The organism is Arthrobacter sp. KNU-44 (assembly GCF_051843155.1).
Lineage (GTDB): Bacteria > Actinomycetota > Actinomycetes > Actinomycetales > Micrococcaceae > Arthrobacter.
Genome location: NZ_JBPXNG010000002.1, coordinates 2,044,386 through 2,102,056 on the forward strand (window position 1 = coordinate 2,044,386; position 57,671 = coordinate 2,102,056).

Genomic DNA, 57,671 nt, shown 5'->3' on the forward strand with positions numbered 1-57,671 from the left:
TAGCTACAAATGGCCCCAGAGCGTCCCGCAGCTTCGCAGCGTTGGCACTGGACAGGTCCATTTCGTAACTGACTCCATCAAGGCCAAAGCGGACAGTTTCATCCGCGGAGCCCTCATCCAGGTCGTCAACGAGGATAATTTTGACTTTCTGTGCCATGAAAAGACTCTCTTTTGGAGGGGTCGGATATGCAGAATAGCTAGACTACTAATTAAAGATTATCGTCCAGCGCATGGCACTCCGTCAAAGGCTCAGTCAAAGGCATCCTCAAAGGGATCCTCAAAGGGATCGCCAAAGACACTATTAAATCTTCTGGAGCGGCCGGAGAAAGAGCTATTTGGCAGGGGTTGAGCCGTCGCCCGCCGGCTTGGCAATTCCGAATCCGGCTTCTTCCTGGGCGCGGGCTTCTGCTTGGCGCTCTGATTTGTCCGCGTTGAAGATAGCCTTCATGGCAAACCAAAAGAGAAGTCCGACAACGACGGACGGTGCAAGAACGGCAATGTATTCCATGGTCAGTGCCCTTCGGGCTTGAGGAGTGGGAACAGGATGGTTTCCCGGATGCCTGCTCCGGTGAACAGCATGACCAAGCGGTCGATGCCTAGGCCGATGCCGCCCATGGGCGGAGCACCGTATTCAAGGGCGCGCAGGAAGTCTTCATCCAGCTGCATGGCCTCGACATCGCCGGCTGCCGAACGACGCGACTGCTCCGTGAGGCGTTCGCGCTGGATGACCGGGTCGATCAGTTCGGAGAAGGCCGTGCCGCGTTCCATGCCGCCGATGATGAGGTCCCAGGCCTCGATCAGGCGGCCGTCCTCCCGATGCGGCCGGGCAAGGGGCTGCGCGGAGGGAGGGTAATTGTAGACAAAGGTCGGGTTGAGCAGGGTGGGTTCGACGATCTCGCCGAACAGTTCTACTACGAGCTTTTCGGCGTCCCACTTGGGATCCACCTTGACCTCGTGCTTGGCGGCAATCGCCTGCAGTTCCGCCACCGTGGTGTCCGGGGTGATCTCTTCGCCGATCGCCTCGGAGAGCCCCGGATAGACGGCAACCCAGGCCCATTCGCCGTCGAGGTCGATCTCTCCGGCGTCAGTCTGGATGGTGCGGGTGCCCACGACGTCGGCGACGTTAAGGATGATTTCCTTCATACGCTCGGCCATGACGAACTGGTCCGCCCACGCCTCGTAGCATTCCAACGTGGTGAATTCTGGGCTGTGCGTCGAGTCGACGCCTTCGTTGCGGAAGACGCGGCCCATGTCGTAGACGCGGTCGATTCCGCCCACGACGGCGCGCTTGAGGAAGAGCTCGGTGGCGATACGCAGCGTCATCTTCTGGTCGAAGGCATTCATGTGCGTCTCGAACGGGCGGGCCGTGGCACCGCCGTGGACGAGCTGCAGGATGGGGGTCTCCACTTCCACATAGCCGCGGCGGTCCAGGGTGTCGCGGACCGAGCGGGTAATCGCTGCGCGGGTGTAGACCATTTCCCGGGCTTCGTCGCGGACCATGAGGTCCACGTAGCGCTGCCTGACACGGGTTTCCTCATTGAGTTCGGCGTGCAGCACCGGCAACGGGCGCAAGGCCTTGGAGGCCATGGACCAGGAGTCGGCCATGACGGACAGCTCGCCACGCCTGGAGGAAATGACTTCGCCCTTGATGAAGACGTGGTCTCCGAGGTCCACCAGCGCTTTCCAGTCCGCGAGGGTTTCCTCGCCGACATTCGCGAGGCTGAGCATCGCCTGCAGGCGCACGCCCTTCCCGTCCACACCGCCCTCCTGGAGGGTGGCGAAGCAGAGCTTGCCCGTGTTGCGCACGAACACGACGCGGCCGGTGATGCCCACGATGTCGCCGGTGGTTTCGTCAGCCTGGAGATGGGCGTACTTCTCGCGGATCTCAGCGAGGGAATGCGTCCGCTCAACACCCACCGGGTAGGCCTCGGTGCCGCGCTCAATCAGCTTGCTGCGCTTTTCCATGCGGATGCGCATCTGTTCGCTGGCGTCGGCTGGCTCGGAGGCGGGGTGCGGGGATGGGGTGTTTGCGGAAGTCACAATCCACAAGTTTACCGGGGATTCCTTAGAGTTCCCTATCTTCCCCTCCCGCCCCTGCGGCAACATAGACTCGGGCTGTGGAGACATGGACAGTTGAAACGGACGACGACGGCGGCCACCTCGAGGTGCACTCCTTCCGGCCGGTAGCCGAAGCGTCCATTCCCGGCGCTTCGAGCGCTACGGAGGAGCCCGGCGTCGTGCTCGTTCACGGCACCTTGGTGACCGATTCCCTTTACTGGCCATTCGCCCGGAACCTGAGCGTCCTGCTCGGCCGGCCGGTGCATTCCTACAACCGGCGCGGCCGCGGCCGGTCGGCACCGCAGCCGCCCGGCTACTCTGCTGCGACGGAGACCAGCGACTTGCTTTCCGTCATGGAGGCGAGCGGATCCACCGATGTTGTTGGCCACAGCTATGGCGGATTCGTCGCGCTCCAGGCGGCGCTGCGCGCACCAATTTCCCGCCTCGTCACTTACGACGCCGCGGTTTCCCTCTCCGGTAACTTGAACGGACGCTGGCGACCGCAATTGGAGGAGGCCGTCACCGCGGGCCAGCTCGACAACGCCTGGGCGCATTTGGTCCAGGGGCTGGGCACGGCCGGCCCGATTTCCTATTTGCCGCTCGGGGCGCTGCGGGTGATCAGCATCCTCTCCGCCAAGACGAGGTTGGGATCCGAGATGCGGGAACTGTTGCCGACGGCGGTGTTGGAGATGCGCGCGATCATTGACGCAGACTCGCATATCCAGGACTATGCGGAGTTGAAAACGCCAACGCTGATGCTGAGTGGCGGGTGGAGTCCGGCGTACTTTGCCGAAACCGGTCGGCAACTTGCAGCTGCAATACCGGCGGTGGACTTCTCGGTAGTGCCGCTCCAGTTCCACGAGGGTCCCCTCCGGCCGGGCAAGCAGCTCGCCGTGAGGATTGCCCGCTACCTGGCACAAGGCGCCGTCACCCTAGGATGAAGCGGTGATAGAACGTGAGGTCCCCACCCCAGACGGCGGCAAGCTCGCCTTGTACAGTTACGGCTCGGTGGATGCTCCGGGAGAGCGCCGCGTGGTGCTCATCGGGGGCGCATTCCTGACCGCGCTCATCTACAGGCCTTTTTCCATGGCGTTATCCAACGGACTCGGCGAAGGTTGGGCAGTCGACGTCTACGATCGCAGGGGCCGCGGCAGCTCGACGGAACTACCCGCAAACTACTCCATGGCCACGGAGATTGCGGACGTGCGGAGCATCATGGACGCCACAGGCGCCAGGAACCTCCTTGGTCACAGCCTTGGCGGATCCGTGGCACTGAACGCCGTGCAGGAGTTTGCGGGGACAAGCTACGAACCTCACAAACTTGCCGTGTACGACGCCGCCGTGAACATCGACGGGAGCATGGACATGGGCTGGTTGGACGGCTTTGCCCAATCCGTGGATAGCGGAAATGTAGGGCGTGCCATGGCCAGGATGAAGAGGGGCATGCAGCCTGGCACCGCCTTGGCGCGAATCCCGGAGCCCATCCTGGCCGGACTCATGGCCCTCGTTTCCCACACCAAGGTCAACAAGGTCCTCAGGGGACTCATGCCAACGGGCGTGGCGGAACTCAAAGCCGCCTACGACGAAGCTGCGCGCCCGCGGGACTTCTCCGTCCTCCCCCGAAGCACGCGATTTATCGTGGGCAGCAAAAGCCCCGAATACTACAAGGTCACTGCAGAGCGGCTGTACGCAGCCGTCCCCGGAAGCACGCTGGTGGTATCGCCAAAAGGCTTCCACGGATCCATTCCTGCCGCAGTCAAGGAACTCGTGACGGACCTTTCCAGCTATTTCAAGGACTGACGGAACCCCGCGGCTCCGTTAGGCTCGAAGCATGACGCGCGAGAACATCACAACGGCCGACGGCGGAACCCTCGAGCTCTTCACGACGGGCGGTGAGCTTGCCGATGGCGGCTCCGGCGTCGTCGTCGTGCCCGCCTCGATGGTGACCGCCGCAGACTACTCCAAGTTTGCCCAGAAACTCAGTGCCGCCCTTGGCCGCCCGGTCCACACCTTCAACCGCCGCGGCCGTGGTGAATCGTCGCCGCAGCCCGAGGACTACACCCTCGACGTCGACATCCGGGATCTTTCCGAAGTCATGAAGCACACGGCCAGCACCGATGTCTTCGGCCACAGCTTCGGAGGCGCAGTGGCCCTGCACGCGGCGCGCACGCTGCCGGTGGAACGCCTGGCGGTCTACGACCCCGCAGTCTCCGTCAACCACAGCGTGAAGGCCGAGTGGACGAGCGAATACGAGCGCGCGACGGCGGCTGGAGACTTTGACCGCGGGCTCGCTGTGCTCGTGAAGGGCGTCGAGACGGAGGGCGCCTTCGCGCGGATGCCGCTGTCCATGCTGACACTCGTCACCAAGCTGACGGCGGGCACTCCCATGGGCAAGCAGATGCGTGAGCTCATGCAGGCCGGCGTGCGTGAGATCAAGGCAGTCATCGCCGCGGACATGCCCGCGGAGCCGTTCCTTGAGCTGCCGCTGGAAACGCTCATTGTGGTGGGGGAAAAGAGCCCCGCCTACTTCGGTGTGGCGTGCGGCCAGATCCACGACGTGCTCTCCGGATCGAGCTACACCATCCTCCCCGGCCACGGGCACGACGGCGTGATCCGCGCTCCCGACAAGCTCATCGCCGAGCTCTCCGACTTCTTCTCGGGCTAAACGCCGGCTCACTTATAGGGGATCCCGGCGGGACGCCGGCTCACATACAGGGGGTCCCGGCGGGACGCCGGCTCACATACAGGGGGTCCCGGCGGGACGCCGGCTCACATACAGGGGGTCCCGGGTGATAGCCGGTTCGTTTTTGTCCGGGGGTGGTTAAATGGCTCATCGCATTCGAGGGTGTAGCGGGGGTGGGCGCGTCGGTGGCCGGATAGAGGTCGAGGTCTTCCGATGATGGAAGTTCCTACACTGCCCATCCGGAAGACCTCGCCGTGTCCCACGCTACCTTCCTGCCTCCTGACCTGACTACGTTCTGCCGGCTCGATGAGCTTGGGCTCGAAGCCGCCGGGCAGTGTCTCGCCCCCGGCCGTGCGGTGCTGGAATGCCGTGCCGTTGATCCGGACGACTGGTGCCATTCGTGTGGGGGCCAGGGCATCGCCCGCGGCACGGTCACACGGCCGCTCGCGCACGAACCGCTGGGATGGCGGCCGACGACGCTGCTGGTGCGGGTCCGCCGCTACAAATGCACCGGGTGCGGGCGGGTGTGGCGGCAGGACATCTCCAAAGCCGCGCAGCCGAGGGCGAAGATCTCCCGCCGCGGACTGCGCTGGGCGCTGGAGGGCATCGTGTGCCAGCACCTCACTGTCGCCCGCGTCGCGGAAGGCCTGGGCGTGTCCTGGCATACGGCGAACAGCGCGATCCTTGCCGAGGGCAAGCGGGTGTTGATCGAGGACCCGGCCCGGTTCAACGGGGTGGCCGTGATCGGCGTCGATGAGCATGTCTGGCGGCACACCCGGCGCGGGGACAAATACGTCACCGTGATCATCGACCTCACCCCGGTCCGTGACAGGACCGGGCCGGCACGGTTGCTGGACATGGTCGAGGGCCGCTCGAAACAGGTCTTCAAGGCCTGGCTCGCCGAGCGGCCCAAGGCTTGGCGGGACGGGATCGAGGTCGTCGCGATGGACGGGTTCACCGGGTTCAAGACCGCAGCCGCCGAGGAGCTCCCGGACGCGGTCGAGGTCATGGATCCGTTTCACGTCGTCCGGCTTGCCGGCGATGCCCTGGACAGGTGCCGCCAGCGCGTGCAGCAGCAGACCATTGGTCACCGCGGACGGTCCGGGGATCCGCTCTACGCAGCCCGCCGGACCCTGCACACCGGGCACGATCTGCTCACCGACAAGCAGAAGGACAGGCTGGAGGCCCTGTTCGCCGCGGACAACCATGCCGAAGTCGAAGCGACCTGGGGCATCTACCAGCGCGTCATCGCCGCCTACCGCGACCCTGACGGCACCCGAGGCAAACAGCTCATGCAAGCACTGATCGGCGCGATCAGCGCCGGCGTTCCCGCTGCGCTGACCGAGGTCATTACGCTGGGCCGCACGCTGAAACGCCGTGCAGGGGACGTGCTCGCGTACTTCGACCGGCCCGGCACCAGCAACGGCCCCACGGAAGCACTCAACGGCCGGCTCGAACACCTCCGCGGCTCCGCCCTCGGCTTCAGGAACCTTGCCAACTACATCGCCCGATCACTCCTCGAAACCGGCGGATTCAGACCGCGATTACACCCTCAAATGCGATGAGCCGGTTAAATGGGTCAGGCCCCGACACGTGGTGTCGGGGCCTGGCCGTTAATGGTTGTCCGGCGGTGTCCTACTCTCCCACACCCTCCCGGGTGCAGTACCATCGGCGCTGTGGGTCTTAGCTTCCGGGTTCGGAATGGGACCGGGCGTTTCCCCCACGCTATGACCGCCGTAACCCTGTTACCCGTCCCCGCAGGTGCGGGGTGGGAAGATACGTGGTTACAACATTGTGGTGTTGTTGTTCAGTTGTTTGGTTCCTGGAGCAACGGGTTTGTTGTTCGGGAACCACATAGTGGACGCAAGCAGTGATCGTGTTTGTGTGGTGTAAGTTGTCGGCCTATTAGTACCGGTCAGCTTCAACAGTCTTTAGTCCTGTCTTCCACATCCGGCCTATCAACCCAGTGGTCTGGCTGGGGGCCTCTCACACACGAGGTGCATGGAAATCTCATCTTGAAGCGAGCTTCCCGCTTAGATGCTTTCAGCGGTTATCCCATCCGAACGTAGCTAATCAGCGGTGCACTTGGCAGTACAACTGACACACCAGAGGTTCGTCCGTCCCGGTCCTCTCGTACTAAGGACAGCCCTTCTCAAATTTCCTGCGCGCGCAGCGGATAGGGACCGAACTGTCTCACGACGTTCTAAACCCAGCTCGCGTACCGCTTTAATGGGCGAACAGCCCAACCCTTGGGACCTACTCCAGCCCCAGGATGCGACGAGCCGACATCGAGGTGCCAAACCATGCCGTCGATATGGACTCTTGGGCAAGATCAGCCTGTTATCCCCGAGGTACCTTTTATCCGTTGAGCGACGGCCATTCCACAATGTACCGCCGGATCACTAGTCCCGACTTTCGTCCCTGCTTGAGATGTCTCTCTCACAGTCAAGCTCCCTTGTGCACTTACACTCGACACCTGATTGCCAACCAGGCTGAGGGAACCTTTGGGCGCCTCCGTTACTTTTTAGGAGGCAACCGCCCCAGTTAAACTACCCATCAGGCACTGTCCCTGACCCGGATCACGGGCCGAAGTTAGATGTCCAAAGTGACCAGAGTGGTATTTCAACGATGACTCCACCCGAACTGGCGTCCGGGCTTCAACGTCTCCCACCTATCCTACACAAGCCACTCCGAACACCAATACCAAACTATAGTAAAGGTCTCGGGGTCTTTCCGTCCTGCTGCGCGTAACGAGCATCTTTACTCGTACTGCAATTTCGCCGAGTTTATGGTTGAGACAGCGGGGAAGTCGTTACTCCATTCGTGCAGGTCGGAACTTACCCGACAAGGAATTTCGCTACCTTAGGATGGTTATAGTTACCACCGCCGTTTACTGGGGCTTAAATTCTCAGCTTCGCCTTGCGGCTAACCGGTCCTCTTAACCTTCCAGCACCGGGCAGGAGTCAGTCCGTATACATCGTCTTGCGACTTCGCACGGACCTGTGTTTTTAGTAAACAGTCGCTTCCCCCTGGTCTCTGCGGCCCCGATCCCCTCCCACCAGCAAGTGGTGTTCAAGGTTGGGGCCCCCCTTCTCCCGAAGTTACGGGGGCATTTTGCCGAGTTCCTTAACCATAATTCTCTCGATCGCCTTGGTATTCTCTACCTGATCACCTGTGTCGGTTTGGGGTACGGGCGGCTGGAACCTCGCGCCGATGCTTTTCTAGGCAGCATAGGATCACCGGATCCCCCCATGACGGGGGTCCCATCAGATCTCAGGAACGTCATCAAAGACACAGCGACGGATTTGCCTATCGCTGACCCTACATCCTTAGACCGGGGCAACCATCGCCCGGCCCGGCTACCTTCCTGCGTCACACCTGTTAATACGCTTACCTCCCGGGATCAGGTCCCGCGCTCGGCCAAAACCCGCACACCACAAGGGTGATTGGGCAGGCTCCGGGCGGTTAGTATCCCCCGCTTGGCATGGGCGGTCCTTCGCCGGTACGGGAATATCAACCCGTTGTCCATCGACTACGCCTGTCGGCCTCGCCTTAGGTCCCGACTTACCCAGGGCAGATTAGCTTGACCCTGGAACCCTTGATCATTCGGCGGACGGGTTTCTCACCCGTCTTTCGCTACTCATGCCTGCATTCTCACTCGTGTAGGCTCCACCGCTGGTTTACACCGCGACTTCACCGCCCACACGACGCTCCCCTACCACTCCAGACGACTGAACCACGAAGGCTTGTCTACTATCTGAAATCCACAACTTCGGCGGTGTACTTGAGCCCCGCTACATTGTCGGCGCGGAATCACTTGACCAGTGAGCTATTACGCACTCTTTCAAGGATGGCTGCTTCTAAGCCAACCTCCTGGTTGTCTTCGCAACTCCACATCCTTTCCCACTTAGCACACGCTTAGGGGCCTTAGTTGGTGGTCTGGGCTGTTTCCCTCTCGACTATGAAGCTTATCCCCCACAGTCTCACTGCTGCGCTCTCACTTACCGGCATTCGGAGTTTGGCTGACGTCAGTAACCTTGTAGGGCCCATCGGCCATCCAGTAGCTCTACCTCCGGCAAGAAACACGCAACGCTGCACCTAAATGCATTTCGGGGAGAACCAGCTATCACGGAGTTTGATTGGCCTTTCACCCCTACCCACAGCTCATCCCCTCCATTTTCAACTGAAGTGGGTTCGGTCCTCCACGACGTCTTACCGTCGCTTCAACCTGGCCATGGGTAGATCACTCCGCTTCGGGTCTAGATCACGCCACTACACTCGCCCTATTCAGACTCGCTTTCGCTACGGCTACCCCACACGGGTTAACCTCGCGACGTAACACTAACTCGCAGGCTCATTCTTCAAAAGGCACGCCGTCACAACTACAAGGTTGCTCCGACGGATTGTAAGCACACGGTTTCAGGTACTGTTTCACTCCCCTCCCGGGGTACTTTTCACCTTTCCCTCACGGTACTGGTCCGCTATCGGTCATTAGGAAGTATTTAGGCTTATCAGGTGGTCCTGACAGATTCACACGGGATTTCTCGGGCCCCGTGCTACTTGGGATCCTCTCCAGGCGGCACACAACATTACGGTTACGGGGCTAACACCCTCTCCGGCCGGCCTTTCAAGACCGTTCACCTATGTCCATGCTCTCACCCCACCGGTCCGGCAGAACCAGTACGGAAAGTCCCACAACCCCGCCCATGCAACGCCCGCCGGCTATCACACATGGAACGGTTTAGCCTCATCCGCGTTCGCTCGCCACTACTAACGGAATCACTCTTGTTTTCTCTTCCTGCGGGTACTGAGATGTTTCACTTCCCCGCGTTCCCCCCACGCACCCTATGTGTTCAGATGCGGGTCACCAGATCACGCAAGCGCGTCTGGCGGGGTTTCCCCATTCGGACATCCTGGGATCACCGTTCGGTTATCAACTCCCCCAGGCTTATCGCAGATTCCTACGTCCTTCTTCGGCTCCTAATGCCAAGGCATCCACCGTGTGCCCTTAAAAACTTGACCACACAAGATCAAAAAACTTCTCGAGAGAACCACAGAAACCGCCACACCAAAGCATGGCCGGATCCAGGTTCATAAAAAGAAATTGCTGTATGACACGAACCAAACCCGAAGGCCGGCCCGTATCAGATGCTCGCGTCCACTATGTAGTTCTCAAACAACAACCCCGTACCACACCCCCCCGCACCCGGCCACCCCCGCCACCAAAGACGAAGAACAACCACGAACGCACGAAGACCATGCAGCCAGGAAACCAGAAACACACAAACCCGCACCACGGAAACCACGCAACCCTCACAGGCCACGCACCCCACGCCACGGCCCTGTTGCCTCAGGACCCAACAGTGTGCCAAACACGAAAACCGGCCACCCCCCACCCGCACCGTTCCAAGACACTCAAAGAGCATCCGTACTAGGGGCGGACAAGAACCAACCGGCCGCTATCTGCTGATATTCCACCCATGAGCACCCACCGCAGAACAGACGCCTGCGCAATGGGCTTTGCTTCCACACACCCCCCAACCAACCATGCGGCCGGACAGGGAGCGATAATGGTGCTCCTTAGAAAGGAGGTGATCCAGCCGCACCTTCCGGTACGGCTACCTTGTTACGACTTAGTCCCAATCGCCGGTCCCACCTTCGACGGCTCCCCCCACAAGGGTTAGGCCACCGGCTTCGGGTGTTACCAACTTTCGTGACTTGACGGGCGGTGTGTACAAGGCCCGGGAACGTATTCACCGCAGCGTTGCTGATCTGCGATTACTAGCGACTCCGACTTCATGGGGTCGAGTTGCAGACCCCAATCCGAACTGAGACCGGCTTTTTGGGATTAGCTCCACCTCACAGTATCGCAACCCTTTGTACCGGCCATTGTAGCATGCGTGAAGCCCAAGACATAAGGGGCATGATGATTTGACGTCGTCCCCACCTTCCTCCGAGTTGACCCCGGCAGTCTCCTATGAGTCCCCGCCATCACGCGCTGGCAACATAGAACGAGGGTTGCGCTCGTTGCGGGACTTAACCCAACATCTCACGACACGAGCTGACGACAACCATGCACCACCTGTAAACCGACCGCAAGCGGGGCACCTGTTTCCAGGCGTTACCGGTTCATGTCAAGCCTTGGTAAGGTTCTTCGCGTTGCATCGAATTAATCCGCATGCTCCGCCGCTTGTGCGGGCCCCCGTCAATTCCTTTGAGTTTTAGCCTTGCGGCCGTACTCCCCAGGCGGGGCACTTAATGCGTTAGCTACGGCGCGGAAAACGTGGAATGTCCCCCACACCTAGTGCCCAACGTTTACGGCATGGACTACCAGGGTATCTAATCCTGTTCGCTCCCCATGCTTTCGCTCCTCAGCGTCAGTTAATGCCCAGAGACCTGCCTTCGCCATCGGTGTTCCTCCTGATATCTGCGCATTTCACCGCTACACCAGGAATTCCAGTCTCCCCTACATCACTCTAGTCTGCCCGTACCCACTGCAGAACCGGAGTTGAGCCCCGGTCTTTCACAGCAGACGCGACAAACCGCCTACGAGCTCTTTACGCCCAATAATTCCGGATAACGCTTGCGCCCTACGTATTACCGCGGCTGCTGGCACGTAGTTAGCCGGCGCTTCTTCTGCAGGTACCGTCACTTTCGCTTCTTCCCTACTGAAAGAGGTTTACAACCCGAAGGCCGTCATCCCTCACGCGGCGTCGCTGCATCAGGCTTTCGCCCATTGTGCAATATTCCCCACTGCTGCCTCCCGTAGGAGTCTGGGCCGTGTCTCAGTCCCAGTGTGGCCGGTCACCCTCTCAGGCCGGCTACCCGTCGTCGCCTTGGTAGGCCATTACCCCACCAACAAGCTGATAGGCCGCGAGTCCATCCAAAACCGCAAAAGCTTTCCACCACCACCGCATGCGCGGAGCAGTCGTATCCGGTATTAGACCCAGTTTCCCAGGCTTATCCCAGAGTCAAGGGCAGGTTACTCACGTGTTACTCACCCGTTCGCCACTAATCCCCCCAGCAAGCTGGAGATCATCGTTCGACTTGCATGTGTTAAGCACGCCGCCAGCGTTCATCCTGAGCCAGGATCAAACTCTCCGTTGAAGTAAAACAAAAACAGACACAACCACAACCACCGGAAATAACGGCAGAAGAGCTGCACAAAATTTGAAACCAGCTGTAAAAAACCAGCCCCACGCCACCAAAGCGACACAGAACCAGCCAAAACAACCAATTTAATAAAAAATCGGTATCAACAAACTTGGCACACTATTGAGTTCTCAAACAACAGACACACCCGGCACCACCCACACCCCACAGGGTCCAGGATCGCTCCGGAGCAACTTCCCAAACTTACCCGAATCATTACCACTTTGCAAATCAGTATCTCAACCAATTTCAGGGTAATAATTCGAATTCCCCTCGAATTTCAGCGCACAAAGCACCTGCCGTTTTAGGCTCAATTCGAAGGGGTTGGCCACCCGTGGTTCCCAGCTCTAGGCTGTCTCCCTCGCGGCGACTTAGAAGACATTACACGGCTTCCGCACCCCGCGCAAATCCAGCGCTGACGCACTGCTATTCCCCCGCTCAAGCTGACCGACAAACCTGATCGGTACGCCACGGCGACGACGGAACTCGGTTTCCGCCGTCGGGCCCCGCCTAACGGAAGGCGGCCATACCCGTGATGCCGCAAAGGTGAGTGGTCCAGCGTGATTCCGTCACCGCCGAGGATGGTCCTGGCTTCCCGCGCAATTTTGATGGCTTCGCGGCAGTTGTTCAGTTTGCCGACCGAGATCTGGTCCGGTTGCAACGTGCCGCCGTCCTTCATGCGCCCGGGGTGCAGGGCGAGGAGGAATCCCTTGTTGATCTCCGGGGCCATGTCAACCAACTTCTGCTGCGTTAGCTGATAACCGGCCAGCGGCCTGCCAAACTGCAGGCGTTCCTTGGAATAGTCGAGTGCTACTTCGAACGCATCGCCGGCGGCGCCCAGATGATTCCATAGCGCACCTCGTCCAGGCAGGGGAAGGGCCCCTTGAGCCCGACGGCGTTCGGCAGTACCGCACTCTCGGGCAGTCGCGGATCGGACAATTCGATGTCGCATTGGATGGAGGCTCGCATGGACAGTTTCGGCTCGATGGGGGTAGCCGTGAATCCAGGGGTCTCGGTTGGGACTACGAAGCCGCGGACGCCGTCGTCGGTCTGGGCCCAGATGATGGCGACTTTGGCCACCGACGCCAGGCCGATCCAGCGCTTTGATCCGTTGAGGATCCAGTCGCCTCCGTCGCGGTGCGCGAAGGTAGTCATGCCACCCGGATCTGATCCCGCCGTGGGTTCCGTCAGTCCGAAGCAGCCGATCGCTTCCCCCGCGGCCATCGCCTGTAGCCATTCCGCCTTCTGTTCACCCGAACCGTATGTGGGGTTTGATTTCGCTCTTCACGAAGGCGCGCACCGAATCGCGCAGCGCACGTTCGTCCGCGCTAAGGAGGGAATCAAAGTCAATCAGATCGCTGATATCGGACATTCATGCGCCTTTCACGGATGTGTTTGGGGAATGGCCAGCGAAGGTGGCCCCTTGGTGCTCGCCAAGGGCCGGGGAACTTGCCGGTAGCTCGGTGCTGCTGCGGACAGCCGGATGGGATCGGCCCACTGCCGGGATTCCCGGCCTGTGGCGGGATCAGTGACAACGATTGACGGCTCCAGTCCCAGGCTCTCAGCCGAATCGAAAGCCTCGCTGGCGCTGTTAACGCCAACCGAAAATAGGGCCAGGAACGCCAACTGAAAATAGGGCCACCGACCATTATGGAAGGTGATCAATTTGGATGATTGGGCGGAGATACGCCACCTGTTTTCGACAGGCAAGCACTCGAAGCGTGAGATCGGCAGGATCGTGGGGGTTTCCCGCGGAACGGTGGACCGGGCGCTGGAGGCGGACCGGGCGCCGAAGTATCAGCGGGCATCCGGAGTGTCGAGTTTTGATGCGTTTGCTCCCAGGGTGCGGGAGTTGTTGGTGAAGACGCCGACGATGCCGGCCGCGACGCTGGCGGAGCGGGTTGGCTGGTCCGGTTCCGCGTCGTTGTTCCGGGCGAAGGTCGCGGCGATCCGGCCCGAATATGCGCCGCCGGACCCGGCCGACCGTTTGGTCCACGAGCCGGGGTTCCCGCACGAGCCGCTGCCCGTCGGTGAGGGGCAGTCCGATACGCCGCCGGTGCTGGTGATGACCTCGGCGTTCTCGGGTTTCATCCAGGCGCGGATGCTGCCGTCGCGAACGACGCCGGACCTTTTGGGCGGAATGTGGACTCTGCTGCAGGATGCGCAGGCGGTTCCGTCGCGGCTGTTGTGGGACAACGAGTCCGGCATCGGAAGGCGCAAACCGACGGAGCCGGTGGCCGCGTTCGCGGGTTCCCTGGGGGTGGAGATCAAGCTGCTTCCGCCGCGGGATCCGGAGTCCAAGGGCATGGTCGAACGTATGAACAGGTTCTTCCGCCAATGCTTCATGCCGGGCCGGGACTTCCGCTCACCAGCGGACTTCAACGGCCAGCTCGAGGACTGGCTGCCCAAGGCCAACCACCGGTACTCCCGGTCCCGCCACGGCCGCCCTGACGAGCTGATCGTCCTGGACCGGGAAAGGATGCGGGAACTGCCGCCGGTGAGCCCGGAGTCGGTGTTCCGCAACGCGGTGCGGTTGCCGCGGGATTACTACGTGCGGGTGTTCTCCAATGACTATTCGGTGGACCCTTCGTTCATTGGGCGGATCGTTGATGTCGTCGCTGATCTGGACACCGTCTGGGTCACCCATGACGGGTCATCATCGCCACCCATGTCCGGGCGTGGGCCCGGCATCTCGTGGTGACTGATCCGGTCCATGTGGCCCGCGCGGCGGTGATGCGCCGAGACTTCCGAACCCAAAGAGTCCACCGCCCCGAGCCCGAGGAAGCAGTAGAGGTGCGGGATCTGGCGCCTATGACGAGATCTTCGGCATCGACCTCGGCCAGCAGCCGGACCTGGTCTTGGAGGTGGCCTCATGAGCGGGACACCGTCACAGATCGAGTACTACGCCCGCGCCCTGCGCGCACCACGGATCAGTGATGGGTTCCGCCGGCTCGGGGACCAGGCCCGGGACGCCGGCTGGTCCCATGAGGAGTACCTGGCCGCGGTCCTCTCCCGTGAAGTCTCCGAACGCGAAGCCTCCGGCGCGGCGACCCGGATCAAGGCCGCGAGATTCCCAGCCCACAAGGACCTCGAAGAGTTCAACTTCGACCACCAGCCCTCCGCGGACCGGAACCTCATCGCGCACCTGGGCACCGGGGTGTTCCTCTCCGAAGCCAAAAACGTGGTCCTGCTCGGGCCACCCGGCACGGGCAAAACCCATCTCGCGGTTGGCATCGGCATCAAGGCAGCCAAGGCCGGGCACCGGGTCCTCTTCGACTCCGCGACCGGCTGGGTCGCACGGCTCCAGGAAGCCCACTCACGCGGGAAACTCGCCCAGGAACTGGTCAAACTCCGCCGCTACAGCCTCCTGGTGGTCGATGAAGTCGGCTACATCCCGTTCGATCAGGACGCCGCGAACCTGTTCTTCCAGCTCGTCTCCAGCCGCTACGAACACGCCTCCATGATCCTGACGTCGAACCTCCCGTTCGCCCGCTGGGGCGACGTCTTCGGAGACCTGACCATCGCCTCGGCCATGATCGACCGGATCGTCCACCACGCCGAGGTCATCAGCCTCAAAGGCAACAGCTACCGGCTCAAAAAACACCAACCCGCCGCCAGTACGGCACAATAGAACCACAACCCCGTGGCCCCGTTTTCAATTGGCACTAATGGCCCTATTTTCGGTTGGCGTTAACATGACGCTGTTTACCCTGCCCGCAGGAGCGCCTGCAACGAGGAATTTCCATTGCCAATTCGCAGCAGTGTCAGCATGAAGGGCTGCCTAGATCACAATACGAAGCTCCTCACGGGACGCTACTCTGCGTTCGTTAGTGAGGAATCTCGCTTGCTCGGGCGAGCCCCAGAGCCCTAGGACTGACGCCAGCGCAGCAAATTGCCGATCGTTGCCGACCGCGATGGCGAGCGTGCCGCCGCCAGTGCGGAATGTCTCATATGGGGCGATGCTGGGGTGTGCATTGCCGAGCTTGCCAGGCGAATTGCCGGTGGCCAAGGTGGCCGCGCCCTGGTTCACCAATGCTGCCAGGAGCGAGGAGAGGAGGTTGACCTGTACCTGCTGGCCAGTCCCTGTGGCGTCGCGTACCCGCAGCGCCATCAGGATCCCCGCTAGGGCATTCTGCCCGGTGAGGACGTCAACCAGGGCAACCCCAACCTTGCTGGGTTCTCCTTCCGGATGGCCGGTGATACTCATCAGACCGCCAAGCGCCTGCACGAGCAGGTCATGGCCGGGCAAATCTGCGCCGGCGCCGGATATTTACGGGTGCCGCGAACCTGTATCTCGGGGAGGTTCATAGATGAGCCGGCGTTTGGGATTTCCCGCTCATAGGTGAGCGGGCGTTGGTGGGAACCGGGTGATAGGTGAGCGGGCGATCGTGGGAACCGGCCCATAGGTGAGCCGGGGTTTGATATCCCAAACCCCCGCTCACCTATGCGTCCCGATCGGAAACCCCCGCTCACGTCAGCCGGGCCGGGGTTTGGGGTCGGGGGTGGTTAAATGGGTCAGGCCCCGACACGTGGTGTCGGGGCCTGGCCGTTAATGGTTGTCCGGCGGTGTCCTACTCTCCCACACCCTCCCGGGTGCAGTACCATCGGCGCTGTGGGTCTTAGCTTCCGGGTTCGGAATGGGACCGGGCGTTTCCCCCACGCTATGACCGCCGTAACCCTGTTACCCGTCCCCGCAGGTGCGGGGTGGGAAGATACGTGGTTACAACATTGTGGTGTTGTTGTTCAGTTGTTTGGTTCCTGGAGCAACGGGTTTGTTGTTCGGGAACCACATAGTGGACGCAAGCAGTGATCGTGTTTGTGTGGTGTAAGTTGTCGGCCTATTAGTACCGGTCAGCTTCAACAGTCTTTAGTCCTGTCTTCCACATCCGGCCTATCAACCCAGTGGTCTGGCTGGGGGCCTCTCACACACGAGGTGCATGGAAATCTCATCTTGAAGCGAGCTTCCCGCTTAGATGCTTTCAGCGGTTATCCCATCCGAACGTAGCTAATCAGCGGTGCACTTGGCAGTACAACTGACACACCAGAGGTTCGTCCGTCCCGGTCCTCTCGTACTAAGGACAGCCCTTCTCAAATTTCCTGCGCGCGCAGCGGATAGGGACCGAACTGTCTCACGACGTTCTAAACCCAGCTCGCGTACCGCTTTAATGGGCGAACAGCCCAACCCTTGGGACCTACTCCAGCCCCAGGATGCGACGAGCCGACATCGAGGTGCCAAACCATGCCGTCGATATGGACTCTTGGGCAAGATCAGCCTGTTATCCCCGAGGTACCTTTTATCCGTTGAGCGACGGCCATTCCACAATGTACCGCCGGATCACTAGTCCCGACTTTCGTCCCTGCTTGAGATGTCTCTCTCACAGTCAAGCTCCCTTGTGCACTTACACTCGACACCTGATTGCCAACCAGGCTGAGGGAACCTTTGGGCGCCTCCGTTACTTTTTAGGAGGCAACCGCCCCAGTTAAACTACCCATCAGGCACTGTCCCTGACCCGGATCACGGGCCGAAGTTAGATGTCCAAAGTGACCAGAGTGGTATTTCAACGATGACTCCACCCGAACTGGCGTCCGGGCTTCAACGTCTCCCACCTATCCTACACAAGCCACTCCGAACACCAATACCAAACTATAGTAAAGGTCTCGGGGTCTTTCCGTCCTGCTGCGCGTAACGAGCATCTTTACTCGTACTGCAATTTCGCCGAGTTTATGGTTGAGACAGCGGGGAAGTCGTTACTCCATTCGTGCAGGTCGGAACTTACCCGACAAGGAATTTCGCTACCTTAGGATGGTTATAGTTACCACCGCCGTTTACTGGGGCTTAAATTCTCAGCTTCGCCTTGCGGCTAACCGGTCCTCTTAACCTTCCAGCACCGGGCAGGAGTCAGTCCGTATACATCGTCTTGCGACTTCGCACGGACCTGTGTTTTTAGTAAACAGTCGCTTCCCCCTGGTCTCTGCGGCCCCGATCCCCTCCCACCAGCAAGTGGTGTTCAAGGTTGGGGCCCCCCTTCTCCCGAAGTTACGGGGGCATTTTGCCGAGTTCCTTAACCATAATTCTCTCGATCGCCTTGGTATTCTCTACCTGATCACCTGTGTCGGTTTGGGGTACGGGCGGCTGGAACCTCGCGCCGATGCTTTTCTAGGCAGCATAGGATCACCGGATCCCCCCATGACGGGGGTCCCATCAGATCTCAGGAACGTCATCAAAGACACAGCGACGGATTTGCCTATCGCTGACCCTACATCCTTAGACCGGGGCAACCATCGCCCGGCCCGGCTACCTTCCTGCGTCACACCTGTTAATACGCTTACCTCCCGGGATCAGGTCCCGCGCTCGGCCAAAACCCGCACACCACAAGGGTGATTGGGCAGGCTCCGGGCGGTTAGTATCCCCCGCTTGGCATGGGCGGTCCTTCGCCGGTACGGGAATATCAACCCGTTGTCCATCGACTACGCCTGTCGGCCTCGCCTTAGGTCCCGACTTACCCAGGGCAGATTAGCTTGACCCTGGAACCCTTGATCATTCGGCGGACGGGTTTCTCACCCGTCTTTCGCTACTCATGCCTGCATTCTCACTCGTGTAGGCTCCACCGCTGGTTTACACCGCGACTTCACCGCCCACACGACGCTCCCCTACCACTCCAGACGACTGAACCACGAAGGCTTGTCTACTATCTGAAATCCACAACTTCGGCGGTGTACTTGAGCCCCGCTACATTGTCGGCGCGGAATCACTTGACCAGTGAGCTATTACGCACTCTTTCAAGGATGGCTGCTTCTAAGCCAACCTCCTGGTTGTCTTCGCAACTCCACATCCTTTCCCACTTAGCACACGCTTAGGGGCCTTAGTTGGTGGTCTGGGCTGTTTCCCTCTCGACTATGAAGCTTATCCCCCACAGTCTCACTGCTGCGCTCTCACTTACCGGCATTCGGAGTTTGGCTGACGTCAGTAACCTTGTAGGGCCCATCGGCCATCCAGTAGCTCTACCTCCGGCAAGAAACACGCAACGCTGCACCTAAATGCATTTCGGGGAGAACCAGCTATCACGGAGTTTGATTGGCCTTTCACCCCTACCCACAGCTCATCCCCTCCATTTTCAACTGAAGTGGGTTCGGTCCTCCACGACGTCTTACCGTCGCTTCAACCTGGCCATGGGTAGATCACTCCGCTTCGGGTCTAGATCACGCCACTACACTCGCCCTATTCAGACTCGCTTTCGCTACGGCTACCCCACACGGGTTAACCTCGCGACGTAACACTAACTCGCAGGCTCATTCTTCAAAAGGCACGCCGTCACAACTACAAGGTTGCTCCGACGGATTGTAAGCACACGGTTTCAGGTACTGTTTCACTCCCCTCCCGGGGTACTTTTCACCTTTCCCTCACGGTACTGGTCCGCTATCGGTCATTAGGAAGTATTTAGGCTTATCAGGTGGTCCTGACAGATTCACACGGGATTTCTCGGGCCCCGTGCTACTTGGGATCCTCTCCAGGCGGCACACAACATTACGGTTACGGGGCTAACACCCTCTCCGGCCGGCCTTTCAAGACCGTTCACCTATGTCCATGCTCTCACCCCACCGGTCCGGCAGAACCAGTACGGAAAGTCCCACAACCCCGCCCATGCAACGCCCGCCGGCTATCACACATGGAACGGTTTAGCCTCATCCGCGTTCGCTCGCCACTACTAACGGAATCACTCTTGTTTTCTCTTCCTGCGGGTACTGAGATGTTTCACTTCCCCGCGTTCCCCCCACGCACCCTATGTGTTCAGATGCGGGTCACCAGATCACGCAAGCGCGTCTGGCGGGGTTTCCCCATTCGGACATCCTGGGATCACCGTTCGGTTATCAACTCCCCCAGGCTTATCGCAGATTCCTACGTCCTTCTTCGGCTCCTAATGCCAAGGCATCCACCGTGTGCCCTTAAAAACTTGACCACACAAGATCAAAAAACTTCTCGAGAGAACCACAGAAACCGCCACACCAAAGCATGGCCGGATCCAGGTTCATAAAAAGAAATTGCTGTATGACACGAACCAAACCCGAAGGCCGGCCCGTATCAGATGCTCGCGTCCACTATGTAGTTCTCAAACAACAACCCCGTACCACACCCCCCCGCACCCGGCCACCCCCGCCACCAAAGACGAAGAACAACCACGAACGCACGAAGACCATGCAGCCAGGAAACCAGAAACACACAAACCCGCACCACGGAAACCACGCAACCCTCACAGGCCACGCACCCCACGCCACGGCCCTGTTGCCTCAGGACCCAACAGTGTGCCAAACACGAAAACCGGCCACCCCCCACCCGCACCGTTCCAAGACACTCAAAGAGCATCCGTACTAGGGGCGGACAAGAACCAACCGGCCGCTATCTGCTGATATTCCACCCATGAGCACCCACCGCAGAACAGACGCCTGCGCAATGGGCTTTGCTTCCACACACCCCCCAACCAACCATGCGGCCGGACAGGGAGCGATAATGGTGCTCCTTAGAAAGGAGGTGATCCAGCCGCACCTTCCGGTACGGCTACCTTGTTACGACTTAGTCCCAATCGCCGGTCCCACCTTCGACGGCTCCCCCCACAAGGGTTAGGCCACCGGCTTCGGGTGTTACCAACTTTCGTGACTTGACGGGCGGTGTGTACAAGGCCCGGGAACGTATTCACCGCAGCGTTGCTGATCTGCGATTACTAGCGACTCCGACTTCATGGGGTCGAGTTGCAGACCCCAATCCGAACTGAGACCGGCTTTTTGGGATTAGCTCCACCTCACAGTATCGCAACCCTTTGTACCGGCCATTGTAGCATGCGTGAAGCCCAAGACATAAGGGGCATGATGATTTGACGTCGTCCCCACCTTCCTCCGAGTTGACCCCGGCAGTCTCCTATGAGTCCCCGCCATCACGCGCTGGCAACATAGAACGAGGGTTGCGCTCGTTGCGGGACTTAACCCAACATCTCACGACACGAGCTGACGACAACCATGCACCACCTGTAAACCGACCGCAAGCGGGGCACCTGTTTCCAGGCGTTACCGGTTCATGTCAAGCCTTGGTAAGGTTCTTCGCGTTGCATCGAATTAATCCGCATGCTCCGCCGCTTGTGCGGGCCCCCGTCAATTCCTTTGAGTTTTAGCCTTGCGGCCGTACTCCCCAGGCGGGGCACTTAATGCGTTAGCTACGGCGCGGAAAACGTGGAATGTCCCCCACACCTAGTGCCCAACGTTTACGGCATGGACTACCAGGGTATCTAATCCTGTTCGCTCCCCATGCTTTCGCTCCTCAGCGTCAGTTAATGCCCAGAGACCTGCCTTCGCCATCGGTGTTCCTCCTGATATCTGCGCATTTCACCGCTACACCAGGAATTCCAGTCTCCCCTACATCACTCTAGTCTGCCCGTACCCACTGCAGAACCGGAGTTGAGCCCCGGTCTTTCACAGCAGACGCGACAAACCGCCTACGAGCTCTTTACGCCCAATAATTCCGGATAACGCTTGCGCCCTACGTATTACCGCGGCTGCTGGCACGTAGTTAGCCGGCGCTTCTTCTGCAGGTACCGTCACTTTCGCTTCTTCCCTACTGAAAGAGGTTTACAACCCGAAGGCCGTCATCCCTCACGCGGCGTCGCTGCATCAGGCTTTCGCCCATTGTGCAATATTCCCCACTGCTGCCTCCCGTAGGAGTCTGGGCCGTGTCTCAGTCCCAGTGTGGCCGGTCACCCTCTCAGGCCGGCTACCCGTCGTCGCCTTGGTAGGCCATTACCCCACCAACAAGCTGATAGGCCGCGAGTCCATCCAAAACCGCAAAAGCTTTCCACCACCACCGCATGCGCGGAGCAGTCGTATCCGGTATTAGACCCAGTTTCCCAGGCTTATCCCAGAGTCAAGGGCAGGTTACTCACGTGTTACTCACCCGTTCGCCACTAATCCCCCCAGCAAGCTGGAGATCATCGTTCGACTTGCATGTGTTAAGCACGCCGCCAGCGTTCATCCTGAGCCAGGATCAAACTCTCCGTTGAAGTAAAACAAAAACAGACACAACCACAACCACCGGAAATAACGGCAGAAGAGCTGCACAAAATTTGAAACCAGCTGTAAAAAACCAGCCCCACGCCACCAAAGCGACACGGAACCAGCCAAAACAACCAATTTAATAAAAAATCGGTATCAACAAACTTGGCACACTATTGAGTTCTCAAACAACAGACACACCCGGCACCACCCACACCCCACAGGGTCCAGGATCGCTCCGGAGCAACTTCCCAAACTTACCAGACGCGCTCTCTCCGCACAACTCCCGATCCCGGGAACTGCAACGGACAAAACATCATCCGTGACCCCCGGAAACCACACCGGAACGCACAAAAGCGAACCAGAAATTTGGTTTCCATTTGGAAGGGAGTCTGTCGCAATTTTTCCGCATCAGCGGCGGCGACTCGAACTACTTTACACACCCCGAAGACTCGGCGCAAATCACCCCCGCACCACCATCCTGCGCTCCAAAACCCGCTACAACACGGCGATTTCGGGCCCAGCACCACCTGGTTGAAAGCCTTTAGGGCCGCAAGCCACAAACATGCCGTGCGTCACAAACAACGCGCCGCACCAGCAAACAAAGCGGACTAGTGCCCGGCTTCGCCCTCGGTCTTGCGCATCATGGTGGACAGCACTACGGCAAGCACCGCAATCAAAGTGGCTGTCAGGAAGGCGGCCTGCATCCCTGCGACAAAGCCGGACGAGGCCGAGACCACGGCGAAGATTGAAACCAGGAGTGCCGTCCCAGCGGCTCCCGCCACCTGCTGCAGCGTGCTCATGATGGCCGAGCCATGCGAGTAGAGGTGGGGCGGGAGCGGGTTGAGGCCAGTGGTAAACGCCGGCGTGAACAGCAAAGCCAAGCCCAGGCTGAGTACTGCGTACAGGACCACGACCCACCACAAGGGGCTATCCGCGGTGAGCATCGAGAACTGCCACAGCGTGACTACCAGCAGGACGGAACCTGTCACAGTCAGCGGGAGCGGACCTATCTTGTCGAACAACCTGCCGACAACCGGCCCGAGCAGACCCATCGCCAACCCGCCCGGAAGGAGAGCCAGGCCGGTCTCCATCGGCTGCAGGTGGAGGACGTTCTGGAGGTAGAGCGGCAGCAGGATCACTCCGCCGAACAGGGCCATCATGGCAACCACCATGAGCAGGACCGACACCGTGAACATGCGGAAGTTGAATGCCCTGAGGTCCAGCAAGGGCGCGTCGGACTTCTGCAACTTGAGCTGACGGAAAACGAACGCCACCATGCACAAGACACCGATCACCAGCGCAACGATCGGCACGGCACTTGCTCCCGCGTGGCCACCGATCTGGCTCAGCCCATAGACCAACCCGCCGAACGCAGGAACGGTCAGGACCACCGAGACGAAGTCCAGCCTCACATTGCCTCGCTCGCCAACGTTCGTGAGGAACTTGGCACCGATGCCCATGGCCAGCAAGGCCACCGGAAGCACGAAGACGAACATGAATCGCCACGAGAAGTGGTCAAGGATGATGCCGGAAACCGTGGGGCCCAGCGCCGGCGCAACCGAAATTGCGATGGTCACGTTACCCATCACCGCACCCCGGCGGGACAGGGGCACCAGGGTCAAAATGGTTGTCATCAGCAGCGGGAGCATGATCGCTGTGCCGCCCGCTTGGACGATCCGCGCCAATAAGAGCACTCCAAAACCCGGGGCTAGCGCCGCGAGGAGGGTGCCGCTGCTGAAGAGTCCGATCGCAAGGAGGAACGCAGCTCGAGTGGTGAGCCTCTGAAGGATGAAGCCGGTGGTGGGTATGACCACGGCCATGGTCAGCATGAATCCGGTGGAGAGCCACTGGACTGTGGGTGCGTCGACGTTGAGGTCCGTCATGAGCCGCTGCAAGGCGACGTTCATGATGGTCTCGTTGAGGATCACCACGAAGGTGGCCACAAGCAGCGTGACGATGACGGTGACAGACTCGCGCGACATCCTGTCACTGGCTTGCTGTGTCGCCGTTTCCGGCCTGGGTTTGCCGTGCGCGTCTGATGTGACGTCGGTAGACATGAGGATCCCTCAGCTTTGCGTGCGATGGTTTCCGGTGCTCGGCACCGGTGAAGATTGCAACAGTCTAAGCCTCAGCCGCATTCCCGTCAGCAGCTTAATCCAAACGTTTGCGTACGGGCATCCGAAAGTTAAGAGTGTTCAGGAACTCAGCGGCACGTTGTCAATCAAGCGCACGGGCCCGACCTTCGCTGCAATGATCGCAAGCCCTTCACCGCGGAAAGGAGTTTCCTTGCAGTTTTCGGCGAGCGGTTCGAGCGTGCGGGGGTCGACGACGTCGAAATAGTCCAGCTTCACCAGGGGCTGGGATTCAACGAGCGCGACGGCGGAGTCCAGCTCGAGCGGTTCGTTCGCCAGGGCGCGGGACTCGAGGAGGCGGAGAGCACGGGAGAGCACCAATGCCGCTTCTTGCTCTTCTTCGGAAAGGAAACGGTTCCGGCTGGAAAGCGCCAGCCCTTCCGCGTTGCGCACGGTCGGCACGGCCACGATGTCCACTGGAAAGCTGAGATCGGCCACCATCCTCCTCACGAGGGCCAACTGCTGGGCATCCTTCTGGCCGAAGTACGCACGGTACGCGGCAGCACCGCCGTCGGCGGCTGGACCGCCAGGCAGGCCGTAGTGCAGCAGTTTGGCGACCACAGTGAGGGCGCCGTCGAAGTGGCCGGGACGCGAGGCACCCTCCCATTTCTCGCCCAGCGGTCCCGAGGTCACCCGGACCAGCGGCGCTCCGCCGGGATAAACCTCATCGACGGAAGGGGCGAAGACGAGATCCACGCCCTCGGCGTCCAGGAGGGCCATATCGGCATCGAGCGTGCGCGGGTAGCGTTCGAGGTCCGCGGCCTCGCCGAATTGCAGGGGGTTCACGAAGATGGAGGCCACCACCACGTCGTTCTGCTCGACGGCGGTGCGGGCCAGCGTTGCGTGCCCGGTGTGCAGCGCTCCCATCGTCGGGACGAGGCCCTGCGAGCTGCCGCGCTTTTCCGCGAGCAACCGCGCGCTTTCGGCCCGCAGTTCCGCCGCGGTGGTCACAAGTTTGATGGCCATTCTCAGTTTCCTTCCTGCGTCCCGGCAGCGTCGTTGCCTGGACGGTCCTCACCGTTGTCCGGCGTGCCTGAGCCGTCCAAGGCATTGTTGATGTCGCCAAACTGGCCCTGCTTCAGCAGTCCGCGATTGACCGCCCGGCGGGCCGTGGCGCGGGCCATGGCCCGGTAGGCGACGAGGACATCGCCGCCGGCACCGCCGTCGTACTCCTTGAGGGCCTCCGTATGGGCGGCCACCGTTCCCACATCACCGCGGGCCACGGGCCCGGTCAACGCGGACTCGCCTGAGGCCAGAGCGTTTTCCAAGGTGGCGCGGAGCAACGGGCCGAGCATGCGTTCGGGCGCGTCGACGCCGATGTCCCGAAGCAGTTGGGATGACTGGGCCACAAGGGTGACCATGTGGTTCGAGCTGTGCGCGAGGGCTGCGTGGTAAAGCGTGCGATCGGCCTCGGCAATGGCCACCGGTTCGGCACCCATCTCCACCACGAGGGCTTGGGCGATGGGCAACATCGCTGCGTCGGCGGTGACCCCGAAGGTGCAGTCCAGGAGCCGGGTCAGGTCCAGGCTCATGCCCGTGAACGTCATGGCCGGGTGAAGGGCGAGCGGAATGGCACCTGCCGCCCGGACCGGCTTCAGCACTCCGACGCCGAAGCGGCCGGAAGTGTGTGCCACGAGTTGACCGGGCTGCCATGCTCCGAGCTTGGCCAGTCCTGCCACGAGTTCGCCGAGGGCATCGTCCGGAACAGCAAGGAGCACCAACTCGGACCGCTCCACGATTTCATGGATTTCGAGGATCGGGACCCCCGGCAGCAGCGTCTCTGCCCGCTCCCGGCTCGCCTCCGAGACTGCGGAAACCCCGACGACGGCGTGCTCGGCCCCGCGCAGGGCCGCACCCAATACGGCACCTACTTTGCCGGCGCCAATGATTCCTACGCCGAGTCGTCCTGGCCTAGCCATGGTGGGGTTCCTCCTGGGTCGGTGCGTGCTGCATGGCATGCGTGGTCGGCGGGGCCGGGGCCGGCATGGCCACGGGCGGAAGTTGCGCCAGCCATTGCTCGGAATTGCCCTGTGCCAGGTTTTGCAGTTTGCGGGCTTTCCGGGCCCGGGCCGCCTGCTGGTCGAACAAACCTACTGCTTCCTCTGTGGCTGCCTGGATGAGCCGGGGCGCCACCGGCCCCGGCGTCGTATGCAGCACGAGGTCGGCCACGCCGAACAGCCGGGCCAACGGACCTTGGTGGAGGGCGATCGACTGGGTTCGTTGATGCGGGACCATCACCAACTTCCGCCACAAGCGGCCGGAGCGCAGCAGCAGGGCCGTGTCCGTTGAAAGGAAGCCGTTGCGTCGCCAGCCCAGCGGGGAAAGAATCCAGGCACGCTTGGGAGTGGTGACGAAGCCGGCGCCGGAATCCAGGCCGGTCAACCCGGCTGTGAACACCTGCTCAGGGTCGGCGATACCGGGATCGGGCAGGACGAGCGAGAGCATCATCATCACTTCAGGCTTCCGGCCGACGGGGAGCAGCGTGGTCCGGTGCTCGCCTTCGCTGCGGTGGTGTTCACCGTAGCCGGCAACGTTCACATGGATCCGATACCAGCCGAGAATGCGCCACAACGGCGGCTGCGTGACCTTGAGGGCCTGGATGCGGCCGGGAGGCACGGTCTGGGCCCGGGTATCCAGGAGTCCGTAGCGCACCCGGATGCCGTCCGGGGAAATTGCCGCCGTAAAGTTGTAGCCCGTGTTGAACGAGCGCCAGTAGGCGGTCCCCAAGCCGAGGATTGCTGGTATCAGGTAGAGGATGAAGGCCCGGGACTCGGTCAGCACTGACACCAGGACCGAAGCGACGGCGCTGAGCACAATGAAGAGGCTTTGCTCGCTCAGGATCAGCGAACCGACAAGCCTCCCAGGCGGCACGTAGAGCACCACCTGTTCGGGCGCCTCGGGCACATCGACCGTTTCGCTCCCGTCAGCAATACCGGCGGCCCGGCCCAGGATGGTGGCACGGAGCTGTTTGGCCTGCGCGAGCCTGAGGTAGGAGAGCCGCATCGCCGAGTGGCCGGCGTCGGCCACCTCGAACTTCAGCTCCGCGAGACCGAAAATACGGGCAAGCAGGGGCTGCACGATGTCGATGGCCTGGACGCGGTCAAGCCGAGCCTGGCGCTGCTGTTTGAACAGGAATCCGGTGTTGACCCGGACATAGCCTTCGGCAAGCTGATACCGGGTGAAATACCAGCTGAGGACGAAGGACCCCAAAGCCAGCAACAGCACGACGCCGCCGCCGGCCAGAAGCCAAAGCGTGCGTTCGTTGAAGTTGTCGGCAATGGTCCCGCGGCCTTGCAGGGCTCGTTCAAAGGTATCGCGGCCGAAGAAATAAACGATCGCCGCAAGCGCCACCCATCCCCGCACGAAGGGCGACGCCGGGTGGACGCGGTGCCAGTCGCCGTCGGCCACGGTCTGTTCCTGGGTCACAGCCCGGCCAGCCTCGCTTCACCGCGGGCCGAAAGCTGCTCGCGCAGCCGTGCGCCTTCAGCGGCGGGAAGTCCAGGCAGGTGGGCATTGGTTCCAGCCGAGGCGGTGTGGAGTTTGAGGGTGCACAGCCCCAAGAGCCGCTCGACGGGTCCAACCGTCACATCGACGAACTGCATCCGGCCGTAGGGAACCACCATGGTCCGCTGGAAGAAGATGCCGCGGCGGATCAGCAGATCGTCGTCGCGTTCCGCATAGCCGATGGCCCTGACCTGCCTCGGGATCAACACGAGCCGCCACAGGCCAAGCAGCAGAAAGGCCGCGGGAACGGCGACGGCTAGCCACAGCGGTGGCCACTTCCACCATCCGAGTTCCACGAAAAGCAAGGGCAGGCTGAACAGGCCGATCGTGATCACGTTGCGGATGGCCCACTCGACGAGCCGCACCGTCACGTATTTCGGCGATACGCGCAGCCACTGGATGCCCGGAGGATCAATCGCCGCGGTAGGCATATTCGCCTTCGCCCTTGGCTTCGCCACGACGTGAATCCCTGACGCCGGGGCCGCCTTCCAGGTCTTCCGGAGGGATTCGGCAGAACCGCTCCACCACGAGCCCCACGACGGTCATGATGAGCCCGCCGCCGCCCATGATCAGCGCGAGCCACAAGATGCCTTGGTCACTGCGGAAGCTCCAAAGCCGGAGTTGGTCAATCACGATTCCCGCATGCCAGCCCAGCAGCACGGTGCCCGCATAAGCGCAGGCCTGGGCCAGGATCAGGGTTCGCGCGGCCAGGATAGGGTTCAGCATGGTCTTTTTCTTGCCGTTGCGCCATCGCAGGACCCGGATGCCCATGATCAAGGTGAGCACGGCAATGAAGCCCATAGTCACCAACGCGGAAGGGGGAAGCACCGGCGTCGCCATGCTGTAGCGCGTTGTGAGCACGGTGGTCAGCCAACCAATTGCGGCAAGAACGACGGCGATGATCGCCAACAAAAGCGGACGCATTGCCTTCATGGACTATTCCACCGCTCCCGCGGCAGCGACGCTGCCGGATCCGTCGAACCCGTCAAAAGGCCGAAGCCCGGGAAAGTCCTCTGCCTTGGCGGCCAGCTCGGCGACGCTTTCACCGTTGAGCCGCGCCGCAGGGTCCAGGAGGGCCCATGGATAGAGCACGAAGGCACGCTCCGCAGCACGCGGATGGGGCAGGGTCAGCGTTTCGTCGTCGCTCGTGAGTTCGCCGTAGAGGATGATGTCCACGTCCAATGTGCGGGGGCCCCAGCGGACCTCGCGGACCCGGTGGTGCATTTGTTCGACGTCGTGGCAGTGCTTCAAGAGTTCCAGCGGCGCAAGGGTGGTCTCAACGGCGATCACCATGTTGAGGAAATCCGGTTGCCCCACGGGCCCGCCCACGGCTTTGGTCTGCACCACGGGAGAGACACCGAGCAGGCGGATTTCCGGGCGATCAACGAGGTCGGCAACGGCGGTGGACAGGGTGTCGTTCCGCTCGCCCAGGTTGCTGCCGAGGGCCAGGATGGCTTTCGTGAAACCGGAACTCATGCACGCTCCCTGTGGACACTGACAGTGACGTCACCGAAGGGGACTTCGATGGGAGCTTTGGGTTTGTGGACCGTGACATCGACGGCGGCGACGTTGAAGCCCGCCAGAATCCCCTCGGCGATCCGCACCGCGAGGGCCTCGATAAGGTTCAGCGGCTCGCCCGAAATGAGTGACGTAATGTACTCGGCCACTTCACCGTAGTGAGCCGTGAACTGCAGGTCATCCGTTTCCGCGGCCTTGCTGAAATCGGTGTACAGCACAGCGTCGACGACGAAGGGCTGTCCGTCCCGGCGCTCGAAGTCGAAGACGCCGTGATGCCCGACGGCGGTCACTCCGGTCAGTGTGATCTTGTCCAAACCGGTTCCTCCCCCTTTGTTCACGAAACTTAGTGTCTGATGCGCGCGGCGACCTTGACGGCGTCAAGACTGGGGCCGACGTCGTGGACGCGCACAGCCCAGGCGCCGTTCGCGGCGCTGATAGCCGTGATGGCAGCGGTTGCATGGTCCCGCTCCTCAGGAGCTGCCGCCTTGCCGGCCACTGTCAGGAGCGTCCCGAGGAATCGCTTGCGGGAAGCGCCGATCAGGACCTTGTGGCCAAGCTCATCCAGCTTGCCGATGTACTTGAGGAGTTGCCAGTTCTGGTCCTCGTCCTTGGAGAAGCCCAGGCCGGGATCCACAATGATTTGCTCCTCCGTGACGCCTGCCGCATAGAGCTTGTCCCGGACGCCCTTGAGCTCCTCGATGACTTCCTCCACGACATTGCCGTAGTCGGCAAGGCTGTTCATCGTCTCGGCGTCGCCCCGGCGATGCGTCAGGACATAGGGCACTTTGGTACGAGCGACGAGTTCGGCCATCTCAGGTTCGAGGCTCAGCCCTGAAACGTCGTTGATGATCGCGGCTCCGGCCTCCACGGCCGCAGCCGCCGTCGATGCGTGCGTCGTGTCGATGCTGACGAGCGCCCCGGCCTTAACGAGTGCCTGGATCACCGGCAAGACCCGCCGTTGTTCTTCTTCCGGGGAGACAGGCTCGGCGCCCGGGCGGGTCGATTCGCCGCCGACGTCGATGATGTCCGCTCCCGCGTACAGCATGCGCAATGCGTGGGCGATGGCGGTGTCCGCCGTGGGGTGCTTGCCGCCGTCGCTGAAAGAATCCGGCGTGACGTTCAGAATTCCCATAACGAGCGTGCGGTCGGCCGGGAGGTCCGCGAAGCGGGCCGCTGGACGGGGTTTGCGGAGAATGGGCAGGGGGCTTGTAGCCGGGCCCGTTCCTGGTGCTGCTGCGAGGGAATCCATGGTCTTTGTTACCTTCCGAGTATGAGGCTCATGGCTTCGGCGCGGGTGGCCGGGTCATGAAGTTGCCCGCGCACTGCGCTGGTGACGGTCTTGGCGCCGGGCTTGCGGATGCCACGCATGGACATGCACATGTGTTCGCATTCAACGACGACGATCGCGCCCCTGGGCTTGAGGTGGGTCACGAGCGCTTCGACGATCTGGGTGGTCAGGCGTTCCTGCACCTGGGGGCGGCGGGCATAAATGTCGACGAGGCGGGCCAACTTGCTCAGCCCCGTCACTTTGCCTTCGTGGGAAGGGATGTATCCAACGTGCGCGACGCCGTGGAACGGCACCAAATGGTGCTCGCACGTGGAATAGAACGGGATGTCCTTGACCAGCACGAGTTCCTCGTGGTCGAGGTCGAACGTGGTGGACAGGACGTCCTCGGGATCCTGGTGCAGGCCCGCGAAGACCTCGGCGTAAGCCTTGGCAACGCGCTTCGGCGTATCCACCAGGCCGCCACGGTCCGGGTCCTCGCCCACTGCAATGAGGATCTCGCGGACGGCCGCCTCGATGCGGGGGCGGTCGACCTTATATGAGTGGTGGCCGTGGCCGTGGCCACCTGATTTCCCCCCGGAGGTGCGGCGAAAGTCGTCACTGGCGGCACCGCTGAAGTCGTCGTCGTCGATGTGATTCACAGCAGAAAGCTTAGCCTTGATGCGAAACGTCGGTGCCCGCGTCCGGTCCTTGGCCGGTAAATGACTCCTGGCTGCCGACTCCCTGCGGATGCGGGGACTGAGCGTCCAAAGGCTCTTCGAGACGAGCAGCCTTGGCCTCTTCCTGTGCCTCACGTTCAGCCTTCTCTGCGCGGGATTCCACCGGCGGGATGGTCTGGACCGGACGGGACTCCTTGGAGAGCCACACCTCGCGGAAGTCACGCTTGCGGATGTCGCGGAAGATGTAGGCGATCTCCGCCTGGTTCAGCGTTTCGCGCTCAAGCAGTTCGAGCGCCAACTGGTCCAGAACGTCCCGGTTCTCGGTCAGGATCGCATAGGCCTCGTCATGGGCCTGATCGATCAGGCGCCGCACTTCCTCGTCAACGATGTACGCCACCGAGTCGGAGTAGTTGCGTTCCTGTGCCATGTCCCGGCCCAGGAACGGCTCGCCGCCGCCTGCGCCAAGCTTCACGGCGCCGATGCGCTCGCTCATGCCGAACTGGGTGACCATCTTGCGCGCCGTCCCGGTGGCCTTTTCGATATCGTTCGAGGCGCCCGTGGAGGGGTCGTGGAAGACGATTTCCTCTGCGACACGGCCACCCATGGCATAGGCCATCTGGTCGAGGAGTTCGTTGCGCGTGATCGAGTACTTGTCGTCCTCGGGGACAACCATCGTGTAGCCGAGTGCGCGGCCTCGGGGCAGGATGGTGATCTTCGTGACAGGGGCCGAATTGCGCAATGCTGCCGCCACCAGGGCGTGGCCGCCTTCGTGGTAGGCGGTGATCTTGCGCTCCATTTCCTTCATGACGCGGCTGCGCTTCTGCGGGCCGGCCATAACACGGTCGATTGCCTCGTCCAGGGCGCGGTCGTCAATCAGGTTTGCATTGGACCTTGCCGTCAGGAGGGCGGCCTCGTTGAGCACATTGGCGAGGTCGGCACCCGTGTAGCCCGGGGTCTTCTTCGCGACGCCCTTGAGGTCGACGCCGTGGGCCATGGGCTTGCCCTTGGCGTGGACATTCAGGATCTGTTCGCGACCTATCAGGTCCGGTGCTTCAACAGTGATCTGGCGGTCGAAGCGGCCGGGACGAAGCAGGGCAGGGTCCAGGACGTCCGGACGGTTGGTTGCAGCGATCAGGATGACGTTGGTCTTGACGTCGAAGCCGTCCATCTCGACGAGGAGCTGGTTAAGGGTCTGCTCGCGCTCGTCGTTGCCGCCGCCGATACCGGCGCCACGGTGACGTCCGACCGCGTCGATCTCGTCAACGAAAATGATGGCGGGCGCATTGGACTTGGCTTGCTCGAAGAGGTCGCGCACTCGCGATGCACCGACACCTACGAACATTTCGACGAAGTCCGAGCCCGAGATGGAGAAGAACGGGACGCCGGCTTCGCCTGCGACGGCGCGGGCCAGGAGTGTCTTGCCTGTGCCCGGAGGGCCGTACAACAGCACGCCCTTGGGGATCTTCGCGCCGACGGCCTGGAACTTTGCCGGTTCCGCGAGGAATTCCTTGATTTCCTGGAGCTCTTCGACGGCTTCATCGGCACCAGCGACATCCGAGAAGGTGACCTGCGGCATGTCCTTGTTGACCAGCTTGGCCTTCGACTTCCCGAACTGCATCACCTTGGAACCGCCGCCTTGCATGCGCGAGAGGAGGAACCAGAAGAGCACACCCAGCAGGAGGACGGGGATGAGGAGCGAGAACAGTCCGGAGAACCAGTTGTTCTCGACGGGCTGGTCCGTGAAGCCACCGGACGGTTGGGCGTTGGTGACGGCCTTTACGACGTCCCCGGCTCGCGCGGTGACGTAGAAGAACTGGACGTTCTTACCCTTGTCCTGGCCATCGATGACAAGGTTGTCTTTCAGTGTCAGGTCAACGCGGTTCTCGGCATCGTAGATTTTGGCCTGGTCCACCTTGCCGCTCTGCGCGAGGATCGCGAGGCCCTTGTCGGTGTCGATACGAGTGGATCCGCCGGGGGCAAGGGTTGCAAATGCCACCAGGAGCAAGCCGACTACGACAACAATCCAGATGCCCGGGCCCTTGAAGAAACTCTTAGCTTTCATCTGTTCGGGGGCTCCGCCCCGTCCCTCCTGGTAGTGCTGCACGGCGCAGCTTCTGCGCGCGTGTGGTGCTGCGTCAGTTTCTAGCTTTACACCGTTCGGAGTGATTCACGCACAGTGAGAGGCAAAAGTTCCCTCTAGGCGTACATGATCGCGGAATTCCGGAAACTCCCGGGGGAAATCCATGGTTCTTTCAGGATCCCCGGACCACTGCACAACGAGAAGCGGCCTCCCGAACAGGAGGCCGCTTTCACTCCGCGAACCATGCCGCGGTGGTTCGCTGCGAGAGGAGTTATTCGTAAACGTGCGGGGCGAGGGTTCCCACAAAGTCCAAGTTGCGGTATTTCTCGGCGTAATCCAGGCCGTAGCCGACGACGAATTCGTTGGGAATGTCATAGCCGACATACTTCACGTCGATCTCGACCTTCGCAGCCGTTGGCTTGCGGAAAGCCGTGCAGATTTCCACGGAAGCAGTGCCTCGTGATTCGAGGTTGGTCTTGAGCCAGGAGAGGGTCAGGCCGGAATCGATAATGTCTTCGACAATCAGGACATCCTTGCCCATGAGGTCGGTATCAAGGTCCTTGAGGATGCGCACGACGCCGGAGGACTGGGTACCGGAGCCGTACGAAGACACCGCCATCCAGTCCATGCTGACGTGGCTGTGCAGCGCACGCGCGAGGTCCGCCATGACCATGACAGCGCCCTTGAGCACGCCAACGATCAGCAGCTCACGGCCCTCGTAGTCCTTGTCAATCTGTGCAGCAAGTTCGGCGATCCGTTGCTGGATCTGCTCCTTGGTGTAGAGAACGTGTTTGAGGTCTGCCTGGACGTCGTTTGAATCCACCAATGGCTCCTGTGTTGATGCGTGGGTGCGGCTACTGTTGGGGCGATCTTTGATGCCGGAATACTAGCTTCCCACAGCCGCCCCCTTCGCGGGGAACGGCAGTTCCCCCGGCTGAGGCCTCCCGCTCCAATTCGCTCAGGGATACGCGGTAGGCGCTGACGCTTCCGGGAAGCTGCACGGGACCCGCAGATCCCTGCCGGCGGAGCAAGGCTTCGGCCGCCTGAAGCCGCCCGTAGCCGGGCTGTTGGCCCCCGACGTCGGCAGCCGCTTTGGCAATCACCCGGAACCTCAGCGCGGGGGACAAATCCCTCAAGGCGTCTTCGGGAAGCCAGACCCCGTCGTCGGTCCGGTTGACGAGGCGCGCATAGCTCTCTGCGGCAAGCTGCTCCAGGAAGTCGGCATCCTGCTGGAGGATCGCGGCGGTGCGGGCGAGTGATTCGGCCACACCGGGCCCCAGCTTGTCCTCAAGCAAAGGCATCACCTCAACCCTGGTCCGCGAGCGGGCGAAGGCAGGGTCAGCGTTACTGGGATCGTGCCAGGTTTCGAGTTCCTCGACCTCGCAGATTTCGAGCGTTTCTGCGCGGTGAAGCCCGAGGAAAGGACGAAGGAGTTTGCCGCGTGCTGGCCGCATCCCGGCGAGGGAACGGGTTCCCGAGCCCCGGGCCAGGCCCAGCAGGACCTGCTCGGCCTGGTCGTCCAGGGTGTGCCCCAGCAGGATTGCTCCACAATCGAGTTCGGTGGCGGCTGCTTCGAGCGCCGCGTGCCGGGCGTCCCGGGCTGCCGCCTCCGGCCCGAACCCGGTAGCTGCCACCTCCACGGTCCGCAGCTGGACGGGCGAGAGTCCCAGGCCCTTCAGGACCGACACGGTTCGTGCCGCAACCTCAGCCGAGCCTTCCTGCAACTGGTGGTCGACCACGACGGCGGCTACGCTCACGGGGCGGCCGTGTACATGCCCTCGACGGGCAAAATAGGCCGCCACTGAGGCAAGCGCCAAGGAGTCCGGCCCGCCGCTGCATGCCACCAGGATTCGTTCGGGATAGCCCGCGGAGGCCAGTGCGTCCTGCAACATATTCCGTGCTTTGCCGACGACCGGCGCCAAACGCCCGGGACGCCGTCGTCCGCTGCTTGGTGAGTTGCTAATGCTTGCACTCCGGCCCGATGTAGTGCCTCCGGTCACAGCCCCATCCGCTCAAGCCACAGCTTGGAGTCGTGGATTTCGGCTTCGGTGGGCAGTTTTTCGGCCGATTCCCAGACCCGGTTCAGGCCCTCCATGCCGGCCACGGCAACCACTTCGCGGACGAACTTGGCGCCGTCGCTGTACTGGCGCATCTTGGCGTCCAGGCCGAGGATGTTGCGGATGAATTTCTCGATCATTCCGCGGTCCTTGCCCCGCGCGTTGAAGCGCTGCCGGATGGTCTTCACCGAAGGGATCAGGGAGGAATCGACGGCGTCCATCACCACGTTGGCGTGGCCTTCCAGCAAGCTCATGACAGCTGTGAGGTGCGAAAGCGAGGCCTTTTCCTCGGGGTTTTGGAGCAGGTCCAGGATGGCTCCGCGGCCGGGCACGGCACCGGTGGAGCGGTCGCGCAGGGACCGGGCGGCGGCCGTGGCACGGTCCATGATGGAGTCCACATTGCCGATGAGATTGGCGCTGAGGCGTTCGATTTCCTCGAGCATGTGGGTCCGGAGCCAGGGTGCGGCGGCGAACTGCACCCGGTGGGTCTGCTCGTGAAGGCAGACCCAGAGCCGGAAATCGTCAGGATCGACGTTGAGCTCACGCTCCACGGAGATGATGTTCGGAGCCACCAGCAGGAGCCGGCCGGCAGGCGGCGTTTTCGAGTCCGGGGCGAGCGCGGCGAAGGGATCGTACTGGCCCAGGACTTTGCTCGACAAGAAGGCAAGCACAGCCCCGAGCTGGCTGCCGGTGATGGCGCCGCTCGCGGCCGCCGCGGCCGGTGTCATCGCCGGGCCCCGCCGGGAATCCAGCATTTGCTTAAGGGCCGGCTGAAGCATCACGGCAAAACTTTGGGTGTTGGCCTTTGCCCACGACGCCCGGTCAACTACCAGCACATGGGAGTCGCGGAGATCGCGTGCGGCTTCCAAACCGGTGATGTCATGCACATGCGGTACCGAGATGTCCGCGCTGAAACGCAGGCTGTCCACGGCTTTGCCGATCTGGGCCGGACTAAGTACCGGGCCGGGGGGAGCGAGCCGGGCGGCCGTGGAGGCGGCCAGCTCCCAGTTGATGAGGGACTGGGCTTGCTGCTGAGACTCCATACGAACCATCAGAACACAACAGTCTGAATCTGCACCCTTAAGTTCGCTCAGCGGCGAACGTCGGGCAGCGGCGAACGTCAGCCGGCCCGGCAACCACATGACGCGAGTGCCGTGGCGGACCGGTCAAGCGCTACCTTGTTCCCCGCCGCGCCCGGCGTCAGCCCATTGCCGATAAAGGAAAAGACCAGAAGACGGCCGTTCGCGTCCACCACGTAGCCGCTCAAGGCGATCACCGAATTCAAGGTGCCGGTCTTGGCGCGCACCAGTCCCGCCCCTTGGGAGGTGTTGGCGTCAGCGTAGCGGTCGCCGAGCGTCCCGGTCAGCCCTGCCACCGGGAACCCGGCGAGGGCGGCACGGAGACGGGTGTCCGGTCCCGAGGTGATCGCCCGCACCACATCCGCGAACTGCCGTGCCGACACCTGGTTGCCCAAAGCTAGGCCGGACACGTCCGCCAAGTGCATGGAATCCGTGGCGATCCCCAGTTCCGCCACCTGGGCGCTCACGGCCGCCGTCGCGCCGTCGTTCGATCCCGGCTTTCCCGCGGACAGCGCGGCCATCCGGCCGAATACCTCGGCAAGGTAGTTGTCCGAGGTTTCCAGCATCAAGTCCACTTGCTCACGGACCGTGGCAGACACCACGCTCGCGAGGACGTCCTGCTTTCCGGCTGGAACGGTGGCGCGTTCCACACCGGGGACCACCGTGAATCCGGAAGCGGCGCCCGCGGCTTGGAGCTTCCCGGCGAAAGCCGCGGCGGCAGCGAGCGCGGCGTCTTGTGGACGCGGACCGGTGGTCGCACCCGGGCTTGTCCGGGCGGAGTTCAAGGCGAGCGGAAAGATTGGCGCGGTTTCGCCCGCAGCGACGTCGTCGAGGCTCCACGCCGGATTCAAAGCCGGACCGGTGAATAGTCCATCGTCCAATTGCACGGTGACCGGGCCTTTCACGCCGCGGTCCTGGAGCGCTTTGGCCGCATCCGCCGCGAGGGTATCCAGGCCGGCATGGCCAAGCACCTCGCTCGGCTGGGACGGTCCGTCGCCGAGCAGGACATCACCTCCGGCGTTCAGGATGATGGTCGACGCCGAAGGTCCAGCCAGGACCCGCGTGCTGAACCGTGTCTCCGGCCCGATCGCCCGCAGCGCCGCGACTGCCGTGAGCAGTTTCATGTTGGACGCCGGCACGCGGTTCTTGGCGCCGTCACGATCGTAAAGCGGAAGTCCGGTCAACGCATCCTCTACGACGCCGGTGAAGTCTCCCCCACCGTCGGGCGTCAGGAGGGCATTGAGCTGGCTTGTGACATCGGCCGGCAGCGGGACAGGTGCGGAAGCGTCCAAGGGGGCAACGACCTGGATGCGGCTCAACTGCTTGGGGACCTGTTGCCAGGCCGGCACCTTGGGTGCGGGCGTAGCGGCGGCCCCGAAAGAGCCGGGACCGAAGAATCCGGGTGCGACCCCGAGGCCCATCGGCAGCGCCAATGCCGCAATGACCAAGGTCAACAAGACCAGCGGCAGAAAGCGGACGACGCCCTTCGACGCAGGCCTCGCGGGCTTGGGCTTCCTGGGTCTGAGAACGGGAGTCTCCTGCTGTTCCGGAGCCTGCTTTTCAGCCCCCGCCTCGTCAACGCCCTTCATGCAGCTTTAGTCCTCAAAGTCTTGAATGTCCCCACCGTTTCAAGAAACTTGGGCCTCTCGCTATATCCTCAATAGTAGTCGGCGGCGTCGGCTGCTCTGTTGCCGCGCCCATGCCAATACCGTCAAGGAGCATTCCATGAAGCACGACGTCACGATCGAGATCCCCAAGGGGTCGCGCGTCAAGTACGAAGTTGACCACGAGACCGGCCGCGTTCGCCTGGACCGCGTCCTGTTCACCTCCATGCAGTACCCCACGCACTACGGGTTCTTCGAGAACACCCTTGGCGAGGACGGCGACCCCCTGGACGCACTGGTCCTCCTGCAGGACTTCGACCTCTACCCGGGCGTCATCGTTGAATCCCGGCCCATCGGCGTTTTCAACATGACCGACGACGGCGGCGGAGACGCCAAGGTTCTCTGCGTTCCGGCCGACCCGCGTTTCGACCACATCCAGGAAATCACCGATGTCAGCGAATTCCTGATCAAGGAAATCGAGCACTTCTTCACCCGTTACAAGGACCTTGAGCCCGGCAAGTGGGTCAAGGCTGAAGGGTGGGCCGACCGCGCCGCGGCCGAAGCTGAGCTGGAAGCTTCCATCAAGCGTTACGTTCCGGTCTCCCACTAGTCCCCACCGCCACCCTAACCTCGCTCCGCTCGGTCAGGGAACCCTGGCGGCGTGGGCCCCCCACGTGCACGACGGCGGCGGGTGCGGTTCCATGCGAACCGCACCCGCCGCCGTCGTCGTTAACGGGTAGGTCCCTACGCGCAACCGTCCGGCTCAAAATCGCCGGGCACCCGGCTTCGTAACGAGAAATTGGCTCTGGATTAACCGCTTGAAAGTCAGCTACCTGCCGGTAATGTTTGATCCACCATGTTCACGCTGACCATCAACCAACGCGACAGCCGCGGCAACGGAGACCTCGTACCGCAGCTGCTCAAAGACCTGCGCCACATCCCGGCGTGCTTGGACTTTGACCGCTCGGTGGAGGACGAAGTCCAGGGCATCGTGGAATTCCCGCATGAGGCCGTGGATTCGGCGCTCATCGCCTTGAGGAGCGGACAGTGGTACGTGGGAATCGGCGTCGGACCGGTCAACGAACCCCTGCCCAGGCAAATCAAAGACGCCTCCGGACACGGCTTGGTCTACGCACGCCGCGCCGTGGACCGCTTGCGGAATGGCAAAGAGCGCGTCCCTGTGGCCGTCGAGGGGCCGATCGCTGCCCTCGCTGCCGAATCGGAGGCTGTACTGCGGCTCCTTGGGCACATTGTGCAGCATCGGAGCACAGCCGAGTGGCGTGTCCTGGACCTGCTGACGCCGGGCGTGCGTGGACAACAGAAGGCCGTGGCCCAGGAACTGGGGATCAGCACCCAGGCCGTGAGCAAGGCCCTGGCCCGCGCCCAATGGGTGGAGGAGCACGCCGCCAGGCCGGCCGCAGCACGCTTGCTGCAGTTGATCCTCGAGGTCTACTGATTTTGCGTCGGCACGCCTTCAGCCATCTTGTCCTCGACACACCCATTCCTCCCGGCCTACCTTGAGTCCATGATCTCCAAGCAACAGCTTGGGAGGCTTCTTCCCGCTCTCAGACAGGCTGTCACAGGCCACCGCCTCCTGTTTGCCGCAAAGACGGCCGTCGCGGCCGGGCTGGCTTGGTACCTTGCGCCGCTGATGCCTGGGACAGCCGCTTCCTATCCTTACTATGCGCCCTTGGGCGTCTTGGTCAGCATGCACCCCACCGTCGCGGCTTCCGCCAAGCACGGGCTGCAAAGCCTGCTGGGACTCGGATTGGGCATTGCCATGGCCTTCGCAGTGACCACAGTCACCACCCCGAACGCACTGGCGGTGGCCGTCGTCGTCGGCCTGGGCGTGGTGATCGGCGGCCTGCCAAGGCTTGGAAGCGCCTCCGAATGGGTTCCCATGGCGGCGCTGTTCGTCTTGGTCCTGGGTTATTCAAATGCGCAGGGATTCTCTTTCGCGTACGTCCTGCAAATGGCGATGGGGGTGGCGGTCGGTTTCGCGGTGAACTGGCTGGTCTTTCCTCCCCTGCATCTTGAAGGCATCGATCCGGCCATCGACGGACACCAGCGGGCACTTTCAAAACAGCTCAGGGACATGGCAAGCGCCATGACGGAGTCCTGGCCGCCGAACCATGAGGATTGGGCGAGCCGCAGCGGCGAGCTCGCACGCACCGCAACCGCGGTACGGACGGCCGTCCAGGCGGCGAAGTTGAGTGCCAAAGCGAACCCGCGATCCCGCCGTCGAGCCGGGCGCCTGCCCGGCGACCTGGCCGGTTTGCGCACGGTGGAACGTCTGACCTTCCACGTCCAGGACGTCACTGACGTCCTGGCAAGCGTGATCTGGGAAGAAAACGCGGGAACGGTCATTCCGGAGGGTGTCCCACCAAATTTGGCTGAGGCGCTGGAGGACGTTGCGGCAATGATCCGGCAATGGAGGCATGGGGACGCCGATGATTTCAAGAGCGCCCTGGACGAAGCCCGGGACAGTGTGGCAAAACTAAGTGACACCGTCGCGGAGGCGGCGTCCAGCCAGGCGCCCGTTAACGCCACCGCGTCCGTGGCCATGAGCTTGCGGCGTATGATCACCGCAGTCTCCGAGGCCGCCTGAGCTACGACACGGCCTCGGCCGGCCTGCTGCGCGGGGCTGTTACAGCAAGCGACGCAGGATGAGGGCAGCACCGTCGTCGTACACCGAAGCGGTGACCTCATCAGCGACGGCGATGACTTCCTCAGGCGCCTGGCCCATGGCTACACCGCGCCCGGCCCAGCTGAGCATTTCGATGTCATTGCGGCCGTCCCCTACTGCCACCGTGTGGCGGGGGTGCGTGCCGAGCCGCTGGCGCAATTGCTCCAAGGCGCTGGCCTTGGTGACCCCGGCGGCGGCGATATCCAGCCAAGCCGTCCAGCCTACTGAATAGGTAACCCCGGACAGCCCGATCTTGCGAATGGCTGTGGAAAATTCTTCGGCCGTGTTCTCGCTGCTGAACACCACGACGCGCACCGCAGTGGCATCGAGCATCGTCTGGAAATCGACACCGATTGCCTCCACGCCGAAGCTGGCGTCCTGGAACCGCTCGGTTGAGAGGAAGTTCCCGTCCTCGTCCTCGAGCGCGTACTTGGCGGACGGAAGCTGCTCGCGAAGTGCCATCAATGCCGGGGCGGGATCGAAAGTGGCTTTGTGAATGATCTCGTAGCCTGTGTCCAGCTGGGGGTCGAGCCGCAACGTGACGCCGCCGTTGCAGCACACGGCATAACCGCTTTCCAGTCCGATCTGCTCAATGATGGGCAAGGTGGCGTTCAACGAGCGGCCGGTGGCGATCAGGACGTCGTGTCCGTGGTCGACGACTGCCCGTGCGGCGTCGCGGACGCTTGGCGACATGTGGCCATCATGATCGACGAGAGTTCCGTCGACGTCCAACGCGATCATGAGTTTGTGATTCAAATTCCGCTGGTCATCGATGCCAGCGACTGAGGTACCAGTCAAAATAGTCATGCCTCCAGTGAAGCAGACCCCACACGACACCAGCTAGGACGCAGACCACAGCAACGGATTAACACGCGGTGAATACTCCCACGTTTGTCCACAGTGTGAGTGTTAACCTGAAGCCTTGGCGCGAGGGCGCAGTCCGGCGCGCACGAGCTTCTGCCGAAGACGGCCTGGCTGCTCCAAATCCGCCCAATTCCACCTGACGACGGTGAACCCGAGTGCACGGATGCTGTCCTCACGCAGTTTCTCCCGATTCACGACGTCTTCCGCGCTCCAATCCCCCTGCACGTCCTCGTCCGGGTACTTTTGCTTGCCATCGAATTGGCCCGCGATCAATTCCTCTGGCCACCAGAAATCGGTCCGGGCAACGAACTCGCCGGAGTCAACAATCATGTGCTGTTGGAGCGGTTGCTCAAAGCCCAGCAACTCGATGACAGCCCTGCTGAACGACTCCCCTGCCGATTCGGCCTTCGTGTTAGCCAAGCTCGCGATCCGGACTGCCCGGTGCTTGGTGGCATCAGCCACGATCCCGTCCAGCGCCAAGGCGATCCCAGGGTGTTCGATCAAGCAGGCATCCTGCCCCAGCAAACCCTGTTCCCAGAGCATTCGTGCGATTCCGTCGGCTACAACGAGCGCGCGGCTGAAGGACGAGGAACACATGACATCCATGGCCGTCTGCACCGGACTTGTGCAGGAAAACTGGCCGGAAACTACGGGCTGCGCGTCGCGTCGAAGGACGTAGCGCATGGGATGGTTGCCTGCATTCCGCGCCTTTTCGGCAAGCGCGCTGTCTCCGTGGACCGCAAACGTTGCTGGCCGCCGTCCCGTGATTCGCTCCGAGGAAGTGGCTAGATCGACGAACTCCGGGGGGCGAAGCGTAGGGACGCCGAGCACGACAGCTGCGGACTCACCGCAAAAGACGGCCCGGTCGAATGCCAGCCCGACCGCTGCTGCGGACCACTCGAACCTCTGGGCAGGCGTCGCTTCCACCCAAGTGGAGGTTTTCACGTAGAACCCGCGCCTCAGCCGGACAAGGCGTCCCGCCCTGAACGGCCGGTGAATCACGGCCGTGGAGCCGGTGAGCGCCAGCCGCTCGGCGGAGACAATGAGCTGCGGAGGGATGTCCATGGAATTACTATCCATGGATCGTTCCACAGCGTCAGCCGCGCTTTGGCTCTATGTGGACAAGCCCGGCTGTGGAGGACAGGTGTGCACCGGTAGGCCGGCTACAGAACGGGGAGGACCTCGAGGCCGCCGATGTACTTCTGGAGTGCCTTAGGGACGTTGACCGAGCCATCCGGGTTCTGGTGGTGCTCCAGGATGGCGACGATCCAGCGGGTGGTGGCCAGCGTGCCGTTGAGGGTGGCGACCGCGCGGGTGCCCTTCGCTACGCCTTCCTCGTTGACCGCACGCTCGCGGATGTTGAGGCGGCGGGCCTGGAAGGTGGTGCAGTTGGACGTCGACGTGAGCTCTCGGTAAGCGTTCTGGGTGGGGACCCAGGCTTCGCAGTCGAACTTCCGGGCCGCGGACATGCCGAGATCGCCCGCCGCGGTGTCGATCACGCGGTACGGGAGCTCGACCTTCGCCAGCATTTCCTCTTCCCAGGCCAGGAGTCGCTCGTGCTCGGCGGCGGCCTCTTCAACAGTGGTGTAGATAAACATCTCCACCTTGTTGAACTGGTGGACGCGGATGATCCCGCGGGTGTCCTTGCCGTGCGAACCGGCCTCGCGGCGGTAACAGGAGCTCTGCCCGGCGTAGCGGATGGGGCCTGCGGAAAGGTCGAGGATCTCGTCCGAGTGGTAGCCCGCGAGGGCCACTTCAGAGGTTCCCACAAGGTAAAGGTCGTCCTCGGCGAGACGGTAGATCTCGGCGTCGTGCTTTACATCGAAACCGGTGCCCTGCATGATCTCCGGACGCACCAACGTGGGGGTGATCATCGGTACGAAGCCGGCCTCGATGGCTTGGTCCATGGCCATCTGCAACAGTGCCATCTCCAGCCGGGCACCGACGCCGCGGAGGAAGTAGAAGCGCGCACCGGAGACCTTGGCGCCGCGTTCCATGTCGATCGCGCCGATGAGTTCACCGATTTCCAGGTGGTCCTTCGGTTCGAAGTCAGTAAATTCGCGCGGGGTGCCGACCGTCTTGACCACCACGAAGTTGTCCTCGCCACCCTCGGGCACGCCGTCCTCAATCAGGTTGGGGATGACGCGGAGCAGCTCTTCCTGCTTGGCCTGGGCGGCATCGGCTTCGGCAGAGGCAGCCTTGACGGAGTTCGCCAGTTCCTTGACCTCGGCCAGCAGCGCTTGCTTTTCCTCGCCCTTGGCCTGTGCCACCTTCTTGCCGAAGGCGTTCTGCTCGGCACGGAGGTTTTCGTAGCGGATCAGGGCCGCGCGGCGGTCTGCGTCGGCGGAAATGATCGCGTCCACCACGGACTCGTCGGCGCCGCGGGCGCGCTGGCTGGCACGGAACTTGTCCGGGTTTTCGCTGAGGTCTTTTACGTCGATCACCAGACAAGAGTATCGAATGAGCGAGCAGCTCCGCGGCCAGCCCCCGACGGCGGCAGGCACCCCCTTCGGGCGTGCACGGCCGCACCTGCAGCGGGATAGGGTTGAAGCACCATGAGCAACTGGATCCTGTACGTGATTCTGGCTGGGGGCGTGGTCTTCGCCGTCTCCAGTTGGTGGGGCGTGCGCCGGCTCAGGGCCAGGCATACCCGCAGCGCTGTGCACGAAGACGCTCACAAGCCTGAAGCCGGCTTGCAAAGGGTGGCCGTGATCCTCAACCCGGTGAAGGCGAAGGCCGAGGACGCGCGGAGGATCATCCGGGATGCCTGCCATCTTGCGGGCTGGGACGAACCCCGTTTCTTCGACACCACCGCGGCGGACCCCGGCCATTCGCAGACCAGGGCGGCACTCGCGTATAAGCCCGACGTCGTACTCGTCGGCGGCGGCGACGGTACCGTGCGCGTGGTGGCAGAGACCCTCGCGCACACCGACGTCGCTATGGGCTTGATTCCCCTGGGAACCGGAAACCTGCTGGCACGCAACGTGAATCTGGATGTCAACGATCTCCGCGGCAACGTCCACACAGCGCTCTTCGGCCACCAGCGCTACATCGACACCGCCAGGATGGCGATCCACAACGACCGGACAGGCGCCTCTTCCGAGCATGCTTTCCTGGTGATCGCCGGAATGGGCCTGGACGCCGAGGTTGTGGGCGATACCAACGACGGCCTCAAGAAGGCAGTCGGCTGGCTCGCCTACACTGAGGCGGGCGTCCGCCACCTACCCGGCCGGCGCAAAAAGGTCACCATTGCCATGGACGACGAGCCCGAGCAATCCCGGAAAATCCGAAGCGTCTTGTTCGCCAATTGCGGCCTGATTCCAGGGGGCATCGACTTCATCCCCGGTGCGATGATCGACGACGGTGTCCTTGACGTTGTGGTCATGAGCCCGCGCAGCGCCATCGGCTGGATCGCCGTATACACAAAGATCCTGTTCAAGCACAACCGGAACCTGCCGGTCATGAATTACTACCGCTCGGGCAAAGTGGTCATCAGCAGCAGCGAACCTATGGCCACGCAACTTGACGGTGATCCCTCGGGCGAGGCCACAAAGGTCACCGTCAAGGTGGAGCCGCGTTCGCTCCTCGTGCGCGTGCAATAAGCAGTGCCCTTGCAATAGCGCGACGCGCTACTTGGCGTTCTTCGCCGCTTCCGTTGCTTTGTGTTCGGCCAACTTGTGTTCTGCCAATGCCTTGGCGGCTGCGCGCGCTTCCGATTGCTCGCGAATCATGGCCTGTTCTTCCTCAAAGCGCAGCCGATCAGCGCGGTCGGCGTCGTCGCCGTCCCAGTCCTGGTTGTCCGCCTTGGGCTTGGGGTTGACGATCATTCCCTGGCCGCTGGTGTCATTGCTATTTCCTGACATGGCCCGCTCCCTCCGTTAGGGGCATGCGTCCATCAATTGTGGATCAAGCAAGCATACGCACAGTTTTATCCACGCGATAGGGGTTGAAGAGTCAATTATCCAACGCTTTGCGGAGCGGATTCGGGCCGGTCAAGCGCCCGGCTCGCCGCCCAGAATGCCCCGAACCCAGGCATGTGCGGACGCGAACGCGGCGTCGGAGGTATGCGGGGCCACCAAGGCTTTCTGCTCGTCCGCCCGGGCGTAGGATCCGAGGAAGCGGGTGGCCGGGCTGATCCGGTGCAGGCCTGCCAGGGCATCGGCTACCCGTGCGTCGGAGGCGTGGCCGTCGGCATCGATACTGAAGAAGTAGTGACCCAGATACTGGCCGGTGGGCCGGGACTCGATGCGGCTGAGGTTGACTCCGCGCGTGGCAAACTGGTCCAGGATTTCCATCAGGGCGCCGGGGCGGTCTTCGGGAAGGGGCACGACGACGGTGGTCTTGTCGGCGCCGGTGCGTTCTGTGAGTGCACCGGGACGGCTGACAAGGACGAAGCGGGTAACTGCGCCGGGGTTGTCGCCGATGTTCTCGGCAAGGACATTCAGGCCCGGCCGTTCCGCCGCGACAAGGGGGGCGCAGATGGCGGCGTCGTAGTGCGCCTCGCCTTCGAGAAGTCCGACGGCGGCTGCCGCCGTGGAGGATCCCGGCACGTATTCCGCATTCGGGATATTTTCATCGACCCATAGCCGGCACTGGGCCCAGGCATGGCCATGGGTGGAGATCCGGCGGATGTCCGAGATCTTCACGCCGGGGCGGGCAACCAGCACGAACGTGATGGGAACAAGGGCTTCACGGATGATCCGCAGTTCGGTTCCGGTGGCAATGGCATCCAGGGTGGCGGTCACGCCGCCTTCCACCGAGTTCTCGATCGGCACCATGGCCGCATCCGCTTCGCCCTGGCGAACCCTCTCCAAAGCCGTGTTCACATTGGTGCAGGGCACCCTGTTGGCATCGGCCGCGCCGGGTACCTGCAGGAGGGCAGCCTCGGTGAAGGTGCCTTCAGGACCGAGGAAGGTGTAGGTGAGCGCGGATCCCGACATGTATATATTCCTTAGGTGTTATACGTTATGGCTACAGGACAACCGGCTTGAGGCCGTTCTCCGAAACCATCGGGCGGCCGGTCTCGAACCACATGTCCATGCCTCCGGCGATGTTCGTGGCGGTATAGCCCTGTCCCACCAGCCACTGGACCGCCCTGTAGGACCGTCCGCCCGTACGGCAGATCACATACAGGTCATCGTCAGGATCAAGCTCGTCAAGCCGGGCCGGAATCTGGTCAAGCGGAATGTGCAGCGCACCCTCGGCGTGGCCCGCCACCCATTCGTAATCCTCCCGGACGTCCAGGATTTTCGCGTCCGCCGGAACATCGCCGACGGGCACGGTCTCGATATCGCTCACGTGGGTCCCTTCCAGTTGATTCAGATCTCCAAATCAAGCCTAGTACGCGCCGGCTACGGGACCATCACCGCAGGAACCCTCGCGGCGTGGGCCCAGCCGGCTACGGGACCATCACCGCAGGAACCCTCGCGGCGTGGGCCCGTCGGCACTTTCTCACTCCGCCCCTGCGGCACTAGTGTTGGCGCTAAATGTTCGCTGTTGTGGCGATCGAGACCGACCACGGGCGGAAAGGAGGCACCATGGCTGCTGGCGAGCCCACCATCCTGGCAACCTCCGGTGGCTATAAGTCCGGTCATCGCACCAGGCTGGAGTTCGACCTCCTGGTTCACCACGCCGTCGAACTCTCCGGAGTGAGCGGACGGGCGCCGCGAGTGGCGCATATCGGCACTGCCTCCGGAGACCAGCGTTGGTTCGCCGCGGAATTGGACCAAGCCGCGAGGGTTTCGGGCTTCGATTTCAGTCACCTGAACCTTTTCACGATGCCCAACTACGGCGATCCCGAGGCGTACCTCTTGGAACAGGACGTGGTGTGGGTCAACGGCGGTTCCGTCGTCAATCTTCTGGCCGTATGGCGTGCGCACGGACTGGACGGTATTTTGAGGCGTGTCTGGGAACACGGTGTAGTCCTGGCCGGAGTGTCCGCTGGCTCGATTTGTTGGTACCAGGGCGGCACCACGGATTCCTACGGCCCTGAATTGCGCGCCGTGACCAACGGACTGGGGTTCCTCCCCTACGCCAACGGTGTCCACTATGACTCCGAGCCGGGCCGCCGCCCGCTTGTCCACCAACTGGTGGCAGAGGGCGCACTGGGGGAAACGCACTGCACCGACGACGGCGTCGGGCTCGTTTACAGAGGCACGGAACTTGTGGACGTGGTTGCTGAAGTCAGGGACAAGGCTGCTTATCGCGTCACCGCTGCACCCGGCGATTCGGCCGACGCCGTTTCCGTCGCCGTGGAGGAGCGCTTGGAGTCCCGCTTCCTTGGCTGACATCCACGAACTCGGCGCGGTCGAGTTGCGCCAAGCCTTGGCCGCCGGTCAACTCTCTGCAACTCAGGCGACGGAGCACTTCCTTGCGAGGATCGGCCAGCTGAACCATACGCTTGGGGCCTTCGTCACGGTGACGGCAGACCAGGCCCTGCTCGACGCCCGGGCCGCGGACGCAGCGTACGTTCGCCAGCGCAACGCAGGTCCCGAACTTCCCCTCCTGCACGGCGTGCCGTTGGCTTTCAAAGACCTCACCGATGTTGCGGGAGTCGTGACCACTCACGGCAGTGGAGCCCTGGACCGTAAGCCCGCTCCGGAGGACGGAGCCCTTGCCGCGACGCTTAGAGGCGTCGGTGCCATCTCACTGGGCAAGACTCAGGTTCCGGAGTTCGGACTCACGGCCTACAGCGAAAACCGCATCGCACCGCCGTCGCGCAATCCCCACGCATTGAGCCGCAGCTCCGGCGGGTCTTCGGGAGGCAGCGCAGCCGCGGTTGCCGCGGGCTTGGTTCCGTTCGCGCCCGGGAGCGACGGCGGCGGGTCCATACGTATTCCCGCTGCGGCATGTGGACTGCTGGGGCTGAAGCCGGGCCGGGGCTTGGTGCCGTCCGGGGAAAGCGTCGGAGACGCGCCACGACTCGTGGTGGCTGGGCCCCTGGCGCGCTCCGCAGCCGACGCCGCTCTCATGATGGATGCCCTCGTCCCGCACGGAATCCGGCCGAACCGGGGCTACCTCGCGGGCCTCGAGGAAGCGCCCACGGCCTTGCGCATCGGCGTGAGCCTCGACAGCCCGTGGTCCACCGCCTTTCCGCTTGCCCCTGAGCGGGAGGCCCTGGATGCCCTCGACAAGGGCATCGAATTACTGACGGAAGCGGGCCATTCAGTACTCGAGGCCGAGATCCGCTACGACAACCGCTATCCGGAAGCGTTCACGACCGCCTGGACCGCCGGCGTCGGGAGCGCCCGGATCCTGCCCCAGCGTGAAGCCCTGCTGACGCCCCTGACCCGGACCTTCCGGCGTCGGGCGCAACAGCGGAGCGCAGGCAAGGTCAACGAGGCGCTCAGCTTCCTGCGGCAGTTCACCCACGACACCGTCACCCAGTACGCGCAGTGGGACCTCGTCCTGACGCCGTCACTGGCACAGACGCCACGGCCCGTGGGCTGGTTCACCGGGACAATTCCCGGAGGCGAACAGTGGCCGGCCCCCGACTGGCCGGGCGACGCAGACGACGACTATCGCAAGCAATGCGAGTTTGCGCCATGGTCCTCCATGGTGAACGTGTGCGGACTGCCGGCGATCACGGTGCCCGTTCATTGGACCGGCCCGACGCCTGGAACGGGCTTTCCGATGGGCATCCAGCTCATCGGAAAACAGGGATCCGAGCTCCTTCTCCTGCGGCTCGCAAGGCAGCTTGAGGGGCAGCAAAAACCGACGCTCCACCGCGGCGAATAGTTGCCCTAGGCATCTAAATGATGTGACAATGCGCTAAGTCAATGTCACCATGGATCAGATGAGCACAACTCTTGACACGCGGACGCCCGCCAAAAACGCGGGCGATACGTCATTTTTCGGCCACCCAAAGATGCTGGCCAGCCTCTTCTCCGTAGAAATGTGGGAACGATTCTCCTTCTACGGCATGCAGGGCATCCTGCTTTACTACATGTACTTCACCGCAGACCACGGCGGACTCTCGATCGACAAATCGCTCGCCGCCGGACTGGTTGGCGCGTACGGCGGAGGCGTATACCTCTCCACGATCCTGGGCGCATGGTTGGCGGACCGGCTTTTCGGATCCGAACGGGTACTTTTCGGTTCCGCCATCATGATCATGGCCGGCCACATCGCCCTTGCCCTCCTGCCCGGGATCCCGGGCCTGGTGGCAGGCTTGGTGCTGGTGGGCATCGGCTCCGGTGGCCTCAAGGCAAACGCGACCGCGCTGGTCGGCACCCTTTATGGGGAGAAGGACGAACGGCGTGACGCCGGCTTCTCCATCTTCTACATGGGCATCAACCTTGGCGCCCTCATTGGACCGCTTGTTACCGGCTGGCTGCAGGAAAGCAGCGGCTTCCATTGGGGCTTCGGCGCAGCCGCAATCGGCATGGCAATCGGCCTCGCCATCTACGCACTGGGCCGAAACAAGCTCCCGGAAGAAGCCCACCGCGTCCCCAACCCCCTTCCCTCCGCACAGCGGAGCCGTTACGGGCTCATCTTCCTGGGCATCGCCGTCGTGATCGCCGTGCTGCTGATGACCGGTGTGGTGAACCCTGGCAACCTGGCCCGCAGCATGGCCTACGCCGCCATTGTCGCCTCGGTGATCTATTTCACGCTGATCTTCCGAAGCAAGAAGGTCACCCCGTTTGAGCGCAAGCGTGTTGTCGCGTTCATTCCGCTGTACATCGCATCGGCAGCGTTCTGGGCACTCTTCCAGCAGCAGTTCACGTTCATTGCCGTGTACTCGGAGGAAAAACTGGACCGCAACCTGTTCGGCTGGGAAATGCCGGCAGCCTGGGTACAGTCCATCAACCCTGTATTCATCATCGTTTTTGCAGGCGTCATGGCTGCCCTGTGGACAAAACTTGGTCCGAAGCAGCCTGGATCCCCCATCAAGTTCGCTGCCGGACTCTTCGTCATGGGCCTGGCGTTCCTGGCCTTCATCCCCCTGACCGGGGCCGGAAAGACCCCGCTGCTGGTGCTTGTGGGAATCCTGTTCCTCTTCACCTTGGCGGAGTTGTTCCTGTCCCCCATCGGCCTGTCCGTGAGCACCAAGCTGGCCCCCAAGGCCTTCCACACCCAGATGGTGGCCCTGTTCTTCCTCTCGGTTTCCCTCGGCACCGCGCTGGCCGGCATCCTGGCCGGACTATACAACCCTGACAACGAACTGCCGTACTTCCTCGGCGTCGGCGGCACGGCCGTGGTCATCGCAGTGGCCTTGGCAGCCGGCTCCCCCGCCATCAAGAAATTGATGGGCGGCGTGCGCTAGTCACGTAGCCGGTTTAAACCGCGACGGCGGCCGGTGCGTTTGGTGGGTTTTCCGCCAGGCGCACCGGCCGCCGTCGTTGTTGCTAGTAGTTGTAGTTGTAACGCGAAGCGGTCGCGGCAAAAATCGCGATAAAGACCCAGAATATGATCACGCCAACAATGCCGAGGTAGCCCATGACAAGGCCGGCAATGGCCATGCCTTTGCCGGCCGGTTCCTTCTTGAGGGCCATGTGGCCGAGGATCACGGCGGCAATCTGGGGCAGGACGAAGAAGCCCAAGCCCACGAAGACCGCGATGCCGCAGCACATGCTCGCAATACTCAAGCCCTTGGGCTCGACAGGCATGCCATAGTACGCGGGCTGTCCGTAAGGGCTGGCCGGCTGACCGTATGCAGGAGGCCCTTGGGGAGATTGCCCATACGGCGAAGCAGGCTGTCCATAGGGGCTGGGAGGCTGCTGGCCGTAGGCGGGCTGGCCGTATTGAGCCTGACCGCCCTGGGACTGGCCGTACGGTTCCTGCGACTGTGGCGCTTGCGGCTGCGGCTGGCCGTAGGGGCCGGAAGCCGCCGGCGAGGCAAACGGCTGCTCGCCGTACGGGTTTTCGCCGGGTTGGGATGCGGGCGGAATGTACGACGGCGGTTCGTAGCCCTTGGGCGGTTCGTCGCCCTCGGGAGCGTTCTCGGGCTTGGCTGGCTGGTCAGTCATGGAATATCCCCCTTGCGAGTCTTTGTGCTCAGCCTACCGCCGAGCGAAGGCACACATAAGCTCCGGAGCCCCGGCTTCCCAACCCCATGCCGCACTCCGGTAAACGGGCAGTGAATCTTCGTCCGTCTGGCGGAAATACGAAGTCACAGGCACCGCAATAGTGGGTTTTCACTTCAAGCTCACCTGACGGTCTGGCATGCTGGGTCAATGGCTAGCCGTGCGGGCACTGTTGCCCTTCCCCAGGACCTTGTAGACATCACCGCTCTTCTTGACGCGTACTACGACGTGACGCCGGATCTGAGTGATCCCGCCCAGCGCGTTGCCTTCGGCACCTCCGGGCATCGGGGGTCGAGCCTCAAGGCCTCCTTTAATGAAGGGCATATCCTCGCCATCACCCAGGCGATTGTGGAATACCGCGCCGGGCAGGGCATTACCGGCCCTCTTTTCCTGGCCAAAGACACCCACGGGCTCAGTGAACCAGCGCAGAATTCCGCCCTCGAAGTGCTCGCCGCCAACGGCGTTAATGTGCTGATCGACGCGCGCCACGGCTACACGCCCACCCCGTCCCTGAGCCACGCGATCCTCAAGTACAACAACGAAGCCGGTCCTGGGCAGCCCCAGGCGGACGGCATCGTGGTCACCCCGAGCCACAACCCTCCGGCCGACGGCGGTTTCAAGTACAACCCCCCGCATGGCGGCCCTGCCGACACAGACGCCACAGGCTGGATCGCCAACCGCGCCAACGAGCTTCTGGAAAACGGGCTGCGCGGCGTCAAGCGGATTCCGTTGAACGACGCCCTCAAGGCGGATGGCACGGGCAAGTTCGATTTCCTGAGCAGCTACGTGGACGATCTCCCGTCCGTCCTGGACCTCGATGCGATCCGCACCGCCGGCGTGCGCATCGGCGCGGACCCTATGGGCGGCGCCTCAGTGGACTACTGGGGTGAGATCGGCGAGCGTCATCAGCTGGATCTGACCGTGGTCAACCCCACCGTGGACCCGCAGTGGGCATTCATGACCCTCGACTGGGATGAGAAGATCCGCATGGACTGCTCCTCGCCGTCGGCCATGGCCTCGCTCATCAAGCGCATGTCCGACAGTGCTTCGGCCGGCACGGGTGCCTTCGATGTCGCTACCGGGAACGACGCCGACGCCGACCGCCACGGCATCGTGACGCCGGACGGCGGCTTGATGAACCCCAACCACTACCTCGCCGTCGCGATCGACTACCTGTACCGCAACCGCACAGGGTGGAATCCGGAGTCGGTGGTCGGCAAGACCCTCGTGTCTTCCTCCATCATTGACCGCGTAGCTGCCGGACTGGGCCGCAAGCTCGTGGAAGTCCCCGTGGGCTTCAAGTGGTTCGTCCCCGGCCTGCTCTCCGGCGAGGGCGCCTTCGGTGGCGAAGAATCGGCGGGCGCTTCCTTCAACAAGCGCGACGGAAGCGTCTGGACCACCGACAAGGACGGGATCCTGTTGGCTCTCCTGGCATCGGAGATCACCGCTGTTACAGGCAAATCGCCGTCCCAGCTTTACAAGGGCCTCACGGACCAGTTCGGTGCGCCCGTCTACGCCCGGATCGACGCCGCCGCCACGCGTGAGCAGAAGGCCAAGCTCGGCAAGCTCTCCGCCGCGGATGTCACAGCCACGACGCTCGCGGGCGAGGACATCACTGCCAAGCTGACCGAGGCTCCCGGCAACGGCGCCTCGATCGGCGGCCTCAAGGTTGTCACGGAGAACGCCTGGTTCGCGGCCCGCCCGTCGGGAACCGAGGACGTCTACAAGATCTACGCCGAGTCCTTCAAGGGTGCCGACCACCTCAAGCAGGTCCAGGACGAGGCAAAGGCGCTCGTGGACGGCGTGATTTCCTAGTCCAAGCTAGTTTGGCTCCGCCGGGAGGCGCCACAGCTTGAGGATTCGGCGAATGGTGTGGTTGCCTTCCGGCGCCATGTCCACCAGCGCGATCTGGTCGAGCACGACGGCGTCACCCGGCTTGGGGCGCTTGCCATCGTGATGCGAAATATGCGGGCGGTAATGCTCCATGACGTAGTGCGGGGTTGCCACGCGGCCTCCGATGCTTGCCACGGCGTCGAACAATTCCTCGTGGAGGCCCTGCAAAATGGGATGGTGTTCCACGAGGCTGACCGGGATGGAGCCTTGGTGACCAAATCCGGCGTCGGGCCCTACCGTGAGATCCGCCCCCAAGGCGCCCATCGCGGGAGCCGTAACAAGCTCGGTGAGGCGCGCGGCGACGTCGTTGTCATCGGAGGGCTCGACGTCGAACCTCAACAAGGTGATGTGCAACGGCCAGTCACTGCGCGGGAAGACCAGGCCGTCAGCCACGGCTTCGACAAACGCCACCAGAATCAGGTTCCGCATAAGGAAATTTTGCCACCGTGACGCCGCTCCCAATCACAGTAGTGAGCGGGCGTCGGCGGAAAAGGCCCTAAAAGTGAGCGAGCGTTGTCAACGAAAACCCCCGCTCAGATATACCGCCTTAAACGCGAACGCTCCCTCATCGTCAAGCTGGTTGTGAGTCATTCATTACCTTTTGATTGAAGGAGCCGGCGATGGCCGTTGATAACAAGGGTTTTACGCGTGAAGAGATCCGTGAGTTCATGCATGAGTACTATTTGCAGCCGCACGGGTCGAGGAAGGAATGGATGGCCTCGACGTCCGTTTCGGAATGGACGTTCCGCCGGTGGCGCAAGATGATGGTCCAGGGCGATATCGACCGTGGCCTGATTCCGCGGGAGCATGGAGGCATGGTCCCGACGAATCGTGAACTCTCCGCGTTTGAAAAAGCACGCGCGAAGGAAATGGCTGCCCACCGTGCCGAAGTCGAAAAACTCCAGAAGCGGGTGCAGGAGCTGGAGGACACGAATTCCGCGCTGGGAAAAGCTATCGGGCTCTTGCACGAGTTGAGCGTGCCAGAGCCCGATACAACCCCGACGAGCGCTCACAACGATTCATAGCGGCCGAGAACACTCTGGTCCTGGAACTGCATGTGATCATCGGCTCCCAGCGGACAGCGCTCAAGCTGGCGGGCCTCTCGCGCGGGACCTGGCATTACCGGTCCAATCCCCGTCCGGCGGTGCAGCACCCGATCCACCAGAGCGACCGGGCCTACGAATCCCGGATCAGCTCCGCGCATCAGGACCGGATCCTGGGGCTCATCCTGGCCAGCTGGGAGAAGGGCAACTCCGTTGACCATGCCTTCGCCACAGCCTGGGACAACGGCGAGCTGCTCGCCTCCAACCGCTCGTGGTGGCGGATCGCGGCAGACTACGAGGACCAGCAGGCCCGCCCAACCATCCCGCGCAAGCGTTGGGGCACGCGTGGTTCCTCTGAAAAGCCGGTGGTCAAGGCCACCGGACCCTGCCAGGTCTGGTCCTGGGACATCACCGACATCTATGCCAAGTGGCAGGGCAAGGTTTTCAAGGTGTACTCCATCATGGACATCTTCTCCCGGGAAATCGTCGGCTGGCGGGTGGAGGAACGCGAGTCCGACCACCTCGCCGCGCAGATGTTCAAGACAGCCATCGCCCGGCACGGCGCCCCGCGCATCGTGCATGCCGATTCAGGCCCGGCCATGAGATCAACCCTGCTCCGTGACACCCTCACCGCCCACGGCGTGGAACTCAGCCATAACCGCCCGTACGTCTCCAACGACAATCCCTTCTCGGAGTCAGGCTTTCGCACGATGAAATACCGGCCCGGCTACCCCCGGATCTTTAACGATCTCGAGGCCGCCAGGGAGTACCTCACCTGCTACGTGCACTGGTACAGCACCGATCACAAACACTCCGGCATCGCACTGTTCTCACCATCACAGGTCCACGACGGGTCGTGGAAAGAACTCTGGACCAAGCGAGACAAAGTCCACCAGGACTACTACGAACGACACCCGGGAAGATTCCGCCGCCGACCCACCACACCGGCCCCCGCCACATACGCCGGGATCAACCTCCCCCAGACCAAAACACCCCAAAAACTAGCCCAGTGACTCCACACAGCTTGACAACTTTCGGCTCGCTCACAAGAGTGAGCGAGCGTCGGCGAAAAGGACGTCAAAAGTGAGCGAGGGTTAGACGGTGCGGACGACGTCCTCGTACGCGAACTTCGGCTTGGCTTCGCCGAAGGCGTCCGGACCCGGCTGGCCAATGTTGACCACGAGGAAGCTCTTCTGGTCGCCGGCCGGGAAGAACTCGGCGTCGATCGCAGCGAAGTCGGCGCCGGTCATGGGGCCGGCGGCGAAGCCGAGGGAGCGGACGGCGAGGATGAAGTAGCCGGCCTGCAGGTGGGCGTTGTTGTTGCCCGTGGTTGCGGTGAACTCGGGGTTGGCGTCGTACATGGCCTTCGGCGCGGAGTAGACCGGGAGGAACTTGTCCCACTGCTCGTGCCAGGCAGTGTCGTAGGAAAGCACGGCGACCAACGGAGCGGAGGCCGTCTTGGCCTTGTTGCCCGGAGAGAGTGTCTCGACGAGCTTGGCGCGGGCCTCGTCCGAACGGACGTACGTGACGCGCAGCGGCTGGGAGTTGAACGCCGTCGGTCCGAACTTGGTCAGTTCGTAGATGGCCTGTGCCTGCTCCTCGGAGACCTCGCCGGCAAAGGAGTTGGCGGTGCGGGCTTCGGCAAAGATGGCGTCTACTGCTGCGGCGTCAATCACTGCTTCTTCGTGTGCGATCGTCATTCGCGTACCTTTCGCTGTGCCCGCAGCCGTGGACGGCCGGGCGCTTATGCTTTCCATGGTTGCAACTTCAACTTCGCCGCGCCTCTTCCCATGAAGGCACGTGACGTTCCACACAGCGGAATCGGCAGGCCGTCCGGGCGGTAAGGTTGCACCCGGACAATCACAACTTTCAGGGAAGGCTCCCGTAGATGAGCATGCTCGGAACCAAATGGAAGCTGCACGGCAACGGCAAGACGATCCGGCCGGGACACGTGGTGGCACCCGAGGAGCGGCTGGCGTGGCCGTTGACCATCGGCGTCGGCATGCAGCACGTCGTCGCAATGTTCGGAGCCACCTTCCTGGTGCCCATCATCACGGGCATGCCACCGGCCACCACACTGCTCTTTTCCGGCATCGGCACCCTGCTGTTCCTGGTCATCACGAAGGGCCGCGTACCCAGCTACCTTGGTTCGAGCTTCGCCTTCATCGCCCCCATCCTGGCGTCCCAACAGCAGTTCGGCGTTCCCGGCGCGCTGGGCGGAGTGGTGCTTGCCGGCGTCGTACTGGCGCTTGTCGGCGCGGTGGTGCAGAAGTTCGGCGCTGAGTGGATCAACCGGACAATGCCGCCTATCGTCACGGGCGCGATCGTCGCCCTGATCGGCCTGAACTTGGCGCCGGCCGCAAAGGCGAACTTCGACAAGGCCCCGGTCACCGCCCTCGTGACGCTGGTGACGATCATCCTGGTGAGCGTCCTCTTCCGCGGCATTCTGGGCCGCCTGAGCATCCTCGTGGGCGTGGTGGTGGGCTACCTCACCGCCATGACGCGCGGCGAGGTGGACTACTCCAAGATGGACTCGGCCTCCTGGATCGGTCTTCCGCACTTCCAGACTCCCGAATTCCACCTCGGGGTCGTGGGCTTGTTCGTACCGGTTGTCTTGGTTCTCGTGGCCGAGAACGTGGGGCACGTGAAGTCCGTGGCGGCAATGACCGGACGAAACCTCGACGACGTCTCCGGCCGCGCGTTGATGGCCGACGGCGTCGCGACTGTCCTCGCCGGATTCGGCGGCGGCTCCGGCACCACGACGTATGCCGAGAACATCGGCGTCATGGCAGCCACGAAGGTCTACTCGACGGCGGCCTACTGGGTTGCCGGCGCCTTTGCCATCCTGCTGAGCTTCTCGCCTAAGTTCGGTGAACTGATTGCCACCGTTCCGCCCGGCGTGCTGGGCGGTGCAGCGACGATGCTCTACGGGATGATCGGCGTTCTGGGCGTGAAGATCTGGGTGCAGAACAAGGTCAACTTCTCCAACCCCATCAACCTGACCACTGCCGCCGTCGCTTTGATTATCGGGATCGCGGATTACACCTGGACCATCGGCGAACTCAAGTTCACCGGCATCGCGCTCGGTTCGGCCGCTGCCTTGGCGGTCTACCACGGCATGAAGGGTCTCGCCCGTTGGCGCGGGACGGTTGCCGAGCCGGAGATGGAACACTAGCCTCTCGAGTTTGTGTACGGATCGTGTCCCCTAAGCGCACGTTTAAAGGACACGATCTGTACAGACTCATTGCCGGCTATGAGAGGCGCGTGCGGACAATCTCGCTGAGCGCCTTACCGTCGAAGCGGCCGCCGAC

At 62.5% G+C, this 57,671-nt stretch carries 47 protein-coding genes, 6 rRNA genes and 1 pseudogene (2 of these 54 cut by a window edge); 17 read left to right on the forward strand and 37 right to left on the reverse strand.

Annotated elements, in window-relative coordinates; all coding sequences use genetic code 11:
• The 3 genes from ACSVHC_RS10475 to lysS form a co-directional block, all read right to left on the reverse strand.
• Positions 1–157: the 5' portion of a histone-like nucleoid-structuring protein Lsr2 gene (locus ACSVHC_RS10475; RefSeq protein WP_236814113.1), read on the reverse strand. Its footprint begins 170 nt before the window's first position; only the first 157 of its 327 coding nucleotides appear in the window; it begins with the start codon at positions 155–157; its stop codon lies off the left edge, out of view.
• A gap of 174 nt (positions 158–331) precedes the next feature.
• Complete coding sequence (locus tag ACSVHC_RS10480) at positions 332–508, reverse strand: hypothetical protein (RefSeq protein ID WP_172465751.1); 177 nt, start codon at positions 506–508, stop codon at positions 332–334.
• Positions 509–510: 2 nt separating this feature from the next.
• On the reverse strand, positions 511–2,040 hold the full coding sequence (lysS, locus tag ACSVHC_RS10485; RefSeq protein WP_437772042.1) for a lysine--tRNA ligase: 1,530 nt from the start codon (positions 2,038–2,040) through the stop codon (positions 511–513).
• 77 nt (positions 2,041–2,117) lie between these two features.
• Between lysS and ACSVHC_RS10490 the strand changes: the two genes are divergently transcribed.
• The 4 genes from ACSVHC_RS10490 to ACSVHC_RS10505 all read left to right on the forward strand — a co-directional run bounded on the left by ACSVHC_RS10490 (position 2,118) and on the right by ACSVHC_RS10505 (position 6,306).
• Positions 2,118–2,999 carry an alpha/beta fold hydrolase gene (locus ACSVHC_RS10490; RefSeq protein ID WP_437772041.1) on the forward strand — a complete coding sequence of 294 codons (882 nt, stop codon included), beginning with the start codon at positions 2,118–2,120 and terminating at the stop codon, positions 2,997–2,999.
• Positions 3,000–3,003: 4 nt separating this feature from the next.
• Complete coding sequence (locus ACSVHC_RS10495) at positions 3,004–3,858, forward strand: alpha/beta fold hydrolase (protein WP_437772040.1); 855 nt, start codon at positions 3,004–3,006, stop codon at positions 3,856–3,858.
• A 31-nt stretch (positions 3,859–3,889) separates the two neighbouring features.
• On the forward strand, positions 3,890–4,723 hold the full coding sequence (locus tag ACSVHC_RS10500) for an alpha/beta fold hydrolase (RefSeq protein ID WP_437772039.1): 834 nt from the start codon (positions 3,890–3,892) through the stop codon (positions 4,721–4,723).
• A 272-nt stretch (positions 4,724–4,995) separates the two neighbouring features.
• Positions 4,996–6,306, forward strand: a complete 1,311-nt coding sequence (locus ACSVHC_RS10505; protein ID WP_439180925.1) for an ISL3 family transposase — start codon at positions 4,996–4,998, stop codon at positions 6,304–6,306.
• Between the two features lie 57 nt (positions 6,307–6,363).
• Here the strand turns inward: ACSVHC_RS10505 and rrf (ACSVHC_RS10510) are convergent.
• From rrf (ACSVHC_RS10510) to ACSVHC_RS10530, 5 genes and pseudogenes are all read right to left on the reverse strand, one after another.
• Positions 6,364–6,480 (reverse strand): 5S ribosomal RNA (gene rrf / locus ACSVHC_RS10510).
• Positions 6,481–6,625: 145 nt separating this feature from the next.
• Positions 6,626–9,763, reverse strand: a 23S ribosomal RNA gene (locus ACSVHC_RS10515).
• Between the two features lie 562 nt (positions 9,764–10,325).
• A 16S ribosomal RNA gene (locus ACSVHC_RS10520) occupies positions 10,326–11,848 on the reverse strand.
• Together the 16S, 23S and 5S rRNA genes form the textbook arrangement of a ribosomal RNA operon.
• A gap of 580 nt (positions 11,849–12,428) precedes the next feature.
• Positions 12,429–13,156, reverse strand: a pseudogene (locus ACSVHC_RS10525) (acyl-CoA dehydrogenase family protein); the annotation flags it as partial.
• Positions 13,143–13,265, reverse strand: coding sequence for a hypothetical protein (locus ACSVHC_RS10530; protein ID WP_437772038.1), 123 nt, complete (start codon positions 13,263–13,265; stop codon positions 13,143–13,145). The pseudogene ACSVHC_RS10525 and the gene ACSVHC_RS10530, both read right to left, overlap by 14 nt.
• Positions 13,266–13,559: 294 nt before the next feature.
• Here ACSVHC_RS10530 and ACSVHC_RS10535 point away from each other — a divergent pair, with 294 nt between their 5' ends.
• Positions 13,560–14,594 (forward strand): IS21/IS408/IS1162 family transposase, encoded by a 1,035-nt coding sequence (locus ACSVHC_RS10535; RefSeq protein ID WP_437772037.1) that lies wholly within the window; start codon positions 13,560–13,562, stop codon positions 14,592–14,594.
• Positions 14,595–14,765: 171 nt separating this feature from the next.
• Positions 14,766–15,524, forward strand: a complete 759-nt coding sequence (gene istB, locus ACSVHC_RS10540) for an IS21-like element helper ATPase IstB (RefSeq protein ID WP_124090085.1) — start codon at positions 14,766–14,768, stop codon at positions 15,522–15,524.
• A gap of 150 nt (positions 15,525–15,674) precedes the next feature.
• Here istB and ACSVHC_RS10545 read toward each other — a convergent pair whose 3' ends face one another.
• From ACSVHC_RS10545 to dacB, 19 genes are all read right to left on the reverse strand, one after another.
• Positions 15,675–16,163 (reverse strand): CoA transferase, encoded by a 489-nt coding sequence (locus tag ACSVHC_RS10545; RefSeq protein ID WP_439181384.1) that lies wholly within the window; start codon positions 16,161–16,163, stop codon positions 15,675–15,677.
• A gap of 288 nt (positions 16,164–16,451) precedes the next feature.
• Positions 16,452–16,568, reverse strand: a 5S ribosomal RNA gene (gene rrf, locus ACSVHC_RS10550).
• 145 nt (positions 16,569–16,713) lie between these two features.
• Positions 16,714–19,851, reverse strand: a 23S ribosomal RNA gene (locus tag ACSVHC_RS10555).
• A 562-nt stretch (positions 19,852–20,413) separates the two neighbouring features.
• Positions 20,414–21,936 (reverse strand): 16S ribosomal RNA (locus ACSVHC_RS10560).
• 603 nt (positions 21,937–22,539) lie between these two features.
• Positions 22,540–23,988, reverse strand: a complete 1,449-nt coding sequence (locus tag ACSVHC_RS10565) for a DHA2 family efflux MFS transporter permease subunit (protein ID WP_437772035.1) — start codon at positions 23,986–23,988, stop codon at positions 22,540–22,542.
• Positions 23,989–24,126: 138 nt separating this feature from the next.
• Complete coding sequence (gene panC / locus ACSVHC_RS10570) at positions 24,127–25,029, reverse strand: pantoate--beta-alanine ligase (protein WP_437772034.1); 903 nt, start codon at positions 25,027–25,029, stop codon at positions 24,127–24,129.
• A gap of 2 nt (positions 25,030–25,031) precedes the next feature.
• On the reverse strand, positions 25,032–25,982 hold the full coding sequence (locus tag ACSVHC_RS10575) for a Rossmann-like and DUF2520 domain-containing protein (RefSeq protein WP_437772033.1): 951 nt from the start codon (positions 25,980–25,982) through the stop codon (positions 25,032–25,034).
• The gene (locus tag ACSVHC_RS10580) at positions 25,975–27,489 is read right to left on the reverse strand and encodes a PH domain-containing protein (protein ID WP_437772032.1); all 1,515 of its coding nucleotides are present in this window, start codon (positions 27,487–27,489) and stop codon (positions 25,975–25,977) included. Before ACSVHC_RS10580 ends, ACSVHC_RS10575 begins: the two co-directional genes overlap by 8 nt.
• Positions 27,486–27,998 carry a PH domain-containing protein gene (locus ACSVHC_RS10585; RefSeq protein WP_437774109.1) on the reverse strand — a complete coding sequence of 171 codons (513 nt, stop codon included), beginning with the start codon at positions 27,996–27,998 and terminating at the stop codon, positions 27,486–27,488. Before ACSVHC_RS10585 ends, ACSVHC_RS10580 begins: the two co-directional genes overlap by 4 nt.
• A complete protein-coding gene (locus ACSVHC_RS10590) occupies positions 27,979–28,500 on the reverse strand; it encodes a DUF3180 domain-containing protein (RefSeq protein ID WP_437772031.1) in 522 nt (173 codons plus the stop codon). Before ACSVHC_RS10590 ends, ACSVHC_RS10585 begins: the two co-directional genes overlap by 20 nt.
• A 3-nt stretch (positions 28,501–28,503) precedes the next feature.
• A complete protein-coding gene (gene folK, locus ACSVHC_RS10595) occupies positions 28,504–29,043 on the reverse strand; it encodes a 2-amino-4-hydroxy-6-hydroxymethyldihydropteridine diphosphokinase (protein ID WP_437772030.1) in 540 nt (179 codons plus the stop codon).
• Entirely contained in the window at positions 29,040–29,399 is a 360-nt protein-coding gene (gene folB, locus ACSVHC_RS10600; protein ID WP_236814085.1) for a dihydroneopterin aldolase, read from the reverse strand. Before folB ends, folK begins: the two co-directional genes overlap by 4 nt.
• Before the next feature lie 29 nt (positions 29,400–29,428).
• Entirely contained in the window at positions 29,429–30,334 is a 906-nt protein-coding gene (gene folP, locus ACSVHC_RS10605) for a dihydropteroate synthase (protein WP_437772029.1), read from the reverse strand.
• Positions 30,335–30,342: 8 nt separating this feature from the next.
• Positions 30,343–31,011 (reverse strand): GTP cyclohydrolase I FolE, encoded by a 669-nt coding sequence (folE, locus tag ACSVHC_RS10610; RefSeq protein ID WP_437772028.1) that lies wholly within the window; start codon positions 31,009–31,011, stop codon positions 30,343–30,345.
• A 10-nt stretch (positions 31,012–31,021) separates the two neighbouring features.
• A complete protein-coding gene (gene ftsH / locus ACSVHC_RS10615) occupies positions 31,022–33,091 on the reverse strand; it encodes an ATP-dependent zinc metalloprotease FtsH (RefSeq protein ID WP_345448338.1) in 2,070 nt (689 codons plus the stop codon).
• Between the two features lie 289 nt (positions 33,092–33,380).
• A complete protein-coding gene (gene hpt / locus ACSVHC_RS10620; protein WP_059388924.1) occupies positions 33,381–33,932 on the reverse strand; it encodes a hypoxanthine phosphoribosyltransferase in 552 nt (183 codons plus the stop codon).
• A 31-nt stretch (positions 33,933–33,963) separates the two neighbouring features.
• Complete coding sequence (gene tilS / locus ACSVHC_RS10625; protein ID WP_437772027.1) at positions 33,964–35,001, reverse strand: tRNA lysidine(34) synthetase TilS; 1,038 nt, start codon at positions 34,999–35,001, stop codon at positions 33,964–33,966.
• 104 nt (positions 35,002–35,105) lie between these two features.
• The gene (locus ACSVHC_RS10630) at positions 35,106–36,209 is read right to left on the reverse strand and encodes a zinc-dependent metalloprotease (RefSeq protein WP_439180926.1); all 1,104 of its coding nucleotides are present in this window, start codon (positions 36,207–36,209) and stop codon (positions 35,106–35,108) included.
• Positions 36,210–36,286: 77 nt separating this feature from the next.
• Entirely contained in the window at positions 36,287–37,834 is a 1,548-nt protein-coding gene (dacB, locus tag ACSVHC_RS10635) for a D-alanyl-D-alanine carboxypeptidase/D-alanyl-D-alanine endopeptidase (RefSeq protein ID WP_437772025.1), read from the reverse strand.
• A 136-nt stretch (positions 37,835–37,970) separates the two neighbouring features.
• Here dacB and ACSVHC_RS10640 point away from each other — a divergent pair, with 136 nt between their 5' ends.
• The 3 genes from ACSVHC_RS10640 to ACSVHC_RS10650 all read left to right on the forward strand — a co-directional run bounded on the left by ACSVHC_RS10640 (position 37,971) and on the right by ACSVHC_RS10650 (position 40,457).
• Positions 37,971–38,459 (forward strand): inorganic diphosphatase, encoded by a 489-nt coding sequence (locus tag ACSVHC_RS10640; protein ID WP_344789058.1) that lies wholly within the window; start codon positions 37,971–37,973, stop codon positions 38,457–38,459.
• Between the two features lie 246 nt (positions 38,460–38,705).
• Positions 38,706–39,305 carry a hypothetical protein gene (locus ACSVHC_RS10645; protein ID WP_437772024.1) on the forward strand — a complete coding sequence of 200 codons (600 nt, stop codon included), beginning with the start codon at positions 38,706–38,708 and terminating at the stop codon, positions 39,303–39,305.
• 69 nt (positions 39,306–39,374) lie between these two features.
• Positions 39,375–40,457 carry an FUSC family protein gene (locus ACSVHC_RS10650; RefSeq protein WP_437772023.1) on the forward strand — a complete coding sequence of 361 codons (1,083 nt, stop codon included), beginning with the start codon at positions 39,375–39,377 and terminating at the stop codon, positions 40,455–40,457.
• 39 nt (positions 40,458–40,496) lie between these two features.
• On the opposite strand, the gene ACSVHC_RS10655 is transcribed toward ACSVHC_RS10650, so the two are convergent.
• The 3 genes from ACSVHC_RS10655 to serS form a co-directional block, all read right to left on the reverse strand.
• Positions 40,497–41,342, reverse strand: coding sequence for an HAD family hydrolase (locus tag ACSVHC_RS10655; RefSeq protein WP_437772022.1), 846 nt, complete (start codon positions 41,340–41,342; stop codon positions 40,497–40,499).
• 102 nt (positions 41,343–41,444) lie between these two features.
• The gene (locus ACSVHC_RS10660) at positions 41,445–42,479 is read right to left on the reverse strand and encodes a hypothetical protein (RefSeq protein WP_439180927.1); all 1,035 of its coding nucleotides are present in this window, start codon (positions 42,477–42,479) and stop codon (positions 41,445–41,447) included.
• Between the two features lie 83 nt (positions 42,480–42,562).
• Positions 42,563–43,843 carry a serine--tRNA ligase gene (gene serS, locus ACSVHC_RS10665; RefSeq protein ID WP_439180928.1) on the reverse strand — a complete coding sequence of 427 codons (1,281 nt, stop codon included), beginning with the start codon at positions 43,841–43,843 and terminating at the stop codon, positions 42,563–42,565.
• A gap of 111 nt (positions 43,844–43,954) precedes the next feature.
• Between serS and ACSVHC_RS10670 the strand changes: the two genes are divergently transcribed.
• Positions 43,955–45,001, forward strand: a complete 1,047-nt coding sequence (locus ACSVHC_RS10670; RefSeq protein WP_437772019.1) for a diacylglycerol/lipid kinase family protein — start codon at positions 43,955–43,957, stop codon at positions 44,999–45,001.
• A 27-nt stretch (positions 45,002–45,028) separates the two neighbouring features.
• Here the strand turns inward: ACSVHC_RS10670 and ACSVHC_RS10675 are convergent, their stop codons facing one another.
• The 3 genes from ACSVHC_RS10675 to ACSVHC_RS10685 all read right to left on the reverse strand — a co-directional run bounded on the left by ACSVHC_RS10675 (position 45,029) and on the right by ACSVHC_RS10685 (position 46,697).
• The gene (locus ACSVHC_RS10675) at positions 45,029–45,262 is read right to left on the reverse strand and encodes a hypothetical protein (RefSeq protein WP_345448327.1); all 234 of its coding nucleotides are present in this window, start codon (positions 45,260–45,262) and stop codon (positions 45,029–45,031) included.
• 129 nt (positions 45,263–45,391) lie between these two features.
• Positions 45,392–46,339: a prephenate dehydratase gene (pheA, locus tag ACSVHC_RS10680; RefSeq protein WP_437772018.1), complete on the reverse strand. Its 948-nt coding sequence runs from the start codon at positions 46,337–46,339 to the stop codon at positions 45,392–45,394.
• A gap of 31 nt (positions 46,340–46,370) precedes the next feature.
• Entirely contained in the window at positions 46,371–46,697 is a 327-nt protein-coding gene (locus ACSVHC_RS10685; RefSeq protein WP_437772017.1) for a rhodanese-like domain-containing protein, read from the reverse strand.
• A gap of 239 nt (positions 46,698–46,936) precedes the next feature.
• Here ACSVHC_RS10685 and ACSVHC_RS10690 point away from each other — a divergent pair, with 239 nt between their 5' ends.
• From ACSVHC_RS10690 to ACSVHC_RS10700, 3 genes are read left to right on the forward strand one after another with little or no spacing between them, the layout of a single operon-like run.
• On the forward strand, positions 46,937–47,686 hold the full coding sequence (locus ACSVHC_RS10690) for a Type 1 glutamine amidotransferase-like domain-containing protein (protein WP_437772016.1): 750 nt from the start codon (positions 46,937–46,939) through the stop codon (positions 47,684–47,686).
• Positions 47,679–49,136 carry an amidase gene (locus ACSVHC_RS10695; RefSeq protein WP_437772015.1) on the forward strand — a complete coding sequence of 486 codons (1,458 nt, stop codon included), beginning with the start codon at positions 47,679–47,681 and terminating at the stop codon, positions 49,134–49,136. Before ACSVHC_RS10690 ends, ACSVHC_RS10695 begins: the two co-directional genes overlap by 8 nt.
• Positions 49,137–49,185: 49 nt before the next feature.
• Positions 49,186–50,664, forward strand: coding sequence for a peptide MFS transporter (locus ACSVHC_RS10700; RefSeq protein ID WP_437772014.1), 1,479 nt, complete (start codon positions 49,186–49,188; stop codon positions 50,662–50,664).
• 82 nt (positions 50,665–50,746) lie between these two features.
• Here ACSVHC_RS10700 and ACSVHC_RS10705 read toward each other — a convergent pair whose 3' ends face one another.
• Entirely contained in the window at positions 50,747–51,367 is a 621-nt protein-coding gene (locus tag ACSVHC_RS10705; RefSeq protein WP_437772013.1) for a DUF4190 domain-containing protein, read from the reverse strand.
• Positions 51,368–51,574: 207 nt separating this feature from the next.
• Between ACSVHC_RS10705 and pgm the strand changes: the two genes are divergently transcribed.
• On the forward strand, positions 51,575–53,239 hold the full coding sequence (gene pgm, locus ACSVHC_RS10710) for a phosphoglucomutase (alpha-D-glucose-1,6-bisphosphate-dependent) (RefSeq protein ID WP_437772012.1): 1,665 nt from the start codon (positions 51,575–51,577) through the stop codon (positions 53,237–53,239).
• A gap of 6 nt (positions 53,240–53,245) precedes the next feature.
• Here the strand turns inward: pgm and ACSVHC_RS10715 are convergent, their stop codons facing one another.
• Positions 53,246–53,746, reverse strand: coding sequence for a 2'-5' RNA ligase family protein (locus ACSVHC_RS10715; RefSeq protein ID WP_439180929.1), 501 nt, complete (start codon positions 53,744–53,746; stop codon positions 53,246–53,248).
• Between the two features lie 191 nt (positions 53,747–53,937).
• Between ACSVHC_RS10715 and ACSVHC_RS10720 the strand changes: the two genes are divergently transcribed.
• Both ACSVHC_RS10720 and ACSVHC_RS10725 read left to right on the forward strand, forming a co-directional pair.
• Entirely contained in the window at positions 53,938–54,342 is a 405-nt protein-coding gene (locus tag ACSVHC_RS10720; protein ID WP_437771023.1) for a hypothetical protein, read from the forward strand.
• Positions 54,343–54,374: 32 nt separating this feature from the next.
• Complete coding sequence (locus ACSVHC_RS10725; protein ID WP_437771022.1) at positions 54,375–55,373, forward strand: transposase; 999 nt, start codon at positions 54,375–54,377, stop codon at positions 55,371–55,373.
• 81 nt (positions 55,374–55,454) lie between these two features.
• On the opposite strand, the gene ACSVHC_RS10730 is transcribed toward ACSVHC_RS10725, so the two are convergent.
• Complete coding sequence (locus tag ACSVHC_RS10730) at positions 55,455–56,060, reverse strand: malonic semialdehyde reductase (RefSeq protein WP_078107055.1); 606 nt, start codon at positions 56,058–56,060, stop codon at positions 55,455–55,457.
• 188 nt (positions 56,061–56,248) lie between these two features.
• On the opposite strand from ACSVHC_RS10730, the gene ACSVHC_RS10735 reads away from it, so the two are divergent.
• Complete coding sequence (locus ACSVHC_RS10735; RefSeq protein WP_437772009.1) at positions 56,249–57,535, forward strand: uracil-xanthine permease family protein; 1,287 nt, start codon at positions 56,249–56,251, stop codon at positions 57,533–57,535.
• Positions 57,536–57,611: 76 nt separating this feature from the next.
• Here the strand turns inward: ACSVHC_RS10735 and ACSVHC_RS10740 are convergent, their stop codons facing one another.
• Positions 57,612–57,671, reverse strand: the end of a protein-coding gene (locus tag ACSVHC_RS10740; RefSeq protein WP_439180930.1) for a GatB/YqeY domain-containing protein. Its footprint extends 519 nt past the window's final position; only the last 60 of its 579 coding nucleotides appear in the window; its start codon lies off the right edge, out of view — the gene reads right to left on this strand; it ends in the stop codon at positions 57,612–57,614.

Bases quoted from the DNA above. Each gene is read 5' to 3' on its own strand.
- ACSVHC_RS10500 (WP_437772039.1), top strand. From the start codon at position 3,890: ATGACGCGCGAGAACATCACAACGGCCGACGGCGGAACCCTCGAGCTC.
- tilS (WP_437772027.1), bottom strand. From the start codon at position 35,001: ATGTTGCAGGACGCACTGGCCTCCGCGGGCTATCCCGAACGAATCCTG.
- ftsH (WP_345448338.1), bottom strand. From the start codon at position 33,091: ATGAAAGCTAAGAGTTTCTTCAAGGGCCCGGGCATCTGGATTGTTGTC.
- ACSVHC_RS10640 (WP_344789058.1), top strand. From the start codon at position 37,971: ATGAAGCACGACGTCACGATCGAGATCCCCAAGGGGTCGCGCGTCAAG.
- ACSVHC_RS10585 (WP_437774109.1), bottom strand. From the start codon at position 27,998: ATGCCTACCGCGGCGATTGATCCTCCGGGCATCCAGTGGCTGCGCGTA.
- ACSVHC_RS10720 (WP_437771023.1), top strand. From the start codon at position 53,938: ATGGCCGTTGATAACAAGGGTTTTACGCGTGAAGAGATCCGTGAGTTC.
- ACSVHC_RS10645 (WP_437772024.1), top strand. From the start codon at position 38,706: ATGTTCACGCTGACCATCAACCAACGCGACAGCCGCGGCAACGGAGAC.
- folK (WP_437772030.1), bottom strand. From the start codon at position 29,043: ATGAGTTCCGGTTTCACGAAAGCCATCCTGGCCCTCGGCAGCAACCTG.
- ACSVHC_RS10730 (WP_078107055.1), bottom strand. From the start codon at position 56,060: ATGACGATCGCACACGAAGAAGCAGTGATTGACGCCGCAGCAGTAGAC.
- ACSVHC_RS10705 (WP_437772013.1), bottom strand. From the start codon at position 51,367: ATGACTGACCAGCCAGCCAAGCCCGAGAACGCTCCCGAGGGCGACGAA.
- dacB (WP_437772025.1), bottom strand. From the start codon at position 37,834: ATGAAGGGCGTTGACGAGGCGGGGGCTGAAAAGCAGGCTCCGGAACAG.
- ACSVHC_RS10735 (WP_437772009.1), top strand. From the start codon at position 56,249: ATGAGCATGCTCGGAACCAAATGGAAGCTGCACGGCAACGGCAAGACG.
- ACSVHC_RS10575 (WP_437772033.1), bottom strand. From the start codon at position 25,982: ATGGCTAGGCCAGGACGACTCGGCGTAGGAATCATTGGCGCCGGCAAA.
- ACSVHC_RS10650 (WP_437772023.1), top strand. From the start codon at position 39,375: ATGATCTCCAAGCAACAGCTTGGGAGGCTTCTTCCCGCTCTCAGACAG.
- ACSVHC_RS10530 (WP_437772038.1), bottom strand. From the start codon at position 13,265: ATGTCCGATATCAGCGATCTGATTGACTTTGATTCCCTCCTTAGCGCG.
- ACSVHC_RS10630 (WP_439180926.1), bottom strand. From the start codon at position 36,209: ATGGAGTCTCAGCAGCAAGCCCAGTCCCTCATCAACTGGGAGCTGGCC.
- ACSVHC_RS10590 (WP_437772031.1), bottom strand. From the start codon at position 28,500: ATGAAGGCAATGCGTCCGCTTTTGTTGGCGATCATCGCCGTCGTTCTT.
- pheA (WP_437772018.1), bottom strand. From the start codon at position 46,339: ATGTCGGGATCCGCGCTCACCTACACCTTCCTCGGTCCTGAAGGCACC.
- pgm (WP_437772012.1), top strand. From the start codon at position 51,575: ATGGCTAGCCGTGCGGGCACTGTTGCCCTTCCCCAGGACCTTGTAGAC.
- ACSVHC_RS10480 (WP_172465751.1), bottom strand. From the start codon at position 508: ATGGAATACATTGCCGTTCTTGCACCGTCCGTCGTTGTCGGACTTCTC.
- ACSVHC_RS10655 (WP_437772022.1), bottom strand. From the start codon at position 41,342: ATGACTATTTTGACTGGTACCTCAGTCGCTGGCATCGATGACCAGCGG.
- ACSVHC_RS10715 (WP_439180929.1), bottom strand. From the start codon at position 53,746: ATGCGGAACCTGATTCTGGTGGCGTTTGTCGAAGCCGTGGCTGACGGC.
- ACSVHC_RS10670 (WP_437772019.1), top strand. From the start codon at position 43,955: ATGAGCAACTGGATCCTGTACGTGATTCTGGCTGGGGGCGTGGTCTTC.
- ACSVHC_RS10565 (WP_437772035.1), bottom strand. From the start codon at position 23,988: ATGTCTACCGACGTCACATCAGACGCGCACGGCAAACCCAGGCCGGAA.
- istB (WP_124090085.1), top strand. From the start codon at position 14,766: ATGAGCGGGACACCGTCACAGATCGAGTACTACGCCCGCGCCCTGCGC.
- ACSVHC_RS10660 (WP_439180927.1), bottom strand. From the start codon at position 42,479: ATGGATAGTAATTCCATGGACATCCCTCCGCAGCTCATTGTCTCCGCC.
- ACSVHC_RS10675 (WP_345448327.1), bottom strand. From the start codon at position 45,262: ATGTCAGGAAATAGCAATGACACCAGCGGCCAGGGAATGATCGTCAAC.
- panC (WP_437772034.1), bottom strand. From the start codon at position 25,029: ATGGCCATCAAACTTGTGACCACCGCGGCGGAACTGCGGGCCGAAAGC.
- ACSVHC_RS10690 (WP_437772016.1), top strand. From the start codon at position 46,937: ATGGCTGCTGGCGAGCCCACCATCCTGGCAACCTCCGGTGGCTATAAG.
- ACSVHC_RS10700 (WP_437772014.1), top strand. From the start codon at position 49,186: ATGGATCAGATGAGCACAACTCTTGACACGCGGACGCCCGCCAAAAAC.
- folP (WP_437772029.1), bottom strand. From the start codon at position 30,334: ATGGATTCCCTCGCAGCAGCACCAGGAACGGGCCCGGCTACAAGCCCC.